Origin of the sequence: Kitasatospora sp. NPDC058444, from assembly GCF_042721415.1 — a bacterium.
In the GTDB taxonomy this organism is placed as follows: Bacteria; Actinomycetota; Actinomycetes; order Streptomycetales; family Streptomycetaceae; genus Kitasatospora.
The window spans coordinates 167,152-216,289 of the sequence record NZ_JBHXLL010000010.1; the positions used below are offsets into that span (position 1 = coordinate 167,152).

Below are 49,138 nucleotides of genomic sequence, written 5' to 3' on the forward strand. Positions count from 1 at the left end.
GCGGCCCCAGAGGTCATCGTCTGCTCCACGAGGCGGGATCGTACAGATCAATTCCGCTGCGGTCAGGTGTGATCGGGCTGCCGGGACCGGCTCTTCCGCGCCCTCGACGGGGGGGTTGAACCGAGCCGGCGCGCACAGCCGTGGTAGATGGTGACCAGAGGTTCTCCGGACGGTCATCGTGGGCGTAAACCGCTCAAATCGGTGGTGCTTCGAACGCGGATGCGGGTACACAAGTTGACGGTCGCTCAGGTGTGTGGTGGCGCCCCGTCCGGCACCGCCCCACCCGTCCCCCGCGGCCGGAGGAACAGCGGGCCGAGGAGCCCGTGCGAAAGGCAAGGAGGCGTCCGTGACTCACGACTCGCGCACGCAGAACTCCCCCGCCGCCCGGCGGAGCATCCAGGACGTCCGGACCATCGCGATCCTGCGCCTCGGCGTCGGCCTGATCGGCATCCTGCTGCCGCCGGCCCTGCCGTTCGGCAACTGGCTGGCCGCCGAGGTGACGGGGCGCAGCACCGACGACTTCTGGCCGGGCTCGATGAGCGGCGCCTACTACACCGACACCCGGAACCTCTTCGTCGGCGGGCTGTGCGCCCTCGGGGTGTTCCTGATCTGCTACCGCTTCGACCGGAGGGACGACCGCTGGAGCACGGCCGCCGGGTTCTTCGCGGTCGGGGTCGCACTGTGCCCGACGGCCCCGGGGGGCGCCTCCGGCCTCCAGCGCACCGTCGGGGTGTTCCACCTGGCCTTCGCCGGCCTGCTGTTCGTCATGCTGGCGATGTTCTGCCTCTACTCCTTCCGCAATCCCCGCTCCGCCCAGCCGGCCCGGGTGGGCACGGCCTACCTGGTGGCCGGGGTGGTGATCCTGGTCGCGCTGGCGCTCTCCGTCCTGGCCGGGGTGACGGGTGTCGGCTCGGACTGGTCGGTGCGGCCGCTGTACCTGTGCGAGTGGCTGGCGACGTGGGCCTTCGGCATCGCGTGGATCGGCGCCGCGCTCGAACTGGCGGCGCACGGGCGGGGCGACACCGCCGTCTCCGCCTCGATCCCCCGTCAGCCGGGTGCCGCCGCACGGGACCCGAGGCACCCGGAGGCCCAGGCCTGAGGCCCAGTCATCCCGCGGCGCGGGCCGACCGTTACCATGCGCACCATGGCCGCCACCACGGCGGCCGGTGACGGACGCCCAGCAGCGGGAGAACGAGCATGACCAACGAGATCCGGGCGGAGCGCGGTCCGCACGAGGACTACCCATCAGTGGACCTGCGGATGGACGTTCCGCACTCCGCCCGGGTCTACGACTACCTCATCGGCGGCAAGACCAACTTCGAGGCGGACCGGGTCGCGGCGCACGCCTCGGTGCGGGCCTGGCCGTCGCTGCCGATCTCGATGCGCACCACCCGCGACTTCATGCAGCGCTCGGTGCGCGAGCTCGCCGAGCAGTACGGCGTGCGGCAGTTCCTCGACATCGGCACCGGCATCCCGACCTCGCCGAACCTGCACGAGATCGCCCAGGCGATCGCCCCCGGGGCCCGGGTCGGGTACGTGGACAACGACCCGATCGTGCTGACCCACGCGCGGGCCCTGATGGACAGCACGCCCGAGGGCCGCACCTGTTACGTGGACGCCGACTTCCGCGACCCGGAGTCGATCATCGGCGACCCCCGGCTGCGCGAGGTGCTCGACTTCTCGCAGCCGGTGGCGCTGTCACTGATCGCGATCGTCCACTTCGTGCTGGACGAGGACGACCCGCAGGGCATCGTGCGCCGCTTCATGGACGCCCTGGCGCCCGGCAGCTTCCTCGCCCTGACGGTCTTCACGGGTGACACCGACCCGGTGGGTGTGGGCGGCGTCGGCCGCGAGTACAACGCGCGCGGCATCCCGCTCCAGATCCGCGACAAGGCCGAGGCCGAGGCGTTCTTCGAGGGCTACGAGCTGCTCGACCCGGGCGTCACGCTGGTGCACCACTGGCGGCCGGACGCCGACGCCGCGCCCGTCCGCGACCAGGACATCGCGATGTACGCGGGCGTGGCGATCAAGCGCTGAGCTCCGGCTCCTCGCGATCGAGCGCCGAATCGTTTCTGCGCACACGGCGGGCCCGGCCGGCTCGGGCCCGCCCATCGGGGCCCGTTCGCCGGGGCCCGTTCGCCGGGGGCCGCTCGCCGGGGCCCGTTCGCCGGGGGCCGCTCGCCGGGGCCCGTTCGCCGGGGGCCGCTCGCCGGGCCCCCCACATCGGGGACCCGCTCGACCGGACTCGTTCTGCCGGTCCCGGACAACCGGACCGGCTCAGCCGGCCACGGAGACCAGGCCCGCCTCGTAGGCCAGGATGACCAGCTGCACCCGGTCCCGGGCGCCGAGCTTGGCCAGCAGCCTCGTCATGTAGGTCTTGACGGTCGCGACGCTGAGCACCAGTTCGGCGGCGATCTCGGTGTTGGACAGGCCCCGGCCGACCAGGGTGAGGATCTCCCGCTCGCGCCCGGTGATCGCCGCCAGCCGCCGCTCGGCGGCGGCGAGGGCGCCGGCGGCACCAGCGGTGGCCGGGGCGCGCCCAGCGGTCCCCGGCCGCGGCGGGCGGCCGCCGATGAACGCCCCGATCAGCCGCCGGGTGACGCCCGGCGCGATCAGCGCGTCCCCGGCGGCGACCACCCGCACCGCGCCGAGGATGTCGTCCAGCGCCATGTCCTTGACCAGGAAGCCGGACGCCCCGGCGTGCAGCGCCGCGTACACGTGCTCGTCCTCGTCGAAGGTGGTGAGCACCACCACCCTGGTCGGCCCGCCGTCGGCGGTCACCAGCCGGGTGGCCTCGATGCCGTCCATGCCGGGCATCCGGATGTCCATCACCACGACGTCCGGCCGCAGTTCGGCGGCCAGCCGGACGGCCTCCGTCCCGGTGCCCGCCTCGCCCACCACCTCGACGTCGTCCGTCTCCGCGATCACCATCTCCAGCGCGGCCCGGACCAGCGGCTGGTCGTCGGCCAGCACCACCCGGATCACGCGCCCGCCTCCTCGGCCGGGACCGGTACCGGCGTGGGAACCTGCACCGCCACCGGCGTGGACACCGACACCGCCACCGGCGCCGGCACCGGCAGCCGGGCGGCCACCCGGAAGCCGCCCCCGGGCAGCGCCCCGGCCTCGAACCCGCCCCGCAGCAGGGCGACCCGCTCCCGCAGCCCGGCCAGCCCGAACCCGCCACCGGACACCTCGCCCCGACCGCGCCCCCGGTCGGTGACCTCGACGGACAGCTCCCCCGCCACCCGGTGGTCCACCACGACCACGCAGGCGTCGACGTCCGCGTGCCGCACCACATTGGTGACCGCCTCCTGGACGATCCGGAAGGCCGCGAGGTCGACCTCCGGCGGGAGCGGCAGCGGCCCCGGCTCGCCGTGCCGCCGGACCTCCACCCGCACCCCCGCGGCGGTGGTCGCCCCGGCCAGCCGGTCGAGGTCGGCCAGGCCCTGCGGCGCCGCCGACGAGGCGTCACCGTCGGCCCGGCGCAGCGCGACCAGCATCCGGCGCAGCGCGGCCAGGGTCTCCCGCCCGGCGGCCTCGATCTCGCCCAGCGCCTGCGCGGCCCGCTCCGGCCGACGGTCGATCACCCGGCGGGCCGCACCGGCCTGGAGGGCGACGATGCCGATGCTGTGGGCGACGGTGTCGTGCATCTCGCGGGCGATCCGCAGCCGTTCGGCGGTGACCGCCTCCTCCGCCGACCGCGCGCTGAGCGCCTCGGCGTGCTCCCGGCTCTGCCGCACCGAACGGCCGACCAGCCAGGCGACCAGCGCGAGCAGCGCGGCACCGTCGGCCGAGCCGATGTGGGTGCCGGTGAAGATTCCCACCGTGTCGCCGCGCACCAGGCCGATGTGCAGCACCAGGAAGGCCATGACCAGCGCGAACGCGGCCCGGGAGCTGCGCCGCGGCCGGGTCGCGGTGATCAGGCAGAGCGCGGTGTCCACGGCGAGCAGCGCGCCGGGCGGCACCTGGGCGCCACCGGCCCAGCCGTCGGTCACGGTGAACGCGGCGACCAGCAGCAGGACGACCGAGAGCACCGGCAGCCGCCGCACCAGCGCCGCGCCCGCGAAGGCCACCACCGTGTCGGCCAGGGTGAACGCCCAGCCGCCGTGCGCGGCGGCGCCCGGGTGCTGCGTGGCGTCACCGCCGAGCCGTACGGCGGGGTAACCGGCGGCCACGCACCAGGCGAGACCGACCCAGACCTCGGGCGGGACGCGCCGGAGCAGCGGCGGGGAAGGGGTCGAAGGCATGGTTGGAGATCGTAACGACGGTCCGCCACCGCCGTCATCCAACCGTGGTTGTACGGCCGGGGGTGCCCGCGGTGTCGACACCGGTCCGATGCGGCCGACCGGCTCCCCCGGGCACCGTGGAGCCCATGATCGAAGTCACCGAACTGACGAAGCGCTACGGGCGCGGCCACCGCGGCCGCACCGCCGTCGACCGCCTCTCCTTCACCGTCCGGCCCGGCCGGGTCACCGGCTTCCTCGGACCCAACGGCGCGGGCAAGTCCACCACCCTGCGGCTGGTCCTCGGCCTGAGCGCCCCGACCTCCGGCAGCGTCACCGTCGACGGCCGCCCGTTCCGCGGCCTGCCGCGCGGCCTGCGGCACGCCGGTGCGCTGCTCGACGCGGGCGACGCCCACGGCGGGCGCACCGGCCGGGCCCAGCTGCGGGCGCTGGCCCGCGCCAACGCCGTCCCGGCCGCGCGGGTCGAGCGGGTGCTGCACGAGGTCGGGCTCACCGGAGCCGCCGGGCGCCGGATCCGCGGCTACTCGCTGGGCATGAAGCAGCGCCTCGGCATCGCCGGCGCACTGCTCGGCGACCCGCCGGTGCTGCTCTTCGACGAGCCGCTGAACGGGCTGGACCCGGAGGGCGTCCTCTGGGTGCGCGGACTGTTCCGGCGGCTCGCCGCCGAGGGCCGCACGGTCCTCGTCTCCAGCCACATGATGGCCGAGATGGAGCACACCGCCGACCACCTGGTGGTGATCGGACGCGGCCGGCTGCTCGCCGACGAGAGCCTCACCGGGTTCGCCGCCCGGGCCGGCCGGGCCACCGTCACCGTGCGGGCCGCCGAACCCGACCGGCTGGCGGCCGTGTTGACGGCGGCGGGCGCGGCCGTCCGGCCCGGCCCGGACGGCGCCCTCGCGGTGAGCGGCCTGGACGCCACCAGGATCGGCGAACTCGCCCTCGAGCAGCGCCTGTTGCTGCACGCCCTGACCGCCCGGGGCGCCTCCCTGGAGGAGGCGTTCCTGGCCCTGACCGCCGACAGCGTCGAGTACCCCGCCGGAGACCCCCGTTGAGCACCGCACCCGTTCCGTCCCACGCCGCCACCGTGCCCGTTCCGTCCCACGCCACCACCGCACCCGTTCCGCCTCACCCCGCCACCGTGCCGCCCGGCCGTACCGCCGCCGAGTCGCGCGCCCGCTTCGGCGATCTGCTGGCCGCCGAGTGGATCAAGTTCTGGTCGCTGCGTTCGGTCCCCTGGGTGCTCGGCCTCAGCGCCGTGGCGATCGTCGCCGCCAACCTCAAATCCGCGCTCTACACCCGCGACCACTCCACACCGGGCGAGGGCGATCCGGCGGTCATGGCGCAGGTGGCGCTGAACGACGCCTTCAACCTCGCCTCCGCCGACATCCTGATGCTGGTCGCGGGCGGCCTCGGCGCGCTCGTCATCGCGGGCGAGTACGCGACCGGGCTGATCCGCACCACCCTGGCGGCCGTGCCCGACCGCCGGGCGGTGCTCGCCGCCAAGGCCTGCGTCCTGGCCGCCGTGCTGTTCGGCTACGGGGTGCTCACCGTCGGCGTCTCCTTCGGCGCGAGCCAGGCGATCCTGGCCGACACCGGCATCGGACAGTCCGTCACCGACCCCGCCGCGCTGCGGTACGTCGCGGCGGCGGTGCTGTTCGGCCCGGTCTGCGCCCTGGTCGGGCTCGGCCTCGGCACCCTGATCCGGCACGGCGCGGGCGCCGTGGTGGCCACCGTCGCAGTGCTGTTCTTCCTCCCCTCGCTGGTCACCGAGCGCTACCGCTGGAGCGCCGACCTGCTGCACGCTCTGCCGCTGCCCGCCTGGCAGCGCCTGGCCCGGACGTCCCTGGCGGGCTATCGACCCTCCGAGTACCCGGCCACCGTCGCGGGCGCCTGGGTCACCTTCGCGGTGTGGTCGCTGGCCTCGGTGGCCGTCGCCGCGTTCGCCCTGCACCGCCGCGACCACTGACGGCCCGCCGGGGCGGGGCTCAGAACGCCGCGATGCTGCCCGGCGCCCGCTCGGCCCGGCTGAGCGCCGCAACACGGCGGCCTGGCCGTGCCGCCGGACGGCCAGCCGGGCCAGCAGGCCGACCACCGCATCGGCGGTCTCCGGCGGGAGTCCGGGGCCGGGCACGGCGACGCTCACCGCCAGGTCGTCGCCGTGGACGGCCAGTTCCATCGTCCGGGTGGCCAGCAGGTCGTCGAGGGTGAGCGCCCACGGGCCCCAGAACGGCAGTCGGACCGGCCGGGCGGCGTCCGCCGCCGCCAGAGCGGCCGCGAGTTCCGGCAGTACGGCGGCGAGCCGGCGGTGCAGCGCGGCCGGGCCGTCGGCCGCGACGGCCTCACTGGCCTGCCGGATCCGCACGTTGACGTCCGCGTCCGGCGCGGCGCCGACCCAGGCCGAGCGGGCGTAGTGCTCCAGCAGGCCGACCACCGGCTCCGCCGGTACGGGCACGGCCAGCACCTCCGGCACGCAGAGGACCTGGTAGACCAGGTGCCCGGCCAGCCCGCCGACGCTCCACCGCGCCAGCGCGCTCGGCCGCCGCCAGGCCCGGGCCACCTCCGGGCGGCGCAGCAGCCCCTCCGCCGCGCCGGCGGCGGCCAGGAAGTCCGTTCGGGCGTCCGTCACCGCCCGTCCCCCGCCCCCGCCCGCGGCCCGGCGGCCCGGGAGCCGCCCCGGCCGAAGGCCATGTCGGCGACCGCCACCAGCAGCGCCGCCAGCACCAGCCCGGCCGCCACCGTCACCCCCAGCTGGAAGGCCAGCGCCCAGTCCGGGCGGGGGCCGGCGGCGTGGGCGAAGAACACCGAGCCGACGACGGCGATGCCCACCGCCGAGCCGACCCGCTGCGCCGTCTGCATCACCCCGCCCGCGCTGCCCGCCCGGGCCACCGGCACCTGCTGGAGGGTCAGCGTCTGGTTCGGGGCGATCACCAGCCCGCTGCCCGCCCCGGCGACCAGCAGCGGCAGCGCCGTCGTCCAGCCCACGCGGGGCCCCGACCAGAGCTGCACCGCGAGCGCCGAGGCCAGCAGCCCGGTCAGCACCAGTACCAGTCCGGCCACCACCAGCCGCCGTCCCAGCCGGCTCACCAGGCGCCCGCCCACCGGCGCGGACACCCCCGAACCGACCGCGAACGGCGTGATCGCCAGGCCCGCCGTCAGCGCCGAGTAGTGCAGGCCCGCCTGGAGGTAGAGCGTGAAGATGAAGAAGATCGCGGTGAACCCGGCGAAGTACACCAGCGACAGCACCGTTCCCGCCGCGTACGGCCGCACCGCGAACAGCGCCATGCTCACCAGCGGTTCGCGCCGCCGCCCGTAGTGCGACTCCCAGCCGACGAAGGCGGCGAGCAGCACCGCCGCCAGCGGCAGCAGCAGCCAGCGGGCCGCGCCGTGCCACTGCTGCGCCTGGACGAACGGCAGCAGCAGCGAGACCGTCCCGGCGCCGAGCAGCAGCACGCCGACCGGGTCGAAGTCCCGGTGCCCGGCCCGCTGGGCGGCGGGCGGCGGCGCCGGGAGCAGCCGGTAGGCGATCGGCAGCGCGGCGACGCCGATCGGCAGGTTGACCAGGAACACCCAGCGCCAGCCGTCCTGCGGGCCGGCCAGGTGGATCAGCAGCCCGCCGAGCAGCGGCCCCACGGCGGTGGACAACCCGATGGTGGCGCCGAGCGCGCCGAAGGCCCGGCCGCGTTCGGCGCCCTGGAACAGCACCTGGATGAAGCCGGACACCTGCGGCACCAGCACCCCGCCGGCCGCGCCCTGGAACAGCCGGGCCAACACCAGCCACTCCTGGCTCTGCGCCGCCCCGGCTAGCGCGCTGGCCGCGGTGAACAGGGCGAGTCCGGCGAGGAAGACGGCCCGCCGGCTGCGCGCGTCGCCGAGCCGCCCGGCGGGCACCAGCACCAGCCCGAAGGCCAGCGCGTAGCCGCTGAGCACCCACTGGAGGCCGCTGTCGGACATGTGCAGCCCGGCCCGTACGGTCGGCAGGGCGACGTTGACGATGCTGACGTCCAGCAGGGTCATGAAGCCGGCGACCAGGCAGACGGTGAGTGCCCGCCAGCGCCGGGTGGCGGCCCGGCCGCCCACGGCGGTGGCGCCGGGCCGGGTCTGGTGCGCGCTGCCGCGCGGGGGGTCGGCGTTCAAGGGAGCCTCTTCCCGGGGGCCGGGGCGTCCGGATCCGTGAATGATCGTCGGTCGGCTTCGTCGGTCGGCTTCGTTCGGCCCATCGTCGCCCGGCCCTCCCGGGGCCGCCACCCGGGGAGCCACCGCTCGTCCTCACTCCAACGGCCTAACCGGATCGCGACCGCCGCCCGCACCCCGGAGGCTGACGGCATGACCGTCGCCACCGAGACCCCGCCCTCCGCCCCTCCGGTGCTGGACGTCCGGCAGCGGAACGTCGTCTTCGCCACCATCGTGCTCGGCATGCTGCTGGCCGCGCTCGACCAGACCATCGTCGGCACCGCCCTGCCCACCATCGTCGCGGACCTCGGCGGGGCCGCGCACATGTCCTGGGTGGTGACGTCCTATCTGCTGGCCGAGACGGTGGCCACCGTGCTGGCCGGCAAGTTCGGCGACCTGTACGGGCGCAAGCTGATCTTCCAGGTCTCGGCGATCGTCTTCGTCGGCGGCTCGTTCCTGTGCGGCCTCGCCACCGACATGACCCTGCTGATCACCTGGCGGGCCGTCCAGGGCCTCGGCGCGGGCGGCCTGATGGTCACCGCCATGGCGCTGATCGCGGACGTCATCCCGCTGCGCGAGCGCGGCAAGTACCAGGGCGCGATCGGTGCGGTGTTCGGCGTGGCCACGGTGATCGGGCCGCTGCTGGGCGGACTGTTCACCGACCACCTGTCCTGGCGCTGGGCGTTCTACGTCAACGTGCCGATCGCGGTCGTGGTGGTCGCCGCGGCCGCCCGGACCATCCCCTCGGTCCGCGCGGCGACCCGCCCGGTCGTCGACTACCTCGGCATCGTGCTGGTCGCGGTCGGCGCCGGCGCGCTGATCCTGGCCACCAGCTGGGGCGGCAACGAGTACGCCTGGAGCTCCGGGGTGATCATCGGCCTGTTCGCCGGCGGCGTGCTGGCGCTCGGCCTGTTCTGCTGGGCGGAGACCCGGGCCGTCGAACCGATGCTGCCGATGCGGCTGTTCCGCAACCCGGTGTTCACGGTCTGCTCGGTGCTCAGCTTCATCGTCGGCTTCGCCATGCTCGGCGCGCTGACCTTCCTGCCGACCTTCCTCCAGTACGTGGACGGCGACTCGGCGACCGTCTCCGGCGTCCGGACGCTGCCGATGGTGCTCGGCCTGCTGATCGCCTCGATCGCCAGCGGCAACGCCGTCAGCAAGACCGGCAGGTACCGGGTGTTCCCGATCGTCGGCACGGCGGTGATGGCGCTCGGCCTCTACCTGCTCTCCCGGCTGGAACCCGACACCGGATCCCTGCTGGCCTCGCTCTACATGTTCGTGCTCGGCGCCGGCATCGGGCTGAGCATGCAGGTGCTCACCATCGCCGTGCAGAACACCGTCGACTACGCCGACCTGGGCACCGCCACCTCCGGGGTGACCTTCTTCCGCACCATCGGCAGCTCCTTCGGCACCGCCGTGTTCGGCACCATCTACGCCAACAGCCTGAAGACCGAACTCGCCGACGGGATCACCACCGCCGCCCGGGCGACCGGCGCCGACCCGGCCGTGCTCGCCCAGGCCGCCCAGAGCCCGCAGGGCCTGCACCAGCTGCCCACCGACCAGGCCGCGCCGATCGTCCAGGCCTACTCCGACGCCCTGCACACCGTGTACCTGTGGACCATCCCGGTCGCCGTGATCGGCTTCGTGGTGTCGCTCTTCCTCAAACAGGTGCAGCTGCGCGACACCGCCCGGGCGGGCTCCACCGACATGGGCGAGGCCTTCGCCCAGCCGACCACCCCGGACTCCGACCCGCACCTGGAGTACTCGGTCTGCCGGATCGTGCGCGAGGTGGACCTCGACGCCGTCCGGTCGATCGTCTCCGGCGCCGACACCCGGGTGGACCTGGCCGGGGCCTGGGCGCTGATGGAGGTGGCCGGCCACACCAAGGCCGTCGGCCACGCCTCGCTCGACCTCATCGCCGCCCGCAAACGCGTGCCACCCGAAGTCCTGGAGCCGGTCTTCGACCGGATGGCCACCGAGGGCTACCTCACCCGCGACGGCGACGCCCTCTCCCCCACCGAGGCCGGCACCCACGAGGTCCGCGCCCTCGCCCGCGCCTGGTCCGACTGGCTCAACGCCCGCCTCGACGCCGACGCCGGCCGCCCCCGCAGCCCCCAGCTGCGCGCCGCCGCCGACGCCATCGCCTGGCGCCTCCTGGTCGAGGACCTCACCACCGGCCTCCCCGCCCACGCCCGCCCGACGACCGACGCGAAGGTGTAGGGCGCCGGCTCACGCCACGAGCGGCCGCCCCCTGTCCGGAGGCCGGACAGGGGGCGGCGGGGGCGGGGTCAGGGGGTGGCTTCCCTCGGGAGCGGGGCGGGGGCGGTGCGGCGGGAGGAGACGGCGATCACGGCGAGGCTGGCGAGGGCGAGGGCCGTGACCACGCCGAGCATCACGGTGTAGGAGGCCAGCGAGGACAGGGCCGCGAGCACGGCGGGCAGCAGGAAGCCGGAGTAGCAGAGCGCGTAGTAGACGCCGGTGAGGCCGGCCAGGTCGTCGGGGGTGACGATGCGCTGGATCTCCAGCAGGCCGGAGACGACGCCGATGCCGTAGGCGGCGCCGAGGAGGACCGCGCCGGCGAGGCCGAGCAGCGGGGAGCGCACCGCCGCGTCACCGGCGCAGACGGCCATGCCGCAGGCCATCAGCACCATGGAGACGAGGACGCCGCGCGCCGAGGAGAGCGAGTCCAGCCGCTTGGCGAGGGGCTGGACGAGGGCGCCGGTGCCGAGGGTGAGGACGGTCAGCAGGGTCGCGTAGGCCAGCGACCGGTCGCCGAGCCGGTCGCCGACCAGCTGCGGGGTCACCGCGTACGCGACGCCGGCCGAGCCGAACACCCAGGGGGCCATCGGCAGGACCACCCGGACGAAGCGCCGGTGCCCGGCGGCCGGGACCTTGAGGTCGGCCCAGAGGCTGCGGACGGCGGCCGAGCGGGCCCGGGTCTCGACGGCCTTCGGGAGCAGGAACAGCGCGGGCAGGGTGACCAGCAGGTGGGCGAGGTACGGGGTGACCATCGGCCAGGGTCCCCACTGGGCGAGCGCGCCGGCCACTCCGGCGCCGAGGCCGAAGCCGAGGGTCAGGGCGAGGGAAGCGCGGCGGGCGCCGGCGCCCGGGTCGGCGGCCGGGTCGTGCGGCGCCCCGGAGAGCTCCTTGACCCAGCTGGTGCCGACGGCCATCGCGATGCCGACGGCTATACCGGTGAGGAACCGCCCGGCGTAGATGGGGAGTTCACCGGCGGCGCCGCCGCACAGCACCCCGCTGGCGGCGAGCGAGGCGGCCACCGCGCCGATCATCAGCGGGCGGCGCCCGTAGCGGTCCGAGGCGGCGCCGCCGACCAGCAGACCGGGGACCAGCCCGAGGACGTACGCCCCGAGGAAGGCGTCCACGGTGACCTCGGAGTAGCCGCCGAGGTGGCGGTACATCAGCAGCAGCGGGGTGAACTGGTTGCCGCCCCAGCCGCAGCAGAGCATGGCCAAGGCGGCGAACAGCCACGGCCGCCCCCGGCCGGTGGGTGCGACGGGACCGGCGGACGGTGGCCGGGTGGTGCTCATGGTGGTGCTGCTCCTTGTCGGACGGTCGGTCCCGGCGGTCCGTCGGGGTGCGCGCGCGAGGTCCGCGGCGCGGGGGAACGGGTCAGCGATCGGTGACGGCGCGGTGGGCGTCCAGGTGGGCGCGGAGCGCGGCGGTGAAACCCTCGGCGTCGCGGGCCGCGATCCGCTGGACGAGCACGGTGTGCTCCTCGACCAGCGGGGCCAGCCGCTCCGGCTGCACCTGGAGCAGTTGGACGGCCATCCGGCGCTGGCGGTCGCGCAGCGTGCCGTAGAACCGCTCGGCGAGCTCGTTGCCGGAGGCCGTCACGATGCCCCGGTGGAAGGCCTCGTCGGCGTCGGCGAAGGCGCCGAGGTCGGCCCGGCGGGCGGGTTCGCGCTGCTGGTCGATCAGTTCGGACAGCTGCCGCACCAGCGCGTCGAGGCCGTCGGGGCGACGGATGATCCGGCGCACCGCGGTGCTCTCCAGTGCCTCGCGCAGTTCCAGCACGTCCTCGGCCTCGCCGGGGCCGACCGGCACCACGACGGCTCCGCGCTTGGGGAAGAGCTGGAGCAGCCCCTCGGCCTGGAGCCGCAGGAAGGCCTCCCGGACCGGGGTGCGGCTGAGCGAGGCGCGTTCGGCGATCTCGCCCTCGCTGATCAGCGTCCCGCCGGGGAGGCCGCCGCCGAGGATGAGGTCCTTGGTCAGTTCGTACGCGCGGTCCGCGGCCGGGACGCGGGCGGGGGCGGGGGGCGGGGTGTCGGCCATGGAGCACACCGTAGCACCATAGATGCAAGCTTAGATGCAACAGGAGAGCCGGTCCGGAGCATCGGTTTCGGTACTGCTCAGCGCCGGAAGAATGCGCTTTCCCGCCCCCTGCGCAGGGCCGAGGATGGGCGGGGCCAGCCAGCTTTCCGGGAGGAAGCCTTGTCCCCTGCGTCGCCAGCCCTGCCGCCCGTCGATCCGGGCCTGCCGCCCGTCGATCCGGACCTGCTGCCGCTCACCGCCGAGTTCCGCCCCGAGGGCCTGTCCGTCGGCGGGGTGCTCCTGGACGAAGCGGCCCGCCGGTACGGCACGCCGCTGTTCGTCTACGACGAGGAGCACCTGCGCCGGCGCTGCCGCGAGGCGGTGGCCGCCTTCGGCCGGGACAACGTCGCCTACGCCTCCAAGGCCTTCCTGTGCACCGCGATGGCCCGACTCGCCGCCGAGGAGGGCCTGCTGCTGGACGTCGCCTCCGGCGGCGAGCTGCGCACCGCCCTGTACGCCGGGGTCGACCCGGCCCGGATCGTGCTGCACGGCAACAACAAGGACGACGCCGAGCTGCGCACCGCGCTGACCGTCGGCCTGCGGCACATCGTCGTGGACAGCTTCGACGAACTGGACCGGATCGAGCGGCTGCACCACGAGGAGGGCCTGCCCCCGGCCCGGATCCGGCTGCGGGTGGCGCCCGGGGTCGCGGCCGGCGCCCACCACGCCATCCGGACCGGCGGCCTCGACTCCAAGTTCGGCTTCGGCCTGGCCGACGGCGCCGCCGCGGCCGCGGTGCGCCGGGCCGGGGCCAGCGCCGCCGTACGACTGGAGGGCGTCCACGCCCACGTCGGGTCCCAGGTGCTGGACCCGGCCGAACTGGCCGACGGCGCCGCCGCGGTGGCCCGCTTCGCGGTGGAGCACGGCGTGCGCGGGCTGACCGTCGGCGGTGGCCTCGGCGTGGCGTACCTGAGCGGGCAGAGCGCCCCCTCCTTCGCGGTCTGGGCCGAGCGGGTCCGCGCGGCGGTGCGCGGCGCCGGCTGGAGCGGCGAGGTGGGCGTCGAGCCCGGCCGCTCGATCGCCGCCCGGGCCGGGCTGACCCTGTACCGGGTCGGCACCGTCAAGCGGATCGAGGGCGTGCGCACCTACGTCAGCGTGGACGGCGGGATGAGCGACAACCTGCGCCCCGCGCTGTACGGCGCCCGCTACGAGGCCTTCCTGCCGCGCTGCCCCGAGGCGCCCCGCCCACGGCGCGCCCGGCTGGTCGGCAAGCACTGCGAGAGCGGCGACGTGATCGTCGACGACGCCGCGCTCCCCGCCGACCTGCGGGTCGCCGACCTGCTGGCCACCCCGGTGACCGGCGCCTACGGCTACGCCATGGCCTCCAACTACAACAAGCTGCCGCGGCCCGCCGTGGTCTTCGTCCGGGACGGCGAGGCCCGCGTGGTGGTGCGCCGGGAGAGCGAGCACGACCTGCTCCGACTGGACGCGGCCGCCCCCGCCGACGGCCCCCGGGAACCGGTGGCCGCACGGCGGGCACACACCGCCTAACCTGGGCCGATGCTGAACAGCGCCCGACTGCACGTCCTCCTGGAGATCGCCCGCCGGGGCACCATCGTGGCCGCGGCACAGGCCCTGCACCTGAGCCCGTCCGCCATCTCGCACCAGCTCGCCCGCCTGGAGCAGGAGCTGGGCGTCGCCCTGGTGGAGCGGGCTCCGCAGTCCCTGCGTCTGACGCCCGCGGGCGTCCGGCTGGCCGAGCACGCCCAGGCGATCGCCGATCTGATGGCCGTCGCCCAGGACGACCTGCGGGCGCACGCCCAGGCCGCGGCCGGCGTGCTGCGGATCGGCTTCTTCGCCTCCGCCGGCCTGGACCTGCTGCCCCGGGCGCTGGCCGCGTTCGCCGCCGCGCACCCGCGGGTGGAGCTGGAGCTGATCATGGGCCAGCCGCACGAGCTGGTCCCGGACCTGGAGGCCGGCCGGCTGGACGCGGCCGTCGTCTTCGAGCACCCGCTGGACCCGTGGTGCCGCCAGGCGACGGTGGACGTGCGGATGTACTTCGACGAGCCGCAGCTGGTGGTGGTGCCGCTGCGGCACCGGCTCGGGCGGCGCTCGCTGGTGCGGCTGGCCGAGCTGGACGGCGAGAGCTGGATCGGCACCCACGGCGGCAGCACCGGCGAGCCGGTGCTCGAACGCGCCTGCGCGGCCGAGGGGTTCCGCCCCCGGGTGCGCTGCCGCAGCGACCACTACCAGGTGACCATCAACCTCGCGCGGGCCGGCATGGGCGTCGCGCTGATCCCGGCGCTCGGCCTGGCCGACAGCGCCGGGGTGCACGTGTGCCGGCTGGACCACCCGCAGCTGCACCGCCGGATCGGGGTGGCCACCCGGGCCACCAACCGCAATCCGGTGCTGCGCGCCTTCCTCGCCGAACTCGGCGCCGCCGCCGGGGAGATCAAGGCCCTGCTCGACATGCAGTGGGCGCTCTGACCTCCCCGGCGTCGACCTTCCCGGCATCGACCTCTCCGGCGCCGACCTCCCGGCAACGGCCTGACCGGCGGCGGCCTCCCGGCGTCGGCCTCCCCGACGGCGGCCGCTCAGTGCCGGGCCGGCCGCTGGGCCCAGGCCCCGAGGGCACGGCCGACGTCCCGGATGGCGTGCACGGCGGCCCGTTCGGTGCTGGGCCCGAGCGCCACGTCCCAGTGCGCGACGACCGCGTAGGCCACCCGGCGGGCGCCCACGATCACGCCCGCGTCGGCCCGTACCCCGGTGTCCGTGCCGGTCTTGTTGGCGACCAGCAGCCGGCCGGGCAGCGGCGCGGGGAAGCCGGGGGCGTACGGGTCGTGGTCGATCAGCGCGGGCACCAGGCCGTGGTCGGTGTTGGCGCGCATCCAGCCGAGCAGCCGGGCCGAGGCCGCCGGGCCGGCCATGGTGCCCCGGACCGCGAGGGCCGCCAGGCGGGCCAGGTCGCGGGCGGTGCCGGTGGCGAAGACCGGCGGGAGGTCCGGGCCGCGCTCGTCGCGCACCCGGTCGTGCAGGGTGAGCCGTTCCAGTCCGAGCTCGCGCGCCAGCCGTGCGGTGGCCGGCAGGCCGACCAGCCGCAGCAGGGCGTTGGTGGCGGTGTTGTCGCTGACCGCGGCGGTCAGCCAGGCCAGGTCCTCCACCGTCCAGCCGGGGCGGCTCAGCCGGCCGAGCAGGCCGGTGCCGCCGGTGACGTCCTCGGGGAGGATCGCCACCGGCTGCCCGGCCGTCAGTTCCCCGGTGTCCAGCCGCCGGGCGACCTCGGCGAGCAGCAGCAGCTTGGAGGTGCTGGCGACGGGCAGCACGACGGTGTCGTCCACCCCGACCGCACCCGAAGCGTCCGGGGCGTCCACGTCGACGGCGGCGACGGACAGCGTCAGCGGGAGCGCCGCCGAGCTGCGGGCCGCGGCGGCCACCTGGGCGAGGCTCATCGGACCCGCACCACCTCTCCGGCGCGGCTCGCGGTCGGCCGTCCGCCGCGCACCGCGACCCGCCCGGCCACCACCACGGTCTCCACCCCCGCCGGCGGCAGCAGCGGCCGCTCGAAGGTCGCTCCGTCCAGGACGGCCGCCGGGTCGAGCACCACCAGGTCCGCGACGGCGCCGTCCCGGACCACGCCGCGCCCGGCCAGCCGGAACCGCTCGGCGGGCAGGCCGGTCATCTTGTGCACCGCGAGCTCCAGTGGCAGCAGCCCCTGCTCGCGCCCGTAGCGGCCGAGCACCCGGGCGAAGCTGCCCGCCCAACGGGGGTGCGGGCGGCCGGGTTTGGGCACGCCGTCCGAGCCGATCATCGACAGCGGGCTGGCCAGGACCCGGCGGACGTCGTCCTCGCGCATCGAGTGGCTGATGATGGTCACCTCGCCCTGCGCCTCCAGCAGCAGGTCGCAGACGTACTCCACCGGGTCGGCGCCTCGTTCGGCGGCCAGGTCGGCGATCCGGCGGCCCTCGGCCGTGGGGCGGGCGGGGGCGGCGGCCACCGAGATGAGGTCCCAGCCGCCGTTGCCGACGGTGTTCTCCCAGCCCTCGACGCCGTTGGCGATGTCCGCCCGGATCCGGTCCCGCACCTCCTTGCTGCGCAGCCGCTCCAGCAGCGCGGCCGGCCCGCCCTCGCTGGTCCACGGCGGCAGCATCGCGTGCAGCACGGTGCTGCCGGCGGTGTACGGGTAGACGTCGCAGAGCACGTCCACGCCCTCGGCGCGGGCCCGCTCCAGGCGCGGCAGGGTCCGCAGGGTGGCGCCCCAGGCGTGCCGCCCGGCGGTCTTGTGGTGGGAGACCTGGAGCGCGGCGCCGGAGCGCACCGCGATCTCCAGCGCCTCCTCCAGCGCCTTCTCCACCTGGGACATCTCGTCGCGCAGGTGCGTCACGTACGGTTTGCCGTGCCGCGCGGCGACCTTCGCCAGGGCCACGATCTCCTCGGTGTCCGCGTAGACGCCGGGCGGGTAGATCAGCCCGGTGGAGAGCCCGGCCGCGCCCTGGGCCAGTGCCAGGTCGAGCAGTCCGCACATGGCGGCCAGCTCCTGGTCGGTGGGCGGGCGGTCCTCGAAGCCCATCACTCCGGCGCGCAGCGTGCCGTGGCCGACCAGCGAGGCGATGTGGTTGCGGCGCAGTTCGGGCCGCTGGCCGGCGGCGAAGGCGTCGAAGTCCTCGGCGGGCAGCACCGGGCCGAGGCCGAAGGAGACCCGCAGGTGCCCGGCCAGTTGGGGCAGCCGCTCGGGCAGGGCGGGGAAGAGGCTGATCCCGCAGTTGCCGCTGATCTCGGTGGTGACGCCCTGGAGCAGCGGGGCCAGCCGCAGCTCGTCCAGGGCGTCGCCGTCGGTGTGGGTGCCGCCGCCGAAGGGGGCGGCGAGCGCGTCCGAGTGGGTGTGGACGTCGATGAAGCCGGGGGTGACGACCCGTCCGGTGACGTCCAGGGTCTCGGCCGCGGTCACGGCGGTGCCGGGCGGCAGTACGGTGACCCGGCCGTCCGCGACGGCGAGGTCGGCCGGGCGGGCGGGCGCCCCGGTGCCGTCCACCAGGGTGGCGCCGCGCAGCAGCAGGTCGACCGGGATCGTGGTCATGTCCGCTCCCATCTGTCCCGTCTGTCCCGTCGTTCCCATCAGAGCACCGTCGAGAGGAAGGCCCGGGTGCGGTCGTGCCGCGGGGCGGTGAACAGCTCGGCCGGGCTGCCGGCCTCCACGACAGCGCCCTGGTCCATGAAGACGACGCGGTCGGCGACCTCGCGGGCGAAGCCCATCTCGTGGGTGACGACGATCATCGTCATGCCGCTGCGGGCGAGGTCGCGCATCACGCCGAGCACCTCGCCGACCAGCTCCGGGTCGAGCGCGGAGGTGGGCTCGTCGAAGAGCATCAGGGTCGGTTCCATGGCCAGCGCCCGGGCGATCGCCACCCGCTGCTGCTGGCCGCCGGAGAGCTGGGCCGGGTAGTGGTCGGCGCGGTCGGCCAGGCCGACCCGGGCGAGCAGTTCGCGGGCCCGGCGCTCGGCCTCCTCGCGCGGACGGCCCTTCACCGCGATCGGGCCCTCCATCACGTTCCGCAGCGCGGTGCGGTGCGGGAAGAGGTGGAAGCGCTGGAAGACCATGCCGATCCGCTCGCGCTGGTGGCGGATGTCGCGCGGCCGGCGCTCGCGCAGCCTGCTGCCGGAGGCACCGTACGGCTCGTAGCCGACCGGTTCACCGTCCACCTCGATCCGCCCGGCGTCGATCTTCTCCAGGTGGTTGAAGCAGCGCAGCAGGGTGGACTTGCCGGAGCCGGAGGGGCCGATCACGCAGAGCACCTCCCCCGCCCGGACCTCCAGGTCGATGCCGCGCAGCACCTCCAGCTCCCCGAAGCGCTTGCGCACCTTCCGGGCCGACAGGACCACCTCGGTGGCCGGCTTCCTCAGGTCCGTACCGGTCACTTGACCTCCCCCTTCCGCACGCGCTTCGATGTCCCGCCGCGCCCCGGGCGGAGGTTGGCCAGCACCCGGCGGTGCAGCGCCGGCGGGGCGCCGGCCGGGTTGAACTTCCGCTCCACCGCGTGCTGGGCGACGCTCGCGATGGTGGTGAGCACCAGGTACCAGAGGGAGGCGACGATCAGCAGCGCGATCACCTCGAAGTTGGCGAGGTAGAGGTGCTGCGAGACGGTCATCAGGTCGGCGCCCGCGATGACGGAGACCAGCGAGGTGGTCTTCAGCATCGAGATGAACTGGTTGCCGAACGGCGGGATGATCACCCGCATCGCCTGCGGGAGCACCACCCGGGTGAGGATCTGCCGGTTGGACATGCCCAGTGAGGCGCCCGCCTCGCGCTGCCCGGGGTCGACGCTCTGGATGCCGGCCCGGACGATCTCGGACATGTAGGCGCCCTCGTTGATCGACAGGCCGAGCAGGGCCGCCACGAAGCCGGTGATCAGGGTGTTGGACTGCCAGCTGACCAGCTTGGGCCCGTCGAACGGGACGCCGATGCTGATCTCCGGGAAGAGCAGCGCCAGATTGAACCAGAAGATCAGTTGGACCAGCAGCGGGGTGCCGCGGAAGAACCAGGTGTACGCGCCGGCGGTGGTCCGCAGCACCGGGCTGTCGGACAGCTGCATCACCGCGACCACCACGCCGATGACGATGCCCACCACCTGGGAGATCAGGGTGAGTTGGACCGTGACCCAGAGCCCTTCCAGGACCACGCCGTCGAACTGGTACCTGGCGACGATGTCCCAGTGCAGGTTGGGGTTGACGATGACGGTCCAGGCGAGCCAGACGGCGACGAAGGCGGCCGCCAGGACGGCGAACCAGCGCGCCGGGCGGGGCCGGGCGGTCACCTCGAAGGCCAGGTCCTCGTCGACGGAGCCGGTGGTGGCGGCGGCGATGGCGGTGGCGGCTGCCGGGGCGGGCTTCGCGGGGTCTCTCATGTCGGTGCTCATCTCGTCGGTGCCGCCGTTCTCACTGCGCCGCGTTGACGGTGGCGCGCTCCACCGCGCTGCCGCCTACCTGGTAGGCGTCCAGCACCTTGCGGTACTCGCCGTTCTCGATCAGCTCCTGGAGCGCCTGCCGCACCGCGTCGCGCAGCCCGGAGTCCTTCTTCGCCACCGCGATGCCCCACGGCGCCGTGCCGTACTGCTCCGGCAGCACCTCGTAGGAGCCGCTGTTCCGCACGAACATCTGCGCCACCGGGTAGTCCACGATCGTCGCCACGGCCCGCTCGCTGTCCAGCTGGAGCAGCCCGGTCGGGGCGTCCTCGCTCTGCGAGATCGCCATCCTGGTGGCGCACTTGGCGTTCTGCTGCTCGCCGATCTCCAGGTTGGAGCTGCCCTTGGCGAGGACCACCTTCCTGCCGCAGAGGTCCTCGATGGACGTGATGCCCTCGGGGTTGCCCTTCTTCGTCATGATCACGCCGCCGGTGCGGAAGTAGTCCACGAAGTCGACGGCCTGGCGGCGCTGCGCGCTGTCCGTCATGGAGGACATCACCAGGTCGTAGCGGCCGGCCTGGAGGCCGGGGATCAGGCCGTCGAAGGAGGAGTTGGCGAGCTCCAGCTTCAGGCCGAGCCTCCCGGCGATGGCGGCGGCGAGGTCCGGGTCGACCCCGGTCAGCTCGGTGGTGCCGTCCTTGTACATCTCCATCGGCGGGTAGCCGACGGAGGTGGCCACTCTGAGCACGCCGCTCTGCTTGTTCTTCGCCGGGAGCAGCTCGGCGGCGCTCTTCCCGGAGTTCTGTCCGGCGTGTGCCCCGCCGGCGGCCGGGGAGCCGCCCTGGTCGGAGCGCCCGCAGGCGGTGGCGGCCAGGACGACCAGGGACAGTGCGGCCAGACAGCGCAGGGAACGGGGGCGGTTCATCGGCTACTCCCTCGGGCGGTGACGGTGCGCCGATGCTGGCAGCCGGGTCCTGGTGAACGGAAGATGATGAAGCCATTGCTGCCTCACCAACGATTTTTGTACGGCTGACCGCCCTGTCCTGCGGCCGGGTTCGCGCCTGCGGGTCGGGTCAGCCGGTGAGCCACGGAGCCTCGGGCAGCTTGGCGTCCGCCTGCCGTCCGGTGAGGTCGACGGTGGTCGGGGTGCCGAGCCCCGGCATCCGCATCGTCACCCGGCGCAGCCCGCCGTCGCCGTCCACCCAGTAGGTCAGCGGGGAGCGTGCCCCGTCGGGCGCGGCGCCCTGGGCGCGCGGACCGGCGAAGCGGTCGTAGCCCCGGCCGTCGATCCGGTCCCGGCCCAGCCAGCGGGCCCCGGACTGGGCCAGCAGCAGCGGGTTGTCGGGGCGGTCCGCGCCGAGCTGGACCAGCAGGTTCAGTCCGGCGTCGAGCGGGTCCGCCGTGTAGGTCCGCGGTGACCAGCCCTGGCGCGGGATGTGCTCGGCCTGCTCCCAGGCCGGGGCGTCGGTGGCGGTGGGAACGGCGGTGGGAGTGGCACCGGGAGCGGCGGTGCCGGTGCCTCCGGCGCCGGCCTGGTCGGGTGCCAGCCCGAGGCCGCCGGTGTCCCAGACGATCAGGCCGTGGTCCAGCGGTCCGCTCGCGCCGGTGGTCCGGTAGCGGCCCACCCCCCGGTGGGTGCGGTAGTCCACGACCCCGTCGACCCGGATGGTGACGCCGCCGCCCTCCTCGGCCGTGAGCGTCACCGCCACCGGGCTCGCCTGGTAGAGGTTCAGCCGCGACAGGGCGAGCCGGCCCGCCTCGTCGGTGGTCACCGGTCGTTCGACGGCCTCGTCGGAGACCGTCCGGTAGACGGCCACGCCGCCCACCGCGGCGCCGCACACCGCGATCGCGATCAGCGCCTTGAGCCAGCCGGACCGCCGGGGCCCGCGGCCGTCGGCCTTCGTCTTGCGGGGCATGCAGCCGCTCCCTTTCCTCGGTCGGACACGACAGTCGGGCGGGCCCGGGGACCAACGGTCCCACGAACCCGCCCGATCGGGCCCGGTGCCGGTCTCCCCGCACCGGGCCCCACGAGGTGCGCCCCGCTTCGAGCGCCCCTCCGTACCACCCGCGAACCACCCGCGGACCGGTCTCGAACCGGTCGCGGGCAGCCGCGGACTAGCCGCGCTGGGCGGCCTTGCGCCTGCGGACCACCAGCACCATGGCGGTGCCGAGGGCGATCAGCGCCGCCGCGCCGGTCAGCGCGAACGGCATCCCTTCACCCGCACCGGTGTTGGGCAGGTGCCCGGGCGCCGGGGGTGCCGGGGCCGGCGGCACCGGGGCCGCCGACGTCGGCGCCGGGGTCGGCGTCTCGGTCGGAGTGGGGGTCGGGGTCGGCGTCGGCGTCGGGATCAGCTTGTTGACGGCCGTCACCTCCACCCCGGCGTCGAGGTTCGCCGAGGTCAGCTTCAACGGACCGAAGACGGTGACCTCCGGAGCCTCGTAGCCCGCGGGCGGGCTCAGCTCCTGCCAGTAGTACGTCCCCGGCACCCCGGTGCCCCGGCAGGTGCCGTCGGCACCGGTCGTGCAGGGCTCACCGACCTTGGTGTCGGGCTTGTCGCCGGTCGGCTGGAGCCCGTCGGTCCCGTTGGTGTCGTGCCACAGCTGGAACTTGGCGCCCGCCAGCGGCTTGCCGTCCTGGTCGTGCTTGACCAGGCGCAGCGCACCCTCCTGCAGGCGGAAGCCGAAGTCGTAGGTGTGGTCGTTCTCGCCGGGGCCGCCGGTGGTCAGCGCCCGCTCCGGGAACTTGCCGTCCTTCGGGACGATGCCCTTGGAGTCGATGAAGTGGTTGTCACCGACGTCGTGACCGGTCGGCACCCACTGAAAGAGGGGGCCGTCCTTGGCGTAGTCCGCCGGGTTGTCCAGCTTGATCGTGTACTTGGTCCGCGGCTTGAGGCCGCCGTCGACGTTGCTGTCGTCGAAGTAGTACTCGCCGCGCTTGGTCGTCTTGGTGGTGCCGACGAGCTTCCCCGCCTCGTCGTACAGGTGGACGGTGGCACCCGGAACCGGCTTCTGGCCCGGCAGTTGGAGGCCGCTGCGCTCGGGGTCGTACCAGACCCGGTTGCCGATCTGGAGCGGCGCCTGGTCGCAGAGCACCTCCAGGTCGCCCATCGCGGCGCCCTTGCCGAACGGCGGGATGCCGGGGCCGGCGTTGAGCCGCAGGCCGCCGTCCGCCTTGCCGTCGCGCTTCTGGAAGGCGGTGCCGTAGCCGTAGGCCTTGCTGTCGCTGTCGTAGCCCGAGACCGCGATGGAGTTCTCGACCTTCGAGAACGCCATCCCCGCGTTGGCGGGGTTGTTGTGGCCGATCCGGGCGTTGTCGAAGAACCGCTGGCCCCGGGCCTTGGACCCGCAGCCCAGGTTGGTGTCCAGCACGTACGTGCCGTTCTCCAGGCAGGCCTTGAGGAGGTCACCGCCGGGCAGGACCTTGGCCATCACGCTGCCCGTCGGGGCGGCCGCCGACTGGTCGCCGAAGCGGTCCCGGAAGGCGAGCAGCATCGAGCCGTCGGTCTCGAAGTCGATCTCGGCCACCGCCGGCTCGGGGTTGGACAGGTAGTTGTCCCCGCAGCTCTGGCCCTTCTGGCTGGTCGGGAACGTGTCCTGCCACGGGAACCAGGCGGCGCCCGGGCACTGGGTGCCCACCGTGGTGCCGCGCGGGTAGTCGAGCGGCTGGTTCAGCACGGCCGGCTTGAACGCGCCGGTGGACAGGTCGAACGGCAGCACCACGGCCCGCAGGTCCGAGGCCTTGCCGGTGGACTCGCCCGAGCAGACGCCGCCGAGGAAGCCGGCGCCGTCCTGGATGCCGAGGCCGTACGGCCGCCAGTCCCCCGGCGCCGGGCAGCCCGGGTCCGGGATGGCGTAGACGGCCTTGGGCGCGGCCGCCGTGGCCGCGGTGGCGTCGTAGCGGTAGAGCTTGCGGTCGTTCAGGTTGACGACGAAGAGGTCCTTGCCGTCGTCGGTGATCTTGATGCCGCCGAGGCTCTCCTTGCCCGCCGGGGCCAGGAAGCCGTCGTCGTTGCCCGCGGTGTGCGGGGTGGCGCCCGCGTCCGGGACGGTGGTGAACAGCGAGGTCTTCTTCTGGTTCACGTCGGTGACGTAGATCCCGCCGGGGCCGCCGGAGCCGTACTTGGTGGTCCGCTTGGCCTGGGCGGCGGAGAACACCCGCCGGTCGGCCTTGTTCCAGGCGATCCCGTAGAGGTTGCCGGTCTGCCCCGCCGTGGCCAGGTCGGTCACGGTGAAGTCGGTGCCGGCCGTACCACGGGAGCCGTACGGGTAGGACACCAGCGTGTGCTGGGCGTCGCCGTCCGCGGGCGGGTTCTGACAGGTCGACACCAGCGGCGCGTTCTTCTGGCAGTAGTCACCCGGGCTCCAGAGCCCCGTGGTGATCTCCACCTTCTTGCCGCCGGAGAGGTCGACGAACTCCTCGTTGGAGCTCAGCTTGTTCGCCCCGCCGTCCAGTCCCTCGCGGGAGGCGAAGGCCGGGTAGAGCACGCCCGGCTTCGGATTCACCACCTGGACCCGGTACTTGCCGCCGGTCAGCTTGCTCGCGGCCGGTTCCAGCGTCACCGTGCCGTCGGCCGCCGTGGTGCCCTCGACGGAGGCCCCGGCGGCGTCGGTGAGCGTCACCTTCACGCCCGCCATGCCCGACTCCAGCCCGGGTGTCCACACGCCGTCGGTGTCCACGGCCCGGATCACGTGGACCGAGACCGTGCCGTCGCCGCTCTGGGGGAAGGCCGGTGGGGCCGCCGCCAGGGACCAGGAACCGGCCAGCAGGGCCAGCGTCACCGCGCCGCCCGCGGTGCGCAGGCCCGCGCCACGGCGGCCGGGCGGACCCGTCCGCTCCCCGCCCGGGCCGCGCGCGGCACCGGCGGGTCGTTCACTTGTCGTCGTCATCCCTGCTCTCATCGTCAAGTTGGGCCTACCGCCCGACCTCGTGAGCGAGTTCGAGAGTGGCGGAAAGCCGCCATTGTTAACGGGAGCTTAAAGGGACTTCACACAAGTTCGCCGGGAAACAAGGAACTTTGACCCGGCATCAGACGTTACGAGGCCGTTACGGTCGCACGGCCCGCCCCCCGCCGCACGCGGCTGACCAGCGACGGCCCGTCGACCCCGGCCCACCAGCGCCGATCGTCACCGCCCCGCGCCGTTGACCGTCGAACACCCTTCCCGTCGGAACCCCGCCCTCCGCCCCCGACTCACCCACCCCACACACAACTTGGGCAACGATCGCACACCGATTGGCCCCGGCCCGGGGCGGACTGGCAGGATGTTCGAATGCGCATTCTGGTCATCGGCGGCACCCGGTTCATCGGTCTCCACTTCGCCGAGGCGGCCCTGGCCGCCGGGCACGAGGTCACGGTGCTGCACCGGGGCCGGTCCGGCGCCGGAGTGCTCCCGGGCGCCACCCACCTGATCGCCGACCGCGACGGCGACCTCGCCGCGCTGCACGGCCGGGACTGGGACGCCACCGTCGACCTCTGCGCCTACTTCCCGCGCCAGGTGAGGACGTTGGCGGAGGCCCTCGGCCCCGGCCGGGCCGGGCGCTACCTGCTGGTCTCCTCGCTCTCGGTGTACGACGTCCCGGCCGCCCCGGGCTACCCCGAGGACTCCCCGCTGCTCCCCGCCGCCGGCCCGGAGGCCGAGCAGGTCACCCCCGAGACCTACGGCGCCCTCAAGGTCCAGTGCGAGCGCGCCGCCCGGCAGGCCTTCGGCCCGGAGGCACTGCTGGTCCGCCCGACGTATGTGATCGGCCCCCGCGACTACACCCACCGCTTCGACCACTGGGTGCGGCGCCTCGCCCGGGGTGGCGAGGTGCTCGCCCCGGGCCGGCCCGACGCGCCCGTCCAGGTGGTCGACGTCCGCGACCTCGCCGCCTGGATGCTCGGCCTCCTCGAACAGGGCGCCCGCGGCGCCTACCACGCCGCCACGCCCCCGCCGTTCGGCATGGGCGACCTGCTGGGTGCCATCGCCTCGGCGGTCGCCCCGCCCGGCACCACCCTCACCTGGGTGGCCGAGGACTTCCTCCGCGCCGCCGGCGTCCCGGAGCGCGCCCTCCCGCTGTGGCCCGCGGTCCCGGAGATCCGCGCCACCAGCACCGCCGACCCGGCCGCCGCCCTCGCCACCGGCCTGACCCTGCGCCCGGTGGCCGACACCGCCCGCGACATCCAGCCCTTCGAGCCCCTGCCGGACGCCCTGACCCCGGAGCGGGAGGCCGAACTCCTCGCCGCCTGGCACCGGCGGCAGGCCTGAGGCCCACCGGCACCGCCACGGCCGCCGCGGCCACCGGCACGGGGCCGACCGCCGCCCCGCGGCAGCCGGTCCGGCCCCGGCCCGGACATCTCCCGGGCCGGGGCCCCTGCGGAGCGTCCGCGCCGCGGCGCCACCGCGCCACCCGGCCGCACGCCGCCGCTCAGCCCGCGATCGGAGGGTTGAGCCGGGCGAAGGCCTCCTGGCGGCGGTACGGGAAGTACGGGTACGGGGCGGTGCGCGCGCTCGCCGCGTCCAGCCGGGCCACCTGGTCCTCCGTCAGCGACCAGCCGACCGCGCCGAGGTTCTGCCGCAGCTGCTCCTCGTTGCGGGCGCCGATGATGACCGAGGAGACGGTCGGGCGGCGCAGCAGCCAGTTGATCGCCACCTGGGGGACGGTGCGACCGGTCTCGGCGGCGACCTCGTCGAGCGCGTCGACCACCCGGTACAGCAGCTCGTCCTCCACCGGCGGGCCGTAGTCGGCGGTGTCGTGCAGCCGGCTGCCGGCCGGGAGCGGCTGCCCGCGGCGGATCCTCCCGGTGAGCCGGCCCCACCCGAGCGGGCTCCAGACCAGGGCGCCCACGCCCTCCTCCCGGGCCAGCGGCATCAGCTCCCACTCGTAGTCGCGGCCGACGAGCGAGTAGTAGACCTGGTGGGCGGCGTACCGGGGGCGGCCGTGCCGGTCCGCGAGGGCGAGGGACTTCATCAGCTGCCAGCCGGAGAAGTTGGAGACGCCGGTGTAGCGGATCTTGCCGGCCCGGACCAGGTCCTCCAGGGTGGCGAGCACCTCCTCGATCGGGGTGCCGGCGTCGTAGGCGTGCAGCTGGAAGAGGTCCAGGTGGTTGGTACCGAGGCGGCGCAGCGCGTCGTCCACGCTCCGTACGAGCCGGGCGCGGGAGGTGCCGGCGTCCCGGGGGCCGTCGCCGGTGGGCAGTCCGGCCTTGGTGGAGATCAGCACCTGGTCGCGGCGGCCACGGATCGCCTGGCCGAGCACCTCCTCGGAGGCGCCGTCGGAGTAGACGTCGGCGGTGTCGAAGAGGGTGACGCCGGCGTCGATGGCGATGTCGAGCAGCCGGCGGGCCTCCTGGACGTCGGTGGTGCCCCAGGCGCCGAACAGCGGGCCACGGCCGCCGAAGGTTCCGGTGCCGAGGCTGAGCGCGGGCACCTTGAGCCCGGACGCGCCGAGCCGGCGGTACTCCATGTCGGTGGCGATGGTCATGACACTTCTCCCCTCGAAGCCCCTAATGGGACTTCCGTTCCGTTAGGATGCCTTGAATCTAGCAGGCTCCAGCCCCCTAATGGAACAGGAATCCCGTTAATGGCCGTCGAGCCCTCCCGCCCCGGGCCCTCCACGCCCGAGTCGCCCACGTCCGAGCCCGCCCGGACCGAGCCCTCCACCCCCGGTACGGTCCGCCCCGGCGGCCGGACCGCCCGGGTCCGCGCCGCCGTCCTGCGCGCCGCCGAGGACGCCCTGGTCGAACGCGGCTTCAGCGGCCTGGACCTCGGCGACATCGCCCAGCGGGCCGAGGTCGGCCGCACCACCGTCTACCGCCGCTGGGGCGGCACCACCGCCCTGGTCGCGGACCTGCTCGCGGACATGGCCGAGCAGTCACTGCCGCGCACCGACACCGGCTCGCTCGCCGGGGACCTGCGGGCCAACGCCCGGCTCGTCCGGCGCACCCTGGCCGACCCCCGGCAGGGCGCGCTGTTCCGCGCCGTCATCGTGGCGGCGACCTGCGACCCGGACGCGGCCGAGGCCCTGCGGCACTTCTACCGGCGCCGGGTCGAGGAGTGGGCGCCGTGCGTCACCGCGGCCGTCGAGCGCGGCGAACTCCCGCCGGACACCGACGAGTTCGAGGTCGTCCGGGCGGTCTCGGCGCCGCTCTACTACCGGATGCTCACCACCGCGGAGCCGCTGGACGAGGCGGCCGCCGACCGCGCCGCGGAGGCCGCCGCGGAGGCGGCCCGGGCCGGGGCCTACCGGCGCCGGGACGCCTGAGGCGGCCTCGATACGCCGACGGCCGCACAGCGCGGGCGCGTTGTGCGGCCGTCGGGCTCGCGGAGGGCCCGGAGGACCCGGAGGACCCGGAGGACCCGGAGGAGACCGTGCGGGGATCAGCCCTCGTCCGGGTCCTCGTACTCCTCGCGCAGGTTCTCCAGCAGGCGCACCCAGAGGTCCGACTCGTCCGGGCCCTGCCCCAACTCGGCCACCAGCGCGGCGAACTCGTCCAGTGCGGCCCCGGCGTCCCGCTCGAGGATCCGCTCCTCCAGCCGGGCCAGCAGCGCCAGCGCGCCGATCACCGCGGGCAGCGAGTCGGCCGCCCAGCCGCCGTAGCCGCGCCCGTGGTCCCAGCCGTCCGCGTTGTAGATCCGCACCGTGCCGGTGTCGCCGGACACCATCAGGTGCCACTCGTCGAACGTGCCGACGCAGTACCCCCAGTTGCTCGGCGGGGTGTCGTCGTCCGGCGTGCGCCCGCCGAACAGCTCGTCCAGGTCCGCCTCCCACATCCCGCGCTCGGGCAGGTCGGTGGCGTCGAAGCCGAGGAAGTCGAGCCCGACGGCCGGCACGCCGACCTCGCTCAGGAACCGCCGGGCCCGCGGCGACGTCAGCCGCTCGGGCAGCGCCCCGGGCTCGGGCCGCCACAGCGTGCCCGGGCCGAAGCAGGACTCCAGCCAGGCCACGGTCGGGTCCCCGGCGGCGGCCAGCAGCTCGGCGTCGGACGTGGTCATCGGTGCGTCTCCCCTGGTCGGAACGGTGCTCGGACGCCATTCAAGCGCACCGCACCGACAGCGGGGGCCGCCGGGGGCGGCGGCCCCCGACGGCCCCCGGAGAGCTGCGGCCTGACGGTTCGGCCGGATGATTCGGCCTGACGGTTTAGAAGAAGCCGTCGTCCTCGTAGTAGTTGTTGACGACGACCTGCGGGTCGTCGTCGAAGGCCTCGTTCAGCAGCGCGCCGCCGACCAGGCCGGCCGCGCCGGCACCGATCAGCGCACCGGTGCCGAAACGCCGCCCGCCCTGGGCCTGCTGGCCGGGCGCCTGCGGCTGGCCCTGCTGGACCGGCTGCGGATAGCCGGCCTGCACCGGCTGCGGGTAGCCGCCCTGCGCCGGGGTGTAGAAGGGCGGGACGTTGGCCTGCACCCGCTGGGCGCAGGCCACGCAGGCCTCGATCTGGCGCGGCACGCCCCACTGCGGCGACCAGTACACCGCCGTGGTGCCGGCGCCGTGCGAGGGGTCGAAGAAACACGTCACGGGGGAACTCCCTGGTCCTGGCGGGGTCGTCGGTACGGCGGGTGCGGCGGCGGGCGGCACGGCCGGCAGCGCGGCCGCGACCGGCGCGGGCGGGGCGACGGGCGGGGCCACCGGCGGGGCCACCGGCGACGTTACCGACGGCTTCACCGCAGCGGGCGCGGCGGCGGGCGCCGGCTGCAGGACGTCCACCCCGAAGTCGGCGGCGATGCCCGCGAGCCCCGCCGCGTACCCCTGCCCGACCGCGCGGAACTTCCAGTCCGCGCCGTGCCGGTACAGCTCGCCGAACACCATCGCCGTCTCGCTGCCGGCCTCCGGCGCCACGTCGTACCGGGCCACCTCGGCACCGCCGTCCGGGTCGACGACCCGGATGTGGGCACCGCGGACCTGCCCGAAGGACTGCCGCCGCTGCGCCGCGTCGTAGATCGCCACCGCGAAGACGATCTTCTCCACCCCGGCGGAGACCTCCGCGAGCCGGACCTCGATCTGCTCGCGGTCGGCGCCGCCGCCGGAGCCGCCCAGGTGGCGGACCGAGCCGTCCGGGCTCCTCAGGTTGTTGAAGAAGACGAAGTGCTGGTCCGAGGCGACCTTCCCGTCCGCCCCGCAGAGCAGCGCGCTGGCGTCCAGGTCGTACCCGTCCCCGGCCGTCCAGCCGAGACCCACCCGGACCACCCTCAGCCCGGGGGCCTGCCTGCCCAGGGAGACGTTGCCACCCTTCGTCAGGGCCACGCTCATGGAACTTCCTCCACCACCGTACGAGTACCGCTGTTCGACCACGACAACGCTGTAGAAGTTGCCTCGGTTCCCGGTCGAACCGTCAGATTTCCGTCAAGCCCGGAATGCCGCCCCACCGACCGCCGCAACGGCCGCCCCACCGGCCGACGGGACACCCCCGGGCCTCCCGGCGGCCCCGCTCAGTAGCGGACGGGCAGCTCCAGCAGCCCGCGGGCCCGCAGCGTGGGCCGGTGGCGCAGCCGCGCGACCGGCACGTCCAGAGCGAGGGCGGGGAAGCGGCGCAGCAGCGCGGTGAGCGCGAGCGCGGTCTCCATCCGGGCGAGCGGAGCGCCCAGGCAGTAGTGGATGCCGTGCCCGAGCGCGAGGTGGCCGCTCTCCCGGCGGCGCAGGTCGAGCCGGTCGGGGTCGGTGAACTGCTCGGGGTCGCGGTTGGCGGAGCCGAGCGCGAGCAGCACGGTCTCCCCCGCCGGGACGGTGACGCCGCCGATGGTGACGCTCTCGCGCGGGAAGCGCCGGATGGCCAGCGGGGCGGGGCCGTCGAAGCGGGCGAACTCCTCGACGGCGCCGGTGATCAGCTCCGGATCGGCGCGCAGGGCGGCCAGCTGCTCGGGGTGGGTGAGCAGGGCGAGGACGGCGTTGGCGATCAGGTGGACGGTGTTCTCGTAGCCGGCGAACAGGATGAGGAAGGCGAGCGAGGTCAGCTCGTCCTCGCTGAGGCCGGCGCCGCCCTCCTGGTCGTCCCGGGCGGCGATCAGGTCGGAGAGCAGGTCGTCGCCGGGCTCGGCGCGCTTGCGCTCGATCAGGCCGGTGAAGAAGCCGAGCATCGCCTTGACGGCGGCCCTGGCCGCCTCCGGGCGGTCGGGGTCGGGGGTGATCAGGGAGTCGGTCCAGGCGCGGAAGTCGTGCCGGTCGTCCTCGGGGACGCCGAGCAGGTCGCAGATGACGGTGATCGGCAGCGGCGTGGCGTAGGCGGCGAGCAGGTCGGCGCGTCCGAGCGGTTCGATGGCGTCGAGCAGCTGCTCGGCGACCCGCTCGATCGGCTCGCGCAGTGCGGCGACCCGGCGCGGGGTGAAGGCCTGGGAGACCAGCCGCCGGATCCGGGTGTGGTCCGGCGGGTCCATGTTGAGCAGGTTGGCGTCGAGCGCGGGCGGCAGTGCGAAGCCCCGGTAGTTGCCGGGCGTGGCGTGCGCCTTGTCGAGGGCGAGCCGGGGGTCGGCGAGCGCCTGGCGGACGTCCGGGTAGCGGGTCACCAGCCAGAACGGCAGGCCGTCCGGGCCGACGACCCGGTGGACGGGGGCGTCGGCGCGCAGTCGGACGTAGCCGCCGTACGGGTCGGCGATCAGGGAGGTCAGGGTGAGGTCGGGCGCGGTCACCGGCCCAGCCTAGGCCCTGCCCCGGAGCCGCCGGGGCGGCACTCTGGCGGCCCGTCAGGTCTGGACCTATTGTCAGCGAACATGACATGTCTACGTCGCGCTGCCGGACTGGCCGCCGCGCTCACCGGAACGCTCGCCGCCCTGCTGACCCCGGCCGCCGCCCAGGCCGCCCCGGCCGGCTGTCGCACCTCCGCCACGGTGCCACTGGACGCCGAGCAGGCCCGCCTCCAGGACGCCCGCACGGCCGGCTTCACCGAGCGCTCCGGCCTGGGCGAGCTGCTCGGGGGCTTCCCCTCCGCCCTGTGCGACGCCCGCAACGCCCGTCAGGCCGAGCGGGTGGTGAGCGCCTGGGGCAGGACGCTCTGGCAGGCCGGCCTGGACCGCGCCCAGGGCCGCCGGCCGAGCGGCGACCTGCCCGCCCGGGACGACCGCCCGCTGTACTGGACCAGGCTCGCCATGACCGTCCGGCTCGCCCGCTGGCAGCCCCGGTTCGAGGTGGACCACGCCGCGCTGCGGGCCCGTTTCGAGGACGCCTCGCGCGGCCTGGACGACGGTTTCGACTCCGGCCCCGGCGTCCGGCGGATCTTCGTCAGCGGCTTCGACCCGTTCGGCCTGGACATCGAGCCGCGCCGCGCCAACCCGTCCGGCTCGGCCGTCCTCCAGCTGCACGGGCAGCGGATCACGCTCGCCGACGGCCGCACCGCGGAGGTCCGGGCGGTCGTGCTGCCGGTGCGGTACGGGGACTTCGACGGGGGCATCGTGGAGCGCGCCTTCGCCCCGCACCTGCGGCCGGGCCGGCAGTCCGCCGATCTGATCACCAGCATCAGCCAGGGCTACCCGGGCAAGTTCACCCTGGAGGAGTGGGCCGGGCGCGCCCGTTCCGCCGACCCGGCGACCGACAACGTGGCCGCGCTCTCCGGCGGCACCAACCTCCACCCGGTGGACGCCCCGGGGCTGGGCCCCGGGCCGCAGTTCGTCCGCACCACCCTGCCGACCGGCGCCATGACGGCCGTCCAGCAGCCCTTCCCGGTGCTGGTCAACGCCTTCGTCACCGAGATCCCGGCGGGCGCCACCGCCCCCGTCTTCCGGCCGGACGGCCCCACCCCCGGTTCGCGCGCGGTCTCCGGTGGCGGCGGCGGGTACCTCTCCAACGAAGTCGCCTACCGCTCCAACCGGCTGCGGATGTTCCTCGCCCCGGACCTCCCCGGCGGCCATCTGCACACCCCGGTCCTGACCGGCCTGCCGGCCGACCCGAACCTGCTCACCGCACCGGAGTTCGAGCGGAACGAGGCGGCGATCGGCGACGAGGTGCGGGCGATCCTGAGCACCGCCAGGCTCTGACGGACCGTCCGTGTCAGGGCGGACCGTCCGTGTCAGGGCGGAACGTCAGCGTCAGAGCGGGACGTCCGCGGGCGGGCGGCGGGCCGGCACCCCACCGCCCGCCCACCGACCGCCCGTTCAGACCGGGCCGGCGAAGCGGGTGCCCACCGCGCGGGCCCTCGACTCGGCGATCTCGGCGTACGCGGCGTCGCGCCCCGCCCAGTGCGAGCCCTCGACGGACTTGCCGCGCTCCAGGTCCTTGTACACCAGGAAGAAGTGGGTGATCTCCAGCAGGTCGAACGCCCGCAGGTCGTCGATGTCCCGCAGGTCCGCGTAGCGCGGGTCGCGGGCCGGGACACAGAGCACCTTCTGGTCCGGGCCGCGCTCGTCGCGCATCACCCACATGGCCACCGCCCGGCAGGTCAGCACGCAGCCGGGGACGGCCGGCTCGCCGCCGAGCACCAGGGCGTCCAGCGGTTCGCCGTCGCCGCCGAGGGTGCCCTCGACGTAGCCGTAGTCGGCCGGGTAGCGGGTGGCCGTGAAGAGGGTGCGGTCCAGGCGGATCCGGCCGGCCTCGAAGTCCATCACGTACTTGTTCCGCGACCCCTGAGGAATCTCGATCATGACTTCGAACTCCACCGCGGCCTCCTCCTCGGCTCCTGGGGGAATTGTCCGCCGTCCGGACGGCCACCGAAAGCACCCCCGCCGTTCAGCCGGCTCCGCTAACCTCCCCGGTATGGGGAGCTGGCTGGTCACCGTCCTGGATCACCGCCGCAGCCGGGGCGGACGGCCGCAGGGCCGCCCGGAGGGGCCGCTGGCCCGCCGGGACGGGGTGGAGCTGCACGCCCGGGAGGGCGGCCTCACCTGTGTCGAGGCCACCGGCGAGGTCCGCTGGCGGCGGCCCTGCCCGGGCCGTCCCAACGCCGCGCACCTCTCCTGCGGCCGGGTGCTGGTCACCACCGACTCCTTCGAGTACACCGCCCGGGGCCACCTCGGCCCCGCCCTGCTGCTGGACCTCGCCGACGGCACCACCGTCGCCGAACTGCGCGGCGAACGCGGCGCGGCGCTCGGCGACGGCCGCTTCGTGCTCGGCCTGGAGGGCTACGACGCCTTCGACACCCGGGCCTACGACCGGGACGCCAACTTGCTCGACTCCTGGCGCAGCTACGGCCACTACGTGGTCGGCAGCGGCCTGCGGGTGGTCGAGACGGACCGCCGCCACCCCACCGAGAGCCGGGTGGTCCGCCTGCTGTCCGGCGGCCGGATCGAGCGCGGCCCGCTGCTCGCCGACCCGCAGGCCCCCGCGCCCCTCGTCCTGCCGGACGGCACCCTGCTGGTGCTGGACGCGGGGGTGCTGCGCGCGGTCGGCCGCGGCCTGGACGACGTCGTCCTGGCCGAACTGCTCCCGCTGGCCCCGCAGGACCGGCCCCGCTTCACCGGCTCGCTGCACCGCACCGCCGACCGCCTCACCGCCACCCTGGTCGAGCGCCACCCGACCCGCATGGGTTCCTACACCACCCACACCTGGACTCTCGAGCTCCACCAGCCGTAGGACCCCCGTATCAAACCAGGTCTCGATTGTGCGGCGGAACTGACGGCCCGGCAGTCCTCCGTTCACGATTCCCCTACGGTGACGCCTGCAACAACCGTCACCATGCAAGAGGGGGCACGCCCATGTCCCGGAGCCGGAAGCTCCACCGCCTCAGCAACCCCGACACCGACGAGCGCCGCGCCCAGCGCGCGCTGTTCCGTCACCTCCGCGACGACACCAACGCCAACCGTGGCCGGATGGCCAGGCGCGTCCGCGAACTCCAGCTCCTGCTGGCGATGGACCCGGTCGAGTTCGAAGGCCTCATCGCCCGGCTGATGGAGGCGATGGGCATGAAGGTCGAACTCACCGCCCGGTCGCGGGACGGCGGCGTGGACGTCCGCGGCATCGACCCGGACCCGTTCCGGGGCGGCAACGTCGTCGTGCAGGTGAAGCGGTACCGGGACACGGTGGCACCCTCCGCCGTGCGGGACCTGTACGGGACGCTGCGGCACGACCGGGAGGCGACCAAGGCCGTCCTGGTCACCACCAGCAGGTTCGGCCCCAGCTCGCACCAGTTCGTCGCGGGCAAGCCGATCAGCCTGATCAACGGCGCCGAACTGGTCGGGCTGCTCAAGCACCACGGCTTCGAGGGGGTGTTCGCGGCCGCCCAGGACGACGCCTCCGCCGAGGCGGGCGCCCTGGACGGCCTGCCCGCGATCGAGGTGGCCGCCGAGCCCTCCCGACTGCTCCTGCACTGGACGGGAGAGGAGGAGTACGACATCGCCGCGCTGGTCTGCACCGGAAACACGGCGCTCTCCGACGACCACCTGGTCTTCTACAACAACGGCTCGACGCCCGACGGTTCGGTGCGACTGGTGACCGGCTACGGTGACGCGAACGCCTGCCTGATGGTCGACTTCGACGCGCTGCCCGCCGAGGTCGACCGGCTGGTCGTCATCGCCGCCGCCGACACCGAGAACCACCCCGAGGCCACCATGGGCGGGTTCGCCGGGCCCGCGCTGATCCTGGAGGCCGGCTCCGGGCAGGACGCGGCCGTGGTGCACCTGGCGGACGGCGCGGAGACCAACACCGCGATGCGGCTCGGCCGGTTCGACCGCGAGTCCTCCGGGGACTGGGAGTTCACCCCGGCGCTCGCCGGGTACCCGGGCGGGCTGCGCCAGGCCGTGACCGCGTACGGGCTGGAGGTCGTGGACGCGTGACGGGCGGGGCGCCCGGTGGCTGCCGGGTGCCCCGCGGCGCAAGTGTCAGTGTGCGACGGGCAGTTCGAGGACCGAGCCGCGGTCGCCGCCCCAGCCGATCCGGTAGCTCGCCCGTCCGTCGGCGGGGAGGAGCTGGAAGGAGTCGGGGTTGGCGGCGGCGACGGTGAGCCTGATCCGTTCGCCGGCCCGGAACAGGACCGAGACGGGCTGGAGGTCGATGGTGACGCGTTCCGCGCGGCCCTGCGGGAAGTCCTCGGCGTCGTCGGCCGCGTAGCTGCGCGGGGTGCGCAGCCGGCGCCAGTCCGGGTTCTCGTCGCGGTCGGCCACAGCCCGGTCGGCCAAGGCGAGTTGACCCTCCGTCAGATAGGTGACCCGGCCGTCCGGGGCGACGTCCTCCAGGTAGACGTGCAGGGCGCCGCGCGCCGAGCCGGCCAGTCCGGTGACGTCGAGGGTGACCTTGCCGTTGCCGGTGACCCGGGTGTCGGCGGTCAGCGGTGCGGTGGTGTAGCCGAGCAGCTTGGCGTCGACGGCGGCGCGGTCGGGGTAACTGACCTCGTCGCCGGTGAGGTTGGTGTTCCAGCGGTCCAGCGGGCCGGTGCCCGCGGTCGGGTCGAGGCGCAGCGGGTCGGAGCCGCCGCGGCGGTCGTCCGCCCGGCCGCCGAGGGTGCCGCCCGCGCCGAGGGGGAACCGCTGGGTGCGGGTTCCGGGCACGGGCCAGCGGGTGGTGGTGCGCCAGACGCCCTCGTTGAAGGTGTAGTAGTGCACCTGCCGGCGGCCGTCGGGGCGGGCGTCGCCCCGGACGTAGCGGTCGAAGAAGTCGAGCACGCGCCGGTCGTTCTCCTCGTGTTCCCGCGCGGTGAGCGGGCGGGCCGGCTGGAACGGGTCGGCGAGCCAGCCGGCGCCGTGGTTCCACGGGCCGATCCAGTCGTCCTGGGTGTTGGACAGGCCGGTGAACTGGGAGAGCACCCCGTTGGCGGTGCCCGCGTCGAGCCAGCCGGCCCGGGTGAGGACGGGCACCCGGCCGGCCTCGACGGCGTCGGTCCGCTCGCCGACGCTGCCGACCGTCCAGCTCTTCGGGCCGTCCTGGTAGTCGCGGTGGACGCCGGTGTGCGCCATCTCGACGAGGTTGGCGTTGTTCGCGTGCTCGGCGCGCGCGGCGGCGAGCAGGGCCGGGCCGTCGGGGCCGTCGACCGGCCGGGGCTGGAGGCCGGTGAGGCCGACGTCCGCACAGAGCCTGCGGGTCTGCTCGTCGGTCTCGCAGGTGGTGCCGCCGGTCCGGTCGAGGATGCGCAGCAGCAGCGCGTACGGGGCGATCCGCGGCTCGATGAGCACGCCGCCGGGGCGCACCAGGTCCTCGTACGGGTCGAAGTCGTAGGAGATCGGGGCGGCGGCGGTGATGTGGTGGTTGCCGAGGGAGGTGGCGAGCATCGCGGTGTCGCCGCCGTAGGAGATGCCGGTGGTGCCGACCCGGCCGTTGGACCAGGGCTGGGCGGCGATCCAGTCGCTGAGCGGGCCGCTGTCGGCGGTCAGGTCGGCGCCGAGCTCGGAGGTGAGGGTGCCGAAGGAGGCGCCGGTGCCGCGCAGGTCGGCGACGACGAAGGCGTAGCCGCGGGCGGTCCACCGGTCGCCCTCGGTGCCGGCTCCGCCGGCGCCGCCCGGTTCGCCGGCCCGGACCCGGGCGCGCCAGTAGCGCTGGGTGACCAGGACGGTGGGCAGTCGGGCGCCGGCCCGGGTGCCCTCGGGCAGGTGGACGTCGACGGCGAGGCGGACCCCGTCCGGCATGGTCACGTAGCGCGACCGCAGATGCGGCTCGGCGGGCCCGGCCGCGGCCGCCGGTACGGCCGAGAGCCCGAGGACGGCGGCAGCCGCGACCAGCGCCGCCAGCGGGCGGCGCGGCATCCCCCGCCTCATCGGACGGTCGCCTTCCAGGGGCCTTCCTCCGGGCGGGCCTCGCGGTCCGTCCCCGGCCAGGGCGGCATGGTGACGGCGGTGATCCGCAGCGGCCCGTCGGAGTCGGCGTCCGTCCGGAACTGGAACGCGGTGCCCAGCGGTATCGACACCGCCGTGCCGGGCGCGAGCCGTACGGTCTCCTCGCGCCCGCCCTGGCGGCGCCACAGCTCGCCGCTGCCCGCGGAGACCTGCCACAGCTCCTGCACGGTGGCGTGCGACACCGCGTGGGTCACCTGCCCGGGGGCCAGTGCGAAGACCGCGAGGCTCCCGGCTCCCTCCAGTACCAGCAGCGGCCGCACCTCGGCGCCGTCCGGGGCTGTCAGCACGGCGGCTTCCCCCACGTCCGCACTGCGGAAGGGCTGCTGACCTGCCTGATTGCTCATTGCGACGACCTGGCCTCTCTCGTCCGAGCGAGTAGCGTGGTCTCGTCCCCCACCGCCGATGGGACCACGCGCGCCCGGCCGTCCGCCAGGGCTCACTACCCTGAGACGACCCCGATGCGGCCCTGTCCTTCCCCGGATCCCCCGGCGTGGGCGCCGGCCCGGGCGTCGCCGAAGTCGCGCACCGCCTCGGTGACGATGGCCTCCAGCCGGGCGTGGTGGGCGCCGCGCCAGTAGGCCTGGCCGCAGTCGGCGCACTGGGCGAAGGCGTCGTAGGAGCGCTCGGTGCCGTCCCGCAGCTGCTCGCGCACCGAGGTCTTGGTGGCCGGGTGCAGGGTGCCGTTGCAGGTGGTGCAGCGGCTCCAGGGGGCGAGCGGCGGCGCGAAGCGGGAGAGCACGTCGCGCAGTTGCTCGGCGGGGCGGTGGCTGTAGACGTAGGCGCCGGCCCACAGTTCGCGCCGGCGCAGCAGTCCGCGGTCGCGGGAGAGCATGATCCGCTGTTCGGCGGCCGAGCGGGCGGCCAGGGCGGCGTCGCCGATGTCGGGGTTCTCGTACGCGGCGTCCACACCGAGCAGGCGCAGCCGCCGGGCGAGAGTGCCGAGGTGGACGTCCAGCAGGAAGCGCGGCGGGGCGGGCACGGGCTGCGGCCTGGTCACGGCCCGGACGGCGATCTCCTCGCCGTCGGCCGGGACGTGGGTGTCGGGCACGGCCAGGCCGTCCACCAGCAGGCCGCCGACCTCGGTGAGCGGGACGCCCAGGGACTCGACGACGTGGCCGAGGGTGGAGCTGCCGTCGGTGCGCAGTGCGGTACGGCCGGCCCGCCGGGGCGCGGAGACGAAGAGGTGCAGCTCGGGGGCGAAGTCGAGCCAGATCTGGGGTCGGTCCACGCGGCCAGCATGCCAGCGGGCGGCGGGCCGGGGCCACCGGGTTTCCGGCCCGCTCCCGCGCGACCCGCCGTAGCGACAGTGCCCGCCTCGGGGCCGGCACCGAGCCCCTCGCGGTCAGGCCCCCGGCGACGCGCCCGCGGCCACCGCCGCCGGCGGCGGCACCGTGTGACCGCGGCCCCGCGCCGCCCAGCGGGCGACCGGTCCCATCGCGTACCCCGCCGCGAGGAAGACCCCGCCGAGGACCAGCCAGCCGGCCAGGCCCCCGTCCAGCAGCAGCGTGGTGAGCAGCAGGGGCCCGAGGGTGCGGGCGACGGCGACGCCGGTGCCGAAGAAGCCCTGGTACTGGCCGATCCGCCCGGGCGGGGCGAGGTCGAAGGCGATCTGCCAGCTGCCGGCCGACTGCCGCATCTCCCCGGCCACCTGTAGCACGGAGGCGGCGACCAGCAGCGCGCCGACCGCCCAGACCGGCACGTCCAGCGCGGACAGCCCGAAGACGGCGCAGGAGCCGAGCAGCAGCACCCCGGCGGAGCGGACCGCCCGGGCGGCCGGGTCGAGGCCGGTGATGCCACGTGCCGCCCGGACCTGGAAGGCCAGCACCGCGAGGGTGTTGAGCACGAACAGCGCCGAGCCGAGCCAGCCGATCCCGGGGGCGCGCGCGGCGATCCAGAGCGGGATGATCAGACTGAGCAGGGGCATCCGCAGCAACAGGACGGCGTTGACCGCGGTGACGGCGGCGTACCGGCGGTCGCGCAGCACGGCGAGGCGCGGCCCGCCGTCCGACGGCGCTGCCGCGGGCGGGGCTTCGGGCAGCCGCCGCAGGACCAGCGCGCCGATCAGGAAGCCGAGCGCGGTGACGACGAAGGCGGTCTGGTAGGCGGCGCGGGTGCCGACGCTCAGCGCGATGCCGCCGATCGCCGCGCCAACGGCCAGTCCGCCGTTGAGGGTTGACTGGATGTGGGCGAGCAGGGCGGTGCGCTGCCCGGGCGGCACCAGGGCGGCGACCAGCGCCTGCCGGGCCGCGGTCAGGCCGGACTGCGCGGTGGCGTAGAGGCAGACCGCGAGCAGGAACAGCGGGTAGGAGCGGATCACCAGGAACGCGGCGACCACGGCGGCCGTGCCGAGTGCGAGCGCCACCGAGGTGCGGCGCGGGCCGCGCCGGTCGGCGAGGTGGCCGAGCGGGACGCCGGCGACGGAGCCGAGCGCCCAGGCGAGGGTGAGGCCGAGCCCGAGGGAGGTCGGTGACATCCCGACGACCCGGGTGAAGTAGAGCGCGGAGCAGGTGTAGTACGCGCCGTCGCCCACGGCGACGGCCAACTGGGCGGCCGCGAGGGTCCGCTGGGGTCCGGCGGGCGGCAGGGAGCCCCAACGGGCGGCTCGGTCGGGCGGCAGGGAGCCCCAACGGGCGGCTCGGTCGGGCGGCAGGGAGCCCCAACGGGCGGCTCGGTCGGTCGGCATGGTTCCCCTTCTCCGGCGCGGGCGTCACCCGCCGGACGCATCGGGTGGTCACCCACACGCGTCCACCTGCGTAAACGTGTTCACGGACCGTCACCCCTGCCCGCGACCGCCGGACGGGCGGCGCGCGGAGCCGATCCCCGCGACCGCCGGTTCCGGCGCACCCCCACGCTAGGGAAGAACCGGCCCAGTGAACCGGTCCAGTGATCAAGGAATTTCCTGGGCCAATCCGCCCCACCGCCGCACCGCCGACCGACCCCTGAACCCGCGTACGAGAGGCTCCAGTTGAGGCCGCAGAGCACTTCCGGGGTGATCTCGCCCGACCTCGACCGCGCCCGCGCGGCGCCGTCCGTACCCGCTCCGAATCCGCGTCCGCCGACCGCCGCGAAACCGCGATCGGGCATGCCAAGGGCCGACTTTGACGGTGTTGACCCGTCAGTAGCGCCCTCTTATGCTCAACGGCGTTCGCGATCCGGCACCGGGCCGGGGCCAGAGCGCCCTCCCCGTTCCCGTCGCCGTCTCCGGTTCGAAGGGTGTCCTCCCATCAGCACCTCCACCGCCCCCTCGGACCCGACCGGATCGGACTCCGCCGACCGGCCCGACGGCGCCGAAGCCCCGGCCGTCCCGGACACGTCGGACACCCGGGCGGCGACGGACGGCACCACCCGCCGCCGGCGCTTCCTCACCTACCTGCTGGCCGCGCCCACCCTCACCGTCGGCGCCGGTCTCGGCCTCGACACCGCCGCACCCGCCACCGCGCGGGCCGCCGCCCCGACCCCCGTCCCGCCCTCCGTACCGGCGCGGGAGACCGCCCTCCCCCAGCAGCTGATCGGCCTGCCCGGCATCCCGGACATCGTGGACCTCGGCGACGCGATGATCATCGCCGGCCTGCCGACCGCGCACCTGCTGGTCCTCGAGGTCACCCCCGCCGGCCGCGCCGCGCTGCACCTGCCCCGGCTGGAGGTCGGCCAGGGCCTCACCACCGCGATCGCCATGATCGTCGCCGAGGAACTCGACGCCCGCCTCTCCGACGTCGACGTCCCGCTCTCCGACTCCCGCCCCGAGCTGGTCTTCAACCAGCTGACCGGCGGCTCCAACTCGATCCGCTCGCTGTACGACCCGGTGCGCGCCGCGGCCGCCGCCGCCCGGGCCCGGCTGGTGACCGTCGCCGCCAAGCGCTGGAACGTTCCCGCGACCACCCTGCGCACCGCCGACTCCGCCGTCCTCGCCCCCGACGGCCGCCGGCTCGGCTACGGCGACCTCGCCGCCGAGGCGGCCGGCGTCGCCGTGCCCGCCGTCCCGGCCATCCCCAAGAGCGCCGACCAGCTGCGCGTGGTGGGCCGGCCGACCGGCCGGATCGACGCCCGCGACATCGTCACCGGCCGCGCCAAGTACGCCGGGGACCTCCAGGTCCCGGGCGCCGTGCCGACCGTGGTCGCCCGGCCGACCACCGTCAACGGCACCCTCAAGTCCCTGGACGCCTCCGTCGCCCGCGCCATGCCCGGGGTGCTCGGCGTGGTGCAGATCCCGACCGGCGTCGCCGTCCTCGCCGAGACCTTCGACCAGGCGCTCAAGGCCCGCGACGCGCTGCGCGTCACCTGGAACCCGGGCCCGGTCGCGGGCCTGTCCGACGCCGACGTCCGGTCCCGGCTGCGCGCCGCCCACCTGCCGTCCCTCCCGCCGCCGCTGCTCTCCCACCGCGTGGAGGCGGAGTTCGACTTCGCCTTCGTCAACCACGCCCCGATGGAGGTGCTCACCGCCGTCGCCGACGTCCGGCCGAACCGCGCCGAACTGTGGTTCGCCGCGCAGAGCCCGATCCTCGCCCAGGGCACCATCGCCGCCGAACTCGGCCTGCCGGAGAAGGCCGTCACCGTCCACGTGGTGCGCGGCGGCGGCTCGTTCGGCCGCCGGCTGTTCTTCGACGCCGCTCTGGAGGCCGCCCAGGTCTCCAAGGCCGCGGGCCGCCCGGTCAAGCTGATGTGGACCCGCAACGACGACATGCGCCACGGCCGGGTGCGCCCGGCCAGCCACCACGTCATCCGGGCCACCTACGGCCTCGGCCAGGTGTTCAGCTGGGAGCACCACGTGGCCAGCGTCCTGACCGACCTCGGGCACGGTCTCGGCGACATGCTGACCGCCGCCGGCTACAACCTCCCGCTGGCCGGGCTCACCGCCTCCGAACTGTTCTTCCTGCTCACCGAGAAGAACCCGTACGACGTCGGAGTGCCCACCCAGCTGCTCGCCGAGGTGCCGCTGGAGCTGCACACCGGAAGCTGGCGCTCGGTCTACTCGGGCACCGTCCGGGTCTCCGACGAGATCATGATGGACGAACTCGCCCGCCGGATGGGCCGGGACGAGCTGGCCTTCCGCCGCGACCGGATGCGCGGCGCCGCCGGGCGGGCGGTGCTGGACGAGCTCGCCGCGCGAGGGAACTGGGGCCGCCCGATGCCCCCCGGCCACGCCCAGGGCATCGGCTACCACGACGAGCACAGCGCCTGCGCCGCCTACCTGGTCGAGCTGGACGCCACCGACCGCGCCAACCCCCGGGTGACCAAGGCCGTCGTCGTCGCCGACGTCGGCCGGGTGATCAACCCCAGGGGCCTGGAGGCCCAGCTGACCGGCGCGCTGGTGGACGGCATCTCGGTGATCCTCCAGGCCGGCAACCACCTGGACAACGGCGCCTTCCGGGAAGGCAGTTACAGCGACTTCCACTACGCCCGGCAGCGCCACACCCCGCCGGTGGTCGAGATCCACCTGATGCCGCCGAGCGGACCGCCCGGCGGCGCCGGCGAGCTGGGCGTCCCGGCCGCCTCGGCCGCCGTCGCCAACGCGTACGCCCGCGCGACCGGCACCAGCCCGCGCTCCTTCCCGATCAACTTCTGAGCACCGACCTCCGGCCACCGACCACCGACCACCGTTTCCGGCCACCGGCACCATCTGACCACCAGCTGAGGAATCCCGACTCCCGATGCCCACCCACACCTTCGTCCTCAACGGGCAGCCCGTCACCGTCGAGGCCCCGGACGACATGCCGCTGCTCTGGGTCCTGCGCGACAAGCTCGGCGTCACCGGCCCCAAGTACGGCTGCGGGGTGGGTGTTTGCCGCGCCTGCACCAGCCACCTGGACGGCCAGGAGTTCCAGCCCTGCACCCGGTCCGTCAAGGACTGCGAAGGGCATACCGTCACCACCATCGAGGGCCTGGCCGACGGCGAGGTCCTCCACCCCGTCCAGGAGGCCTGGCTCGCCTGCGACGTCGCCCAGTGCGGCTTCTGCCAGCCCGGCCAGATCATGACCGCCGTCGCCCTGCTGCGCCACACCCCGAACCCGACGGACGCGGACATCGACCGGATCCAGAACGTCTGCCGCTGCGGCACCTACCCGCGCATCCGCGAGGCGATCAAGCAGGCCGCCGCCCGGCAGGCCGCCAAGCACTGACCGCGGGCCGGCGCCGCCGTCCGGCACCCTGGACCCGCCGGTCCAGACCACTTAGGCTGACCGGACGCCAGTCACCCAGCCGACGAGGATGACGCATGATCAGGCGCCGTTCGCTGCTCGCCCTCGCGGGCCTGGGCGGGGCCGCCGCCCTGCTGCCCTCCGGGCCCGCCCAGGCCGCCCCGCCGCGCACCATCGACCTGCCCGCGCCCACCGCCGGCCGTCCGGTCGGCACCACGAGCCTGCACCTGGTCGACCACGACCGGCTCGACCCGTTCGCGCCCGTCCCCGGCCCGCGCGAGCTGATGGTGCAGTTCTGGTACCCGGCGCGCGGCACCGCCGACCGGCCCCGCGCGCCCTACACCACCCCGCGGGTCGCGGCCGCGATCGAGCGGATCCTGCCGCTGGACCCGGGCACCCTCGCCCTGGTCCGCCCCACCGCCCGCGCCGGCGCACCCGTCCACCCCGGCCCGCTCCCCCTGCTGCTGCTCGGGCACGGCCGCAAGGGCGGGCGCAGCAACTGCACCGCGCTGGCCGAGGAGTTGGCCGCGCACGGCTACCTCGTCGCGGCCCTCGACCACACCTACGACGCGGCCGCCGTCGAGTTCCCGGACGGCCGGCTGGTGCACAGCGTCCTGCCGGACGAGCCGCCGGACTGGGACGCCGCCGAGCACAAGGAGATCGCCGCGCGGGTCGGCGACCTGCGCTTCGTCATCGGTCAACTGACCGGCCGCCGACTGCCGTTCCGGGTCGACGAGGAGCGGATCGGTGTGCTCGGCCACTCCATGGGCGGAGCAGCGGCCGCCGAGGCGCTGCGCCAGGACCGGCGCCTGAGGATCGGCCTCGACCTCGACGGCGGCCTGTTCGGCTCCCCCGTCCCGGACCTCGGGCTGGACCGGCCGTTCCTGCTGCTCACCTCGATCGACGACCACGACACCTGGCAGCGCTGGCGCGAGCACCACCACGCCTGGGGCCGCCAGCTGCGCACCCTGGGCGCGGGCCACCTCAGCTTCACCGACCTGCCGCACGCCGCCGCCCCCGGCCACCTCGCGGACCACCTTCCCGCCGAGCAGTACACCGCCCTGCTCGGCACCCTGCCCCCGGCCCGCGCCACCGAGCTCACCCGCGGCTACGTGCGGGCCTTCGCCGACCGCTTCCTGCGCGGCCTCCCCTCACCGATCCTCGACGGCCCGTCTCCGCGCGCCCCGGAGATCGAGTTCCGCTGGAGCCACCCGTAGGGGGCAGCCGCAGGGGGGTCCGGTGCGGGGGGTCCGGTGCGGGGGGTCCGGTGCAGGGGGGTCAGCCGTGCACGCTCGCGGCCGGGTCGCGGCCGAAGAAGGCGGCGAGCCGGTCGTACGCCGGGGCGTCGTCGGGGACGGCGACGGCCGGGCCGAAGGCGTGGTGCTCCTCCTCGGATCCGCGGTACTCGGGCTTGAGCGCACCACTCGCCCAGGTGAGCGCGGCGAGCGCGACCTCGTGGTCCAGGCCCTCGGTGGACTGGTCGGTGGCATGGGCCAAGTCCCAGCCGTGGACGGCGAATTCGGCGATCTGCTGGTCCACCGGGAAGCGGGCCGGCAGGGCGCCGACGCCGGGGACCTGCACGGTGCCGCCGAGGTCGCCGGCCGCCCGCCAGGCGTCCACCAGCTCCTCCGCCCCGGCCTCGAAGGCGTGCAGCCAGTCCTCCTCGACCCGCTCGAAGGGCTCCGACCAGTCCGGCTGCCCGCCCTTCGCCCGTACGGTGAACTGCCGCAGGTCGTGCAGGAGGTGGCTGACCAGGTCGCCGACGTCCCAGGAGCGGCAGGGCGTGGGGTGACCGGCCAGCTCGACGCCGGTGCCGTCGATCAGCCCGGCGGTCTGCGCGAGGGCCCGGGCGAGCAGCCCGATCGGGTCTTCCGCTGCGGTCATGGCACACCTCTCGGTACGGGGTCCCGGGGCGGGAGCACGGGGTCGTGCCGGGCGATCGTAAGCGCGGGCACCGACAACCGCCCGTCACGACACCGTGCCCGCGGGCCCGCAGGCCCGCCGGGCGTCAGGCGTCAGGCGGCGAAGCCGCCGTCCACCGCCAGCTCGGCGCCGGTGACGTACCGGCCGTCCTCGCCCGCCAGGTAGGCGACGGCGGCGGCGACCTCCGCGCCGGTGCCGTAGCGGCCGAGCGCGGTGAGCCCGCTCTGGAACTCCGCCGAGGGGCCGTCGGCCGGGTTCATGTCGGTGTCGATCGGCCCGGGGTGGACCAGGTTGGCGGTGATCCCGCGCGGCCCGAGCTCCCGGGCCAGCGCCTTGGTCAGGCCGATCAGCGCGGCCTTGCTGGTCGCGTACAGCGTGGCGCCGGGGAAGGCGACGCGCTGGGCGATACAGCTGCCGATGGTGACGATCCGCCCGCCCTCGGCCAGGTGCGCGCCGGCCGCCCGGGCGTACAGGAAGGGCGCCCGGACGTTGACCTCCAGCGTCCGGTCGACGTCCTCCAGCGTGAGGTCGCCGATCGGGCCGAGGATGCCGACACCCGCGTTGTTCACCAGGACGTTCAGCTTGCCGAACCGCTCGACGACGGCCTCGACCACGCCCTGCACCGCCTGCGGGTCGGCGCTGTCCGCCCGGACGGCCCAGCCGGTCCGCCCCATCGCGGTGATCTTCGCGGCGACCTCCTCGGCCCGCTCCGCGCCGCCCTGGTAGGTCAGCACCACGTCGGCGCCGTCCTCGGCCAGCCGCAGGGCGACCGCCGCCCCGATCCCCCGGCTGCCGCCGGTCACCAGGGCCACCTTGCCGTCGAGCGCCGTCGCACCGTTCATCGTCATGTCTCCAGAACTCCTCGTTGCCATCGCGGACATGACTCGATCCTGGTCTCGGGCGCTTCAAACCTCCGGCGGTATTCGGACGTTGCGTTCAACGTTCAACAATGCCTCCGAGGGCCCCTCACCCCGGCGCGCGCTCCCGCCGGTGGTAGTACGACCCGACCGCCGGCCGGCCCGTGTAGTTGGGCCCAGCCGCCGGGTCGGCTCCGGCGTAGGCGAAGGGCAGCGCGACCGCCCGTGCGCCGTCCAGGACCAGCAGGTGCCGGCGCGCCCGGTACTCGAAGCCGGCCGCCCGCAACGCCGCCACCACCGCACGCGCCGCACCGGACCCGTCCGGGCGGCGCACCGACTCCGGATCGAAGTGCGCGACGAATCGGCCCGGCCGAGCGGACCGCAGCGGCCTCGGCGGCCCCAGGCGGCCCCAGGCGGCCCGTAACGGGCCGTTAACGGCCCGCGAACGCACCGGAACCGGCCGGAGCGGCCGCCCCCGTCCAGGGCGGCCGCTCGGCCGGTTCACAAGGCTCCGTCAGACGGCTTCGCGTCGGGCGGACCCGGGTCGGGCCGTCAGGCCGTCGAGCCGTCAGCCCGTCAGCCCGTCAGCCCGTCGGACGGTCAGACCGCCAGCGTCTGGCCCGGGAAGATCAGGTCCGGGTCGTCACCGATGGTGCGCGCGTTCTTGCGGTACAGGCTGTCCGTGTCGGTGCCGAACTTGGCCGCGATCTCGCTCAGGGTGTCACCGCTCCTAACGGTGTAGCCACCCGCGGCGGTGTTCTTCGGCGCGACCGGCGCGGACTGCGCCGGCTTGGCGGAGGGCTGCCCCTTGGGCGCCTGCTGCGTGGCGGCGGCCTTGCCGGTGGCGGGCTTGGCGGCGGGCGCGGCGGCGGGCTTGGCGGGCTTGGCCGCCTTCGCGGTCGGCTTGGCCGCCGTGTCGCCCGAGGTGTCGACGGCGGCCGGCGCGCCGCCCCTGCTCAGGCCCGCCTTCTGCGAGCAGACGGGCCAGGCGCCCGGGCCCTGCGAGGCGAGGACCTTCTCCGCGACGGCGATCTGCTGCGCCCTGGTCGCCTTGTTGGCCTGGGAGGCGTAGGCGGTCCCGCCGTACGCGGCCCAGGTGGACGGGGAGAACTGCAGTCCGCCGTGGAAGCCGTTGCCGGTGCTGATGCTCCAGTTCCCGCCGCTCTCGCACTGGGCGACGGCGTCCCAGGTGGAGGCGGTGGCGGCGGAGGCCGAGGTGGCCGTGACGAGGCCGGCCACCGGCAGGGCCGCGACGGCGGCGCCCGCGACGACCGCCATCCGAACGCGGTGACGCTTGGCGGCGACGGTGGCGGTGGCGGTGGTGTCGGTGGCAGCGGCGGTCTCGTGACGGGGATTCATACAAGTCCTCTCGACAAGTCCCGGGTGGGCATGCGGAACCAGGCCCGGGACATGGGCCGGCAGTTTTTCGCTCACCTCACTCGACGGGCGGCCGGACACGTGTCGGACGTGCCGTGCCGCCCCGGTCACCTCCGCACGCCGACGGCCTGTTCGAGCCGGCCTGGTCGGCGGGCACCGCCCTCGCGCCGTTGGTCAGTCGGCGGGCGGTGCGTCGGGGTGAACCCGGGTGGCGCTCGTTGCGCCGCCAATGAAGCTAGGGGGCATCACCCGGACGCAGCAAGCAATTCTTGGACGTCGCAGGTCAGTTGACTGTTACCGGCGGTATTGATCAAGAAGATGTGCCTGATTTGACGGATTTCGACCGAATTTTCAAGATCAAATGGTCGAATTCCGTGCCCTCGCTCACACCTATCCCTCCGAGAAAGCTCACACGCCATCAACGCGGAGGAATCGTCGGCTGACGCACCGTCACCGTCCGGTCCGGAGTTCCCGGTTCCGCACCGCCCGCGAGTGGCATCCGTCACGCCCACTACGCACGGCGATCGAAAAGTGACCCTCAGTCGCGGCTGTCGAGCTCCGCGTCCCGTGCCAGCAACGCCGCCTGGACCCGGTTGTCGCAGCCCAGCTTGGCCAGGATCCGGCTCACGTAGGTCTTCACCGTCGCCTCGCTCATGTGGATCCGCGCCCCCGCGTCGGCGTTGGACAGACCCTCGCCGAGCAGCGCCAACACCTCCAGCTCGCGCGGGGTGAGCACCTCCAGCCGGCGCCGCGCCGCCACCGCGCGGGCGGCCAGCGAGGCGCTGCGCCCGGAGGCCAGCGAGTCGACGATGTGCCGGGTGGCGGCCGGGGAGAGGAAGGCGTTCCCGCCGGCCGCCGCCCGGACGGCCTGGATCAGCTCGTTCGGCGCGGTGTCCTTGAGCAGGAACCCGGCGCCGCCCTCGGCCACGGCGCGCAGGACGTTCTCGCGCTCCCCGAAGGTGGTGAGGATCAGGGCCCGCGCGCCGGGGGCGGCCTTCGCCAGTTCCCCGAGCGCCGTCAGCCCGTCCATCACCGGCATCTGGATGTCCAGCAGCACCACGTCCACCCGGTGCGCCCGCGCGAGGTCCAGCGCCTCGCGCCCGTCGGCGGCCTCCGCGACCACCTCGATGTCGTCGGCGGAGCCGAGGATCATCCTGATCCCGGCCCGGATCAGCGGCTCGTCGTCGGCGACGAGGACTCGGATCACGCTGGTCATTCCCCCTCGAACGGTGCTTCGGCTGCGGCACCATCCTCACATCCCGGAGAGACCGCTCCGAACCACCCCGTTCCGGACCACCGTGCTCCGAAACCGGCCCGGCCCGCCCCGGCCGGAGCACTCCCCGCGCACGGGGGCACTCAGCCCCGGGCGACGTACTCCAGCTTCTCCACCAACGCCCCGTCCCGGAAGCAGAATCGCGCCACATGCTCCTCGTTCCAGCCGGCACCGGGCGCACCGTACAGCCCGAACCAGCGGCAGTGCGCGCCCGCCGGAATCTCGGGTCCTGTCCCCTTATAGGCTCTTACAAGATTTTCGTAGTCGGTGATCGTCCTGGGCCCTGGGTCAGCTGAGCAGGATGCGCTGGCGTAGAAGGCGGTGACCCGCGCGGCCG

Annotated in this window: 41 protein-coding genes and 3 pseudogenes (1 of these 44 cut by a window edge); 15 read left to right on the plus strand and 29 right to left on the minus strand. The window is 74.8% G+C overall.

From position 1 onward, the window contains the following. Window positions 1-17: the start of a hypothetical protein gene (locus ACFWP2_RS14380; protein WP_380450747.1), read on the minus strand. 2,818 nt of this gene lie to the left of the window's left edge; the window shows 17 of its 2,835 coding nt (coding positions 1-17); it begins with the start codon at window positions 15-17; its stop codon lies off the left edge, out of view. 329 nt (window positions 18-346) lie between these two features. On the opposite strand from ACFWP2_RS14380, the gene ACFWP2_RS14385 reads away from it, so the two are divergent. Both ACFWP2_RS14385 and ACFWP2_RS14390 read left to right on the plus strand, forming a co-directional pair. Further along, entirely contained in the window at window positions 347-1,099 is a 753-nt protein-coding gene (locus ACFWP2_RS14385; RefSeq protein ID WP_380450749.1) for a hypothetical protein, read from the plus strand. Between the two features lie 98 nt (window positions 1,100-1,197). Beyond that, window positions 1,198-2,037, plus strand: coding sequence for an SAM-dependent methyltransferase (locus ACFWP2_RS14390; RefSeq protein WP_380450750.1), 840 nt, complete (start codon window positions 1,198-1,200; stop codon window positions 2,035-2,037). Between the two features lie 240 nt (window positions 2,038-2,277). On the opposite strand, the gene ACFWP2_RS14395 is transcribed toward ACFWP2_RS14390, so the two are convergent. Together ACFWP2_RS14395 and ACFWP2_RS14400 are read right to left on the minus strand one after the other, a co-directional pair. Continuing rightward, the gene (locus tag ACFWP2_RS14395) at window positions 2,278-2,976 is read right to left on the minus strand and encodes a response regulator (RefSeq protein WP_380450845.1); all 699 of its coding nucleotides are present in this window, start codon (window positions 2,974-2,976) and stop codon (window positions 2,278-2,280) included. Between the two features lie 5 nt (window positions 2,977-2,981). Then, window positions 2,982-4,247 (minus strand): sensor histidine kinase, encoded by a 1,266-nt coding sequence (locus ACFWP2_RS14400; RefSeq protein ID WP_380450751.1) that lies wholly within the window; start codon window positions 4,245-4,247, stop codon window positions 2,982-2,984. A gap of 125 nt (window positions 4,248-4,372) precedes the next feature. Here ACFWP2_RS14400 and ACFWP2_RS14405 point away from each other — a divergent pair, with 125 nt between their 5' ends. Then, window positions 4,373-5,296, plus strand: coding sequence for an ATP-binding cassette domain-containing protein (locus ACFWP2_RS14405; protein WP_380450752.1), 924 nt, complete (start codon window positions 4,373-4,375; stop codon window positions 5,294-5,296). Next, window positions 5,293-6,210: an ABC transporter permease subunit gene (locus tag ACFWP2_RS14410; protein ID WP_380450754.1), complete on the plus strand. Its 918-nt coding sequence runs from the start codon at window positions 5,293-5,295 to the stop codon at window positions 6,208-6,210. Before ACFWP2_RS14405 ends, ACFWP2_RS14410 begins: the two co-directional genes overlap by 4 nt. A 237-nt stretch (window positions 6,211-6,447) precedes the next feature. Here the strand turns inward: ACFWP2_RS14410 and ACFWP2_RS14415 are convergent. Both ACFWP2_RS14415 and ACFWP2_RS14420 read right to left on the minus strand, forming a co-directional pair. After that, window positions 6,448-6,870 (minus strand): annotated as a pseudogene (locus tag ACFWP2_RS14415) (maleylpyruvate isomerase N-terminal domain-containing protein); the annotation flags it as partial. Continuing rightward, the gene (locus ACFWP2_RS14420; RefSeq protein ID WP_380450848.1) at window positions 6,867-8,258 is read right to left on the minus strand and encodes an MFS transporter; all 1,392 of its coding nucleotides are present in this window, start codon (window positions 8,256-8,258) and stop codon (window positions 6,867-6,869) included. The pseudogene ACFWP2_RS14415 and the gene ACFWP2_RS14420, both read right to left, overlap by 4 nt. A 309-nt stretch (window positions 8,259-8,567) precedes the next feature. Between ACFWP2_RS14420 and ACFWP2_RS14425 the strand changes: the two genes are divergently transcribed. Further along, window positions 8,568-10,634: an MDR family MFS transporter gene (locus ACFWP2_RS14425; protein ID WP_380450756.1), complete on the plus strand. Its 2,067-nt coding sequence runs from the start codon at window positions 8,568-8,570 to the stop codon at window positions 10,632-10,634. Between the two features lie 68 nt (window positions 10,635-10,702). On the opposite strand, the gene ACFWP2_RS14430 is transcribed toward ACFWP2_RS14425, so the two are convergent. Together ACFWP2_RS14430 and ACFWP2_RS14435 are read right to left on the minus strand one after the other, a co-directional pair. After that, window positions 10,703-11,962: an MFS transporter gene (locus ACFWP2_RS14430; protein WP_380450758.1), complete on the minus strand. Its 1,260-nt coding sequence runs from the start codon at window positions 11,960-11,962 to the stop codon at window positions 10,703-10,705. Between the two features lie 82 nt (window positions 11,963-12,044). After that, window positions 12,045-12,707 carry a GntR family transcriptional regulator gene (locus tag ACFWP2_RS14435; RefSeq protein WP_380450760.1) on the minus strand — a complete coding sequence of 221 codons (663 nt, stop codon included), beginning with the start codon at window positions 12,705-12,707 and terminating at the stop codon, window positions 12,045-12,047. 159 nt (window positions 12,708-12,866) lie between these two features. Between ACFWP2_RS14435 and lysA the strand changes: the two genes are divergently transcribed. Continuing rightward, window positions 12,867-14,237 carry a diaminopimelate decarboxylase gene (lysA, locus tag ACFWP2_RS14440; RefSeq protein ID WP_380450762.1) on the plus strand — a complete coding sequence of 457 codons (1,371 nt, stop codon included), beginning with the start codon at window positions 12,867-12,869 and terminating at the stop codon, window positions 14,235-14,237. A 9-nt stretch (window positions 14,238-14,246) separates the two neighbouring features. Further along, window positions 14,247-15,173: a LysR family transcriptional regulator gene (locus tag ACFWP2_RS14445; RefSeq protein WP_380450764.1), complete on the plus strand. Its 927-nt coding sequence runs from the start codon at window positions 14,247-14,249 to the stop codon at window positions 15,171-15,173. A gap of 107 nt (window positions 15,174-15,280) precedes the next feature. On the opposite strand, the gene ACFWP2_RS14450 is transcribed toward ACFWP2_RS14445, so the two are convergent. The 7 genes from ACFWP2_RS14450 to ACFWP2_RS14480 all read right to left on the minus strand — a co-directional run bounded on the left by ACFWP2_RS14450 (window position 15,281) and on the right by ACFWP2_RS14480 (window position 24,469). After that, complete coding sequence (locus ACFWP2_RS14450; RefSeq protein ID WP_380450766.1) at window positions 15,281-16,135, minus strand: serine hydrolase; 855 nt, start codon at window positions 16,133-16,135, stop codon at window positions 15,281-15,283. After that, window positions 16,132-17,760 (minus strand): amidohydrolase family protein, encoded by a 1,629-nt coding sequence (locus tag ACFWP2_RS14455; protein WP_380450768.1) that lies wholly within the window; start codon window positions 17,758-17,760, stop codon window positions 16,132-16,134. Before ACFWP2_RS14455 ends, ACFWP2_RS14450 begins: the two co-directional genes overlap by 4 nt. 38 nt (window positions 17,761-17,798) lie before the next feature. Then, a complete protein-coding gene (locus tag ACFWP2_RS14460; protein ID WP_380450769.1) occupies window positions 17,799-18,599 on the minus strand; it encodes an amino acid ABC transporter ATP-binding protein in 801 nt (266 codons plus the stop codon). Then, window positions 18,596-19,585, minus strand: coding sequence for an amino acid ABC transporter permease (locus ACFWP2_RS14465; protein ID WP_380450771.1), 990 nt, complete (start codon window positions 19,583-19,585; stop codon window positions 18,596-18,598). The genes ACFWP2_RS14460 and ACFWP2_RS14465 overlap by 4 nt, the downstream gene beginning before the upstream one ends. A 31-nt stretch (window positions 19,586-19,616) precedes the next feature. Beyond that, window positions 19,617-20,507: an ABC transporter substrate-binding protein gene (locus tag ACFWP2_RS14470; protein ID WP_380450773.1), complete on the minus strand. Its 891-nt coding sequence runs from the start codon at window positions 20,505-20,507 to the stop codon at window positions 19,617-19,619. Between the two features lie 148 nt (window positions 20,508-20,655). Continuing rightward, window positions 20,656-21,498, minus strand: a complete 843-nt coding sequence (locus tag ACFWP2_RS14475; RefSeq protein WP_380450775.1) for a hypothetical protein — start codon at window positions 21,496-21,498, stop codon at window positions 20,656-20,658. A 199-nt stretch (window positions 21,499-21,697) separates the two neighbouring features. Then, window positions 21,698-24,469, minus strand: coding sequence for an SdrD B-like domain-containing protein (locus tag ACFWP2_RS14480; RefSeq protein ID WP_380450778.1), 2,772 nt, complete (start codon window positions 24,467-24,469; stop codon window positions 21,698-21,700). 381 nt (window positions 24,470-24,850) lie between these two features. On the opposite strand from ACFWP2_RS14480, the gene ACFWP2_RS14485 reads away from it, so the two are divergent. Continuing rightward, window positions 24,851-25,825 (plus strand): NAD-dependent epimerase/dehydratase family protein, encoded by a 975-nt coding sequence (locus ACFWP2_RS14485; RefSeq protein ID WP_380450781.1) that lies wholly within the window; start codon window positions 24,851-24,853, stop codon window positions 25,823-25,825. Window positions 25,826-25,985: 160 nt separating this feature from the next. Here the strand turns inward: ACFWP2_RS14485 and ACFWP2_RS14490 are convergent, their stop codons facing one another. Further along, window positions 25,986-27,023 (minus strand): aldo/keto reductase, encoded by a 1,038-nt coding sequence (locus ACFWP2_RS14490; protein WP_380450850.1) that lies wholly within the window; start codon window positions 27,021-27,023, stop codon window positions 25,986-25,988. A 117-nt stretch (window positions 27,024-27,140) separates the two neighbouring features. Here ACFWP2_RS14490 and ACFWP2_RS14495 point away from each other — a divergent pair, with 117 nt between their 5' ends. Continuing rightward, a complete protein-coding gene (locus tag ACFWP2_RS14495; protein WP_380450784.1) occupies window positions 27,141-27,821 on the plus strand; it encodes a TetR/AcrR family transcriptional regulator in 681 nt (226 codons plus the stop codon). A 116-nt stretch (window positions 27,822-27,937) separates the two neighbouring features. Here ACFWP2_RS14495 and ACFWP2_RS14500 read toward each other — a convergent pair whose 3' ends face one another. From ACFWP2_RS14500 to ACFWP2_RS14510, 3 genes and pseudogenes are all read right to left on the minus strand, one after another. After that, the gene (locus ACFWP2_RS14500) at window positions 27,938-28,552 is read right to left on the minus strand and encodes an SUKH-4 family immunity protein (protein ID WP_380450787.1); all 615 of its coding nucleotides are present in this window, start codon (window positions 28,550-28,552) and stop codon (window positions 27,938-27,940) included. Between the two features lie 700 nt (window positions 28,553-29,252). Next, a pseudogene (locus tag ACFWP2_RS14505) lies at window positions 29,253-29,804 on the minus strand (TerD family protein); the annotation flags it as partial. 179 nt (window positions 29,805-29,983) lie between these two features. Beyond that, a complete protein-coding gene (locus tag ACFWP2_RS14510; RefSeq protein WP_380450790.1) occupies window positions 29,984-31,177 on the minus strand; it encodes a cytochrome P450 in 1,194 nt (397 codons plus the stop codon). Window positions 31,178-31,258: 81 nt separating this feature from the next. On the opposite strand from ACFWP2_RS14510, the gene ACFWP2_RS14515 reads away from it, so the two are divergent. After that, complete coding sequence (locus tag ACFWP2_RS14515) at window positions 31,259-32,518, plus strand: pyroglutamyl peptidase (protein WP_380450793.1); 1,260 nt, start codon at window positions 31,259-31,261, stop codon at window positions 32,516-32,518. A 117-nt stretch (window positions 32,519-32,635) separates the two neighbouring features. Here ACFWP2_RS14515 and ACFWP2_RS14520 read toward each other — a convergent pair whose 3' ends face one another. Then, window positions 32,636-33,136, minus strand: a complete 501-nt coding sequence (locus ACFWP2_RS14520) for an inorganic diphosphatase (RefSeq protein ID WP_380450796.1) — start codon at window positions 33,134-33,136, stop codon at window positions 32,636-32,638. Between the two features lie 97 nt (window positions 33,137-33,233). Here ACFWP2_RS14520 and ACFWP2_RS14525 point away from each other — a divergent pair, with 97 nt between their 5' ends. Both ACFWP2_RS14525 and ACFWP2_RS14530 read left to right on the plus strand, forming a co-directional pair. Then, entirely contained in the window at window positions 33,234-34,049 is an 816-nt protein-coding gene (locus ACFWP2_RS14525; RefSeq protein ID WP_380450799.1) for a hypothetical protein, read from the plus strand. Between the two features lie 122 nt (window positions 34,050-34,171). Next, window positions 34,172-35,248, plus strand: a complete 1,077-nt coding sequence (locus ACFWP2_RS14530) for a restriction endonuclease (RefSeq protein ID WP_380450801.1) — start codon at window positions 34,172-34,174, stop codon at window positions 35,246-35,248. Window positions 35,249-35,293: 45 nt separating this feature from the next. Here the strand turns inward: ACFWP2_RS14530 and ACFWP2_RS14535 are convergent, their stop codons facing one another. The 4 genes from ACFWP2_RS14535 to ACFWP2_RS14550 form a co-directional block, all read right to left on the minus strand. Continuing rightward, entirely contained in the window at window positions 35,294-37,147 is a 1,854-nt protein-coding gene (locus tag ACFWP2_RS14535) for a CocE/NonD family hydrolase (RefSeq protein ID WP_380450804.1), read from the minus strand. Window positions 37,148-37,155: 8 nt separating this feature from the next. Next, window positions 37,156-37,581 (minus strand): cupin domain-containing protein, encoded by a 426-nt coding sequence (locus tag ACFWP2_RS14540; RefSeq protein ID WP_380450807.1) that lies wholly within the window; start codon window positions 37,579-37,581, stop codon window positions 37,156-37,158. A gap of 95 nt (window positions 37,582-37,676) precedes the next feature. Next, a complete protein-coding gene (locus tag ACFWP2_RS14545) occupies window positions 37,677-38,465 on the minus strand; it encodes a Mut7-C RNAse domain-containing protein (RefSeq protein WP_380450810.1) in 789 nt (262 codons plus the stop codon). Window positions 38,466-38,579: 114 nt separating this feature from the next. After that, window positions 38,580-39,920 (minus strand): MFS transporter, encoded by a 1,341-nt coding sequence (locus tag ACFWP2_RS14550; protein WP_380450812.1) that lies wholly within the window; start codon window positions 39,918-39,920, stop codon window positions 38,580-38,582. 399 nt (window positions 39,921-40,319) lie between these two features. Between ACFWP2_RS14550 and ACFWP2_RS14555 the strand changes: the two genes are divergently transcribed. From ACFWP2_RS14555 to ACFWP2_RS14565, 3 genes are all read left to right on the plus strand, one after another. Then, on the plus strand, window positions 40,320-42,800 hold the full coding sequence (locus ACFWP2_RS14555; protein ID WP_380450815.1) for a molybdopterin cofactor-binding domain-containing protein: 2,481 nt from the start codon (window positions 40,320-40,322) through the stop codon (window positions 42,798-42,800). 85 nt (window positions 42,801-42,885) lie between these two features. Continuing rightward, window positions 42,886-43,353 (plus strand): (2Fe-2S)-binding protein, encoded by a 468-nt coding sequence (locus ACFWP2_RS14560; RefSeq protein WP_380450818.1) that lies wholly within the window; start codon window positions 42,886-42,888, stop codon window positions 43,351-43,353. Between the two features lie 95 nt (window positions 43,354-43,448). Further along, window positions 43,449-44,588: an alpha/beta hydrolase gene (locus ACFWP2_RS14565; protein WP_380450821.1), complete on the plus strand. Its 1,140-nt coding sequence runs from the start codon at window positions 43,449-43,451 to the stop codon at window positions 44,586-44,588. A gap of 61 nt (window positions 44,589-44,649) precedes the next feature. Here the strand turns inward: ACFWP2_RS14565 and ACFWP2_RS14570 are convergent, their stop codons facing one another. From ACFWP2_RS14570 to ACFWP2_RS14595, 6 genes and pseudogenes are all read right to left on the minus strand, one after another. Further along, a complete protein-coding gene (locus tag ACFWP2_RS14570; RefSeq protein ID WP_380450824.1) occupies window positions 44,650-45,255 on the minus strand; it encodes a TIGR03086 family metal-binding protein in 606 nt (201 codons plus the stop codon). Window positions 45,256-45,386: 131 nt separating this feature from the next. Then, entirely contained in the window at window positions 45,387-46,142 is a 756-nt protein-coding gene (locus tag ACFWP2_RS14575) for an SDR family NAD(P)-dependent oxidoreductase (RefSeq protein ID WP_380450827.1), read from the minus strand. Between the two features lie 118 nt (window positions 46,143-46,260). Beyond that, entirely contained in the window at window positions 46,261-46,485 is a 225-nt protein-coding gene (locus tag ACFWP2_RS14580; protein WP_380450829.1) for a hypothetical protein, read from the minus strand. 266 nt (window positions 46,486-46,751) lie between these two features. After that, entirely contained in the window at window positions 46,752-47,510 is a 759-nt protein-coding gene (locus ACFWP2_RS14585) for a transglycosylase family protein (RefSeq protein WP_380450832.1), read from the minus strand. A gap of 556 nt (window positions 47,511-48,066) precedes the next feature. Next, window positions 48,067-48,735, minus strand: coding sequence for a response regulator (locus ACFWP2_RS14590; RefSeq protein WP_380450853.1), 669 nt, complete (start codon window positions 48,733-48,735; stop codon window positions 48,067-48,069). 149 nt (window positions 48,736-48,884) lie between these two features. Continuing rightward, window positions 48,885-49,138, minus strand: a pseudogene (locus tag ACFWP2_RS14595) (hypothetical protein); the annotation flags it as partial.

Bases quoted from the DNA above. Each gene is read 5' to 3' on its own strand.
- ACFWP2_RS14550 (WP_380450812.1), bottom strand. From the start codon at position 39,920: ATGCCGACCGACCGAGCCGCCCGTTGGGGCTCCCTGCCGCCCGACCGA.
- ACFWP2_RS14390 (WP_380450750.1), top strand. From the start codon at position 1,198: ATGACCAACGAGATCCGGGCGGAGCGCGGTCCGCACGAGGACTACCCA.
- ACFWP2_RS14555 (WP_380450815.1), top strand. From the start codon at position 40,320: ATGCCAAGGGCCGACTTTGACGGTGTTGACCCGTCAGTAGCGCCCTCT.
- ACFWP2_RS14455 (WP_380450768.1), bottom strand. From the start codon at position 17,760: ATGACCACGATCCCGGTCGACCTGCTGCTGCGCGGCGCCACCCTGGTG.
- ACFWP2_RS14530 (WP_380450801.1), top strand. From the start codon at position 34,172: ATGTCCCGGAGCCGGAAGCTCCACCGCCTCAGCAACCCCGACACCGAC.
- ACFWP2_RS14435 (WP_380450760.1), bottom strand. From the start codon at position 12,707: ATGGCCGACACCCCGCCCCCCGCCCCCGCCCGCGTCCCGGCCGCGGAC.
- ACFWP2_RS14470 (WP_380450773.1), bottom strand. From the start codon at position 20,507: ATGAACCGCCCCCGTTCCCTGCGCTGTCTGGCCGCACTGTCCCTGGTC.
- ACFWP2_RS14560 (WP_380450818.1), top strand. From the start codon at position 42,886: ATGCCCACCCACACCTTCGTCCTCAACGGGCAGCCCGTCACCGTCGAG.
- ACFWP2_RS14575 (WP_380450827.1), bottom strand. From the start codon at position 46,142: ATGACGATGAACGGTGCGACGGCGCTCGACGGCAAGGTGGCCCTGGTG.
- ACFWP2_RS14525 (WP_380450799.1), top strand. From the start codon at position 33,234: ATGGGGAGCTGGCTGGTCACCGTCCTGGATCACCGCCGCAGCCGGGGC.
- ACFWP2_RS14500 (WP_380450787.1), bottom strand. From the start codon at position 28,552: ATGACCACGTCCGACGCCGAGCTGCTGGCCGCCGCCGGGGACCCGACC.
- ACFWP2_RS14515 (WP_380450793.1), top strand. From the start codon at position 31,259: ATGACATGTCTACGTCGCGCTGCCGGACTGGCCGCCGCGCTCACCGGA.
- ACFWP2_RS14420 (WP_380450848.1), bottom strand. From the start codon at position 8,258: ATGACCCTGCTGGACGTCAGCATCGTCAACGTCGCCCTGCCGACCGTA.
- ACFWP2_RS14495 (WP_380450784.1), top strand. From the start codon at position 27,141: ATGGCCGTCGAGCCCTCCCGCCCCGGGCCCTCCACGCCCGAGTCGCCC.
- ACFWP2_RS14585 (WP_380450832.1), bottom strand. From the start codon at position 47,510: ATGAATCCCCGTCACGAGACCGCCGCTGCCACCGACACCACCGCCACC.
- ACFWP2_RS14430 (WP_380450758.1), bottom strand. From the start codon at position 11,962: ATGAGCACCACCCGGCCACCGTCCGCCGGTCCCGTCGCACCCACCGGC.
- ACFWP2_RS14405 (WP_380450752.1), top strand. From the start codon at position 4,373: ATGATCGAAGTCACCGAACTGACGAAGCGCTACGGGCGCGGCCACCGC.
- ACFWP2_RS14400 (WP_380450751.1), bottom strand. From the start codon at position 4,247: ATGCCTTCGACCCCTTCCCCGCCGCTGCTCCGGCGCGTCCCGCCCGAG.
- ACFWP2_RS14425 (WP_380450756.1), top strand. From the start codon at position 8,568: ATGACCGTCGCCACCGAGACCCCGCCCTCCGCCCCTCCGGTGCTGGAC.
- ACFWP2_RS14475 (WP_380450775.1), bottom strand. From the start codon at position 21,498: ATGCCCCGCAAGACGAAGGCCGACGGCCGCGGGCCCCGGCGGTCCGGC.
- ACFWP2_RS14450 (WP_380450766.1), bottom strand. From the start codon at position 16,135: ATGAGCCTCGCCCAGGTGGCCGCCGCGGCCCGCAGCTCGGCGGCGCTC.
- ACFWP2_RS14485 (WP_380450781.1), top strand. From the start codon at position 24,851: ATGCGCATTCTGGTCATCGGCGGCACCCGGTTCATCGGTCTCCACTTC.
- ACFWP2_RS14535 (WP_380450804.1), bottom strand. From the start codon at position 37,147: ATGCCGCGCCGCCCGCTGGCGGCGCTGGTCGCGGCTGCCGCCGTCCTC.
- ACFWP2_RS14480 (WP_380450778.1), bottom strand. From the start codon at position 24,469: ATGACGACGACAAGTGAACGACCCGCCGGTGCCGCGCGCGGCCCGGGC.
- ACFWP2_RS14465 (WP_380450771.1), bottom strand. From the start codon at position 19,585: ATGAGAGACCCCGCGAAGCCCGCCCCGGCAGCCGCCACCGCCATCGCC.
- ACFWP2_RS14565 (WP_380450821.1), top strand. From the start codon at position 43,449: ATGATCAGGCGCCGTTCGCTGCTCGCCCTCGCGGGCCTGGGCGGGGCC.
- ACFWP2_RS14490 (WP_380450850.1), bottom strand. From the start codon at position 27,023: ATGGAGTACCGCCGGCTCGGCGCGTCCGGGCTCAAGGTGCCCGCGCTC.
- ACFWP2_RS14540 (WP_380450807.1), bottom strand. From the start codon at position 37,581: ATGAGCAATCAGGCAGGTCAGCAGCCCTTCCGCAGTGCGGACGTGGGG.
- ACFWP2_RS14570 (WP_380450824.1), bottom strand. From the start codon at position 45,255: ATGACCGCAGCGGAAGACCCGATCGGGCTGCTCGCCCGGGCCCTCGCG.
- ACFWP2_RS14445 (WP_380450764.1), top strand. From the start codon at position 14,247: ATGCTGAACAGCGCCCGACTGCACGTCCTCCTGGAGATCGCCCGCCGG.